We start from the raw sequence: 57671 nt of genomic DNA on the forward strand, positions 1-57671 counted from the left end.
TTTTCCTACGTCATCAAGGCTCAGTCGTTCGACCGATGAGTCGTAACCTATTCGCTTGACGAGATGAATGGTGTTCGGATTGCTGAAACCGATCACCTCCGGCGCGTGCGTCGAGATGATGTATTGATGATTTGCGTATCGCGTCTGCAAAATGCGAAGCAGTGCCTTCACCGCTGCTGGATGCAGGAAGCTATTGATCTCGTCTATTATGATCACGGCCCTGTCAATTGTCATAATTGCCGTTAGAAGCGCAATCACTTGGGATACGCCCGTCCCGCTAGAGTTTAGGGGAAAGCTAAGTTCTACCTGCTCCATCGCTTCAGTGGGCCAGACGCGCACCTCTAGATTATTGTTGTCTGGTCTGGTTCTGACGCTGAGATTGCCAACTGTTTGAAATATCTCTCGAAGGTGATTGATCAGTTGACGAAAGACGTCACCTCTCTCGCCACTCAATGTGTGTAAAACGTTTGGCAAATTGCCTGCGTTTGGTCGTAGACGCGCAGAGTGACCATAGGCGGACTCTCCGATTGTCATGCGTTCGGCGGCGAAATAAAACATTTCGCTTTGCCATGCGCTGAATAGTAACGTTGGTAAACTATCACTGGATGACGAATTAGAGCCAATATTTATCTTCAGGTCTCCATTGTCTGCCTGAAAAATACCGGAAAAACTTTGACCTTCTTTTTCACGAATAAACAGATTGTGCGAAGGATATTGCGCCCTAAACCCGGCGGAAGGCCCCCGGTTAACGGAGATCAAAATTCGGGACCTATCAAAAAAATCCTCCATTGTCGGAGATAAACGCTGATCAGGTAGCTTAGTTTGGGGAATGTAGTGCTGGCCGCCCAGTCTCAACGCCCATTCCCCGATTTCTGGGCCGCTGGCTTCGACAACAATGCTGGTCTCAGGTTCTGGCAGCCGAAATTCTTTCCACTTTTCCGGTGTACGGTGTCTGTCATTCGGAAGCTCCACAAGTAGAGCGCGCAGCAAAGCGCTTTTTCCCGCGTTATTCTGACCAATAATAATGTTCATCCCGTTGGCGAGAAATATATCACCAGAATCATCAAATGACTGAAAGCCCTTAACTCTGAATTGTACGATTTTCATATTCAGCCTGTGTGTTGCGAATATAATCTCTACCTAATTTTTTTAAGGGCGGATGAGGTGCGTCGCTGGCCTCTCTTTTTGAGAGCTTTATATTACGTCTTCGGCGCGCCGCACCGCCCCTTCAGAATGGCAATCTCCGCCTCATGATCGCCACCAGACATTGACGCCACCGGCACACCAATCAGAAACACCCCAAGCGCATCTCCCGTCGAAGCCTTGCTCTGCTGATTGGATGTGACTGCCAGGCGCTCTCTGTCGGCCTGCGTGCAGGGCCGTGAATTTGGAATTCCCGCTATCTTTTCTGGTGGCGTGGCGCATCCGGTCGGCGCAGCCAATATCGACACTGTCAAAACAGTCCGTTTCATAATCCCCCCAATGCCCAATAAAATCCCGGCGGCAACATTGCTCAGCACAAGAGGCCGCGCAAGTATTCTTCCCCTGACGGCACAGGATTATTCTTGGGGCATTTTGCGTTGACAGCGGCGCAGAGTGGACGTCCTTTCACGATCGGTCTCTCTGCTGGTAGTGTCGCAAGGATCGAGGCTCGCGCCTCTGCGAAGTCGTCCCGTAGGCGTGTCGCTCCATGGCTTAGCCAACCCAGTTCTTATCCATCGCGATCCGCAAAATTAACCATTCGTTAACCATTAGCCCCCTAGCGTTTACCTCTCAGTAAGGATTCGCCAGCCGTGACCTTTGCCGCCCCCCTGGAGACCAAATCCATTCGTTTTCGCGCCCGTTCGTTCGTGGCCTTCACGCTCACTCCGGAGGCGCCGATCGGGGCTTGGCTGGAGGGGCTGGATCATTGGATCGGCAATTCGCCGGGCTATTTTGCCGGGCGGCCGGTGGTGCTCGATCTCAATGTGCTGAAGCCCGAGGTCGCCGACATCGCGCTGCTGGTCGCTTCGCTCGGCGCGCGCGGCATCCGGGTCTATGCGATCGAGCTCGAAGGCGCTTCGCTCGGGCTTGACCTGCCGCCGCTGCTCTCCGGCGCCAAGGAGGCGACTTCGGACGGCCTGCTTTCCGGCCGCAAGGGCAAGGCGGAGACGGTGGAAGAAACCGGCAGACTGGAGACGGTGTTTTCGGACCGTGGCAAGGACGCCGGCAAGCCGGACGAGGGCAAGACCGCCGAAATCAAGGTCGAGACTGGCAAGGGCAGGGCGGCGAAGGCTGGACAGGACGCCGGCGCGACTGACGCGGTGCAGGCCGGCACGCTGATGGTCAAGTCGCCGATCCGCTCGGGGCAGTCGATCTTCCATCCGCATGGCGATGTCATCGTGCTGGGTTCGGTCGCGTCCGGCTCCGAGATCATCGCGGCGGGCTCGATCCATGTCTATGGCACGCTGCGCGGCCGCGCCATCGCCGGCTCGCAAGGCAACCGGTCGGCGCGCATCTTCTGCCGCAGGAACGAGGCGGAGCTGATTTCGGTCGATGGCTGGTACACGACGGCCGAAGAGATGGAAGGCGTCTCGCGCGGCAAGGCCGTGCAGGCCTTCCTCGAAGGCGACATGCTCGCCGTCGTGCCGCTGAACTAGGGCGGCGGGATGCTTGCGCCCGGCTTCACGGTTCCGGCCCGGACAGGCGCCGAGGCACCATCGCCGCGCGCAAGCCTCGGACCGGTTTCGGATGGCATGATGGCAGGCTCTGACAACAGCCGTGCGGCGCACGGCGCAACAAACGACAACAGGCAACGGAGGCTTTTTCCATGGGCAAGGTAGTGGTCGTCACATCGGGCAAGGGGGGCGTCGGCAAGACCACCTCGACGGCCGCGCTGGGTGCCGCGGTCGCCAAGACCGGCAAGAAGGTGGCGCTGGTCGATTTCGACGTCGGCCTGCGCAATCTCGACCTGATCATGGGCGCCGAGCGGCGCGTCGTGTTCGACCTCGTCAACGTCATCCAGGGCACGGCCAAGCTGTCGCAGGCGCTGATCCGCGACAAGCGTGTCGACACGCTGTTCCTGCTGCCGGCCTCGCAGACGCGCGACAAGGACGCGCTGACGGAAGACGGCGTCGGCGAGGTGATCGACAAGCTCCGCTCGGTCTTCGACTATGTCTTCTGCGACAGCCCGGCCGGCATCGAGCGCGGCGCGCAGCTCGCCATGCGCTTTGCCGACGAGGCGGTCATCGTCACCAATCCGGAAGTGTCGTCGGTGCGCGATTCCGATCGCATCATCGGCCTGCTCGACGCCCGCACCATGCGCGCCGAACAGGGCGAGCAGATCGCCAAGCACGTGCTGGTCACCCGCTATGACGCGGCGCGCGCCGCGCGCGGCGAAATGCTGTCGATCGACGACGTGCTGGAAATCCTCTCGGTGCCGCTGCTCGGCATCATCCCGGAAAGCCAGGACGTGCTGAGGGCTTCCAACCTCGGTTCGCCGGTGACGCTGTCGGAACCGCTCAACAACGCCGCCAAGGCCTATCTCGAAGCGGCAAGGCGGCTGGAAGGCGAAGATTTGCCGGTGGTGGTGCCCTTCGAACGCAAGGGTTTCCTCGACCGTCTGCTCGGAAGGAGGGCCGCATGAGCATCCTCGACCTCTTCAAGCGGCGCACCAGCGCCCCGGTGGCGCGCGAGCGGCTGCAGGTGCTGCTCGCCTATGAGCGCCGCAGCCGTGGCCAGCCCGATCTCGTCTCCATCCTGCGCGAGGAGATCATGGCTGTGATCGCCAGGCATGTGCAGATCGACCAGGACTACCTCCAGGTCTCGATGGACCGCGGCGAGACCATGTCGACGCTGGAAATCGACATCCAGATCCCCAACAAGAGCGCCGTGCCGCTGGCCATGGCGGGGTGAGTTAGCACGACTGGTTCCTCGCCCCCACGTGAGTGGGGAGAGGTGGCCGCGAAGCGGTCGGAGATGGGGAGCGCGGCGCTGGCGGGTTCCCTCTGATCATTTCAATGCCACTCCGTCTCGGGCTCCGCCCGAGCCGCCTTGCCGGGGCGAGCCACGGGGCTCGCCCGTCCTTCGGCCCCCTCATTTCATGGCTGCGAGGAATTCCGGTCCGGCGGCGTCGGCGCCGCTCCCACCGACCAGCCCTCCACCGAAGTGGGCAGGGTTGCTCGGCATCCAGATCGCCAATGTGCTTAGTTCACGTTCGCTAACAGGGGCTTCCCCTGCGGAACAAGCGGGAGTAAGGATATATATTAGCAATTTGTTAAATATGCGATTGAGTATGCGTAGGGGAGTTCGCCATGAACTTCAAGAACCTGATCAAGCGTGCTGAAGACGTAGATAACGCACTCCAGGAGTTGCAGGACGATCTGGCGGACGCCCTGGATGCCAGCCTCGACAGCGACTACCAGACGCCAACGGGCGATGATGTCCCCGATGCCGCGTCAGCCGCCGATGCCTCGCCACCCCAGGCCGACGCGGCGCCTGCGGATGCCGCGGACGTTCCGGATGGGACGGGCAGCGCCGACACCGCCGAAACCACGCCGCGACTGACGCCCCATGCCCAGACCCGGCTGGCGGCGTTGAATGCCTTCGAAGGGATGTTCCACGACGCCAGGGACTATCTGGATGAGATCAACGGCAAATTGTCGGAAATCTCGACCTCGCACCATCTGACGCGCGAATTCCTCAACATCCTGCACACCGACATTCTTCGTGCCAATGAGCTGGAGCTCGCGAATGCCGGCCTGATCGCGGAGCAGAGAGCGCTGTCGGAAAAGCTGCACGACACGGCGGCGAAGCTGCGCGAGCGTGACGGCGCGTGCGAATTGCTGCAGCAGCGCGAGACCAGCCTGGTCCAGGACCGGGAGACGCTTCGCGCAACGCTTGCAGCTGTAAGGCTCGAACTTGCCGAGGCGGCCAATGCCAGCGCCAAGCGCGACGCGGAATTCGGTGACATCGCCAACCGGCTGACGGCCAGGACGGTCGAGGCCAACAGGCGCTTGCGCGAGAGCAAGATGCTGCGGGAAAAACACGTCACCCTGTCGGCCGAGCTCGACAAGGTGTTGAAGCGGGAGACCCAGGCGCGTCACAGGCTGGACGAGCTTTCGACGATCCACGCCAGCGAAGCGGCGCGGCTCGCCGAACTGCTGGCCGCGCTCGCAAGGAGCGAGAAAGAGGAGATGCGGCTGCAGAAGTCGCTCGAGGCCACACAGGCGAAGCTGGCGGAAAAGACCGAATCGGCCAGCATGATGGAAGGCGACTGGGAAGCCGAACGGGCTCGCGGCCAGACGGAAATGCGCGGATTGCGTTCCGAGATACAAGACCTGGAAACGCGGCTGGAGCGGGCCTCGAACGAGAACAGCGCGGCCGCCGCCGAGATCGCCAGGCTCAAGACCGAGCTGGACGACGCAGTGGCCGAAAAGATGATCGCCGAGGAAAGATTGTCCGCGCTCGCCAATGAGAACGAAACCGACAAGCTGAACCTCTCGAAAGCCAACGCCAATCTTTCGCAGCTCGCGCTGCAACAGGCATCGGAGGACATACAACGAGACGTCCAGCGGCAGGAATGCGAGGATCTGCGGGCCGAAATCGCGTCGCTCAATGCCCGGATCAAGGAATTGCTGCCCTACGAGCGGCTCCACAAGGCCACCAACGCCCGATCGCGTGAGGGCGAGGTGGTCGAGATCGCCACCGTGGTGGCCAAGAAAGCCCGTGCCACGGGCAGGCGGCCCATCCGCAGGACTCTGCGCGCCACGTCGTAGCGCGCCTCGCAGGCGCGGCCGCGGCCCCATTGCTTGGCAGCATCCAGGCTTTGGGCCGCCTTCCACCTTGCGGCATCGCGCAATTACACCGCCGCGAACACCACCGTCTGCGCCAGCCCGCCGCCTTGGCGGTTCTCCAGCGTCACGGTGCCGCCGTAGCGCTCGATGATTTCCTTGGCGATGGCGAGGCCGAGGCCGGCGCCGGGAATGAATTGCTGGCGGCCGGGGTCGACGCGGAAGAAGGGCTCGAAGGCCTTGTTGATGAGGTCGGGCGGAATGCCCGGGCCGACATCCGATATGGAGAGCACGGCGCGCCTGTCGGCGAGGTCGAGCGCGACCGTGCAGGCCTTGCCGTGGGTGGCGGCGTTGACGATCAGGTTGCGCAGCGCGCGGCGCAGGCCGAGCGCGCCGGCGCGCACCGAAACCTTGTCGAGATGGCCGATGGAGACGGAATGGCCGAGCGTGGCCATCTCGGCCGATATGTCGCGCACCATCTTTTCCAGATCCAGCGGCTCGACGGCATCCTGGTTGACCTCTTCGCGCACCAGGCGGATGGCGCTGTCGGCGATGCGGTCGAGCTCGTCGAGGTCGTGCAGCCACTTGTCGCGCTCTTCGTCGAGGAATTCGGCGCGCAGCCGCATGCGCGTCATCGGCGTGCGCAGGTCATGGCCGGCGGCGGCCACCAGCCGCATGCGGCTTTCCATGGCGGTCTTGAGTCGCGACGAGAGCTGGTTCAGCGCGTGCGCCGTCGCCTTGACCTCGGCCGAGCCCACCTCCGGCACCGGCGCCAGCACGCCGTCGCTACCGATCTTGGAGACAGTGGCCTCCAGCATTTCGAGCGGCCGGATCAGCACGGCGGTGAAATAGACGGAGACGGCGGTAGCGCCGGCGACGATCAGCGAAATCCAGCCGGCGAGCACCAGCCATTCGCGTTTGGGCGGATCGATATGGGCAATTTCCAGGACCGCCCAACGGCTGTCTGGCAGGCGCATGGAGGCTCGCTGGCCGGGTTCATCCGGTTTGTCGCTGATGACGGCCAGGGCGTCGAAGCCGCGACGGCGCAGCAGATCATTGAGCATTGCCGTCTCCTGCCGGTCCACCTTGCCATTGGCCGGCCGGTCGCTGAATTGCACCCGCAGCACGTCGGGTATGGGTCCCGGCAGCAGCCGCACCACGAGCTCCATCTGCTGGGCAACCCAGGGCACGACGAGTTCCGGCGGCGGCCCGCCGCCGCGCACGCTGATGACGGCGGCGGTCGCCAGGCCGACGACGCCGACGATCGAGGCAACCAGCAACAGGATGAGGCGGCGGCGCAGCGAGTTCACGCCTGCGCCTCCACCGTCTCGACGCGCGCGGTGAGCTGGTAGCCGCCATTGCGCACGGTCTTGAACAGCGGGCCGTCGCCGGTGTCGGCGAACTTGCGGCGCAGCCGGCTCATCAGCACGTCGACCGAGCGTTCGAGCGGGTCGCGCTCGCGGCCTTGCGTGAGATCAAGCAGCTGGTCGCGCGACAAGAGCCGGCCAGGGCGGTCGAGGAACACCTGCAGCAGGTCGAATTCGGCGCCGGTGAGGTCGACGGCCGCACCTTGCGCATCCGTCACCTTGCGCGTGTCCGGCTCCAGCCTGTAGCTGGCGAAGCGGTAGGCGCGGGGCGGCGGCGCGGGTGCCGCTTCCTCCGGCGTCGAGCGTCTCAGCACGGCGCGGATGCGGGCGGTGAGCTCGCGCGGGTTGAACGGCTTGCCGAGATAGTCGTCGGCACCGAGCTCCAGCCCGATGATGCGGTCGACATCCTCCTTCAGCGCCGTCAGCAGGATGACGGGGATATGCGGCTTGCGGTCGCGCAAGGCGCGGCAGATGTCGAGCCCGGACCCATCCGGCAGCATGACGTCGAGCACGGTCAGGTCGAACTGGCCCGAGGCCAGCTTCTGCTCGCATTCGCGCCGGTCGGCCGCCACCGAGACGCGAAACCCCTGACCGTCGAGATAGCGCCCGAGCAGCGTGCGGATTTCGCGGTCGTCGTCGACGACGAGGATGTGGGGTTGTGACTGCATTGCCGTGCCCTTTGCTTGGCGCCGATTATAGGGAGAGCGGCGCGCAAGCGGCATGGAAAATTGCAACGCAATGTTTCTGGCCCGGGGCGGGAAACATTGGGAAACAAATTGCCCTTTTGCGGAAACCTTCGGCAACACGCCGACGCGAAGCAGACAAACACGCTTCCTATCCTCCCGGCGTCCAAAGCATGGATGAAAGGAACACCGTCATGCGAAGCAGACTTCTTGCGCTCGGCCTGTTTTCCGCCGCCGCCATCCACCCCGCGCTGGCGGCGCAGCCCGGTCCGGGCGCGGCGCCCGGCGAGCCGCCGGTCATGGCAATGCAGCATGGCCCAGATCACGCCCCGATGCGGCATCCGCCGCAAGGATGGGGCCATCAGGGTCTTGGCCCGCACAGTTTCGGCCCGGAGGGTTTTGGCCCCCGCCGCATCGGGCCGCCGCCGGAATTCATGCTGGCCGCCCGGCTGGCCGCGCTCGAAACCCGCGTCGGCATCCGCAGCGAACAGCTCGACGCTTGGCGCGACTATACCAGCGCGCTGCAGGCGTTGCTGTCGCCGCCGCGGCCCGATCGTGGTCCGGGCGGCACCGCAGGGCCAGATGGCGGGCCGCAGGCGAAAGGCCCCGATGCGGGGCCTGCCGGCAAGCCCGATCCCTTCGCCTTCCAGGAAAGGTTGGCCGACGACGTCACGGCGCGCGCGGCCTCGGCCGCGAAGCTGAAGGACGCAATTGCCGAGCTGCGCGCCAAGCTCACGCCGGAACAGCTCGAGATCCTCGCTTCGGCGGAACGCCCCCTCGGACCACCCCCCGGTCCCTGGGGCGGCCCGCCGAATGATGCAGCCAGTCCGGCAGGCCCGCCCAATGAGGGCCTGATGATGCCGCCACCCCAGCCCGGGAATGGCTGATAACCTGACCGGCTGCGCCGGCCGGCCCCGGTACCCAACCCGTTCCCGGGCCGGCCGGTTTCCTTCCCGGGCCGGCTGATCGCGCCGTCCCTGGTTCTCCCCATGAGAATGAAGGCACGACAATGTGGGACGCCCTGATGCTGCTGCGGCTGATCGCATCGGCCAGCCCGAAGTTTTCGCTCGGCCATCCCGGGCGCGCCAGCCATGCGGCGCTGCCCGGGCGCGCCGGCCATGTGGCGCTGCCCAGGCGCGCCGGCCATGCGGCGCTGCCCGGGCGCGCCGGCCATGTGGCGCTGCCCGGGCGCGCCGGCCATGTGGCGCTGCCGGCCGACACGCTGAAGGGCGCCATCCGGCTGGCCTTCGCCGCCTGGCGCCTGTCGCTGCCAGTCTCGCATCATGCCAATGGCCACGGCAATCATGACCGCAAGATCGCGTCAGACCTGGCAAGGCGCTTGGCATGTCGGCGCTGATCGGCATAATGACGCGGGGGCATCGCGGCCAGCCACTCGATCCTCGAGTGGGCGCCAGCCGCGAAGCAGGAGCGCGACATGAGCCGCTTCGAAGCACCCCTCGACGCCGCCCTTGGATGCGCGCGGCCCCTCGTTACGACATCGACCGTCCTTGCCTCCGACCGCCGGCATTCGGCCTCGCCCCCATTGGGCGATCCGATGCCCAGGCGGTAACCGCTCCTCCAGCGAAAGATCATTCAACCCATGTCTATCCAGTCCAGCCAGTCCTTTTCGCCGGTTCGCCGGTTCGCGCCCTGGACGGCGCTTGCCGCGGCCCTTCTCCTGGCGGCCTGCTCACAGGAGGGCGGCAAGGCTCCCGCGGGCATGGGCGGTGTCGGCAAGCCCGAAGTCGGCGTCGTCACGCTGCATCCGCAATCGGTGGCGATAACGGCCGAACTGCCGGGGCGCACGGCGGCGTCGCTGATCGCCGAGGTGCGACCGCAGGTCGACGGCATCATCCAGCGGCGCCTGTTCAAGGAAGGCAGCGAGGTGGCGGCTGGACAGCCGCTCTACCTCATCGACCCGGCGAGCTACAAGGCGGCCTATGACAGCGCGATCGCCGCGCAGCAGAAGGCGGCGGCGGCGGTGCCCACCGCGCAAGCCAAGTTCGACAGATATGCCGGCCTCTTGAAGCAGAACGTTGTTTCCAAACAGGATTATGACGATGCCGCCGCCACGCTTGCACAGGCGCAGGCGGATGTGGCTTCCGCCAAGGCCAGCGCGGAAACCGCGCGCATCAGCCTCGACCGCACCTCGATCACCGCGCCGATCGCCGGCCGCATCGACAAGTCGACGCTGACGCCGGGCGCGCTGGTCACCGCCAACCAGGAGACGGTGCTGACCACGATCCGTTCGCTCGACCCGATCAATGTCGACGTCACGCAGTCGAGCACCAATCTGCTCAACCTGCGCCAGGCGATCTCGGAGGGACGGCTGAAGTTCAGCGGCCCCAATGTCAGCGTCAAGCTGAAGCTCGAGAACGGCACCATCTACGCGCAGACCGGCAAGCTGGAATTCTCCGGCGCAAATGTCGACCAGACCACCGGCACATTCGCCTTGAGAGCGGAGTTTCCCAATCCCGACCGCCTGCTTCTGCCCGGCATGTATGTGCGGGCGCTGGTCGAGGAGGGGGTCGCCCAGAACAGCTTCCTGGTGCCGCAGCGCGGCGTCACCCGCAACACGAAGGGCGAGGCGACGGCCATGGTCATCAATGCGCAGGGCAAGGTCGAGACGCGCGTGCTCGCCGTGCGCAACACCGTCGGCAACAACTGGCTGGTCGATAGCGGTGTCAGCGATGGCGACCGCGTCATCGTCGAAGGACTGCAGCTCGTGCGCCCCGGCGGCGACGCGACCGGCGTCGAAGTGACGATCGACGAGGCGACCGGCGAGATCAAGGACCGTGGTCAGACATCGGCCTTGCCGGCCCCATCCAAGATGGCCAGCACCGGCCAGCAACCCGCCGCCTCGACCGGGAACTGAGACGATGTCAGCATTTTTCATCAACCGACCGATCTTCGCCTGGGTGATCGCCATCGTGATCATGCTGGGCGGCCTGCTCGCGCTCACCACGCTGCCGATCTCGCAATATCCGCAGATCGCGCCGACCACGGTCAACATCAGCGCCACCTATCCCGGCGCCGACGCGCAGACGGTCGAGAATTCGGTGACCAAGGTCATCGAGCAAGGCATGACCGGCATCGACAATCTCGACTACATGACGGCGACGTCGACCTCGACCGGTTCGGCCTCGATCACGCTGACCTTCACCAGCACGGCCGATCCCGACACCGCACAGGTGCAGACACAGAACAAGCTGCAACTGGTGCAGTCGCAACTGCCGCAGGTGGTGCAGAGCAACGGCATCACGGTTTCAAAGTCCTCGACCGGCTTCCTGATGGTCATCGGCTTCGTCTCCAGCGACGGCAAGATGAACTCCACCGATCTCGCCGACTATGTCGATGCCACCGTCAACGACACGCTGAAGCGCGTCGAGGGTGTCGGTTCGACGCAGCTCTTCGGCTCGGGCTATGCCATGCGCATCTGGCTCGACCCGGACAAGCTCGCCAAATACGCGCTGATGCCGAATGACGTGGCGAGCGCCATCGAGGCGCAGAACACGCAGGTTTCGGCCGGCCAGCTCGGCGGCCTGCCGGCGCGCAAGGGCCAGCAGCTCAACGCCACGGTGACCGCCAAGAGCCGGCTGCAGACCGCCGAACAGTTCCGCAACATCATCCTCAAGAGCCAGACCGACGGTTCGCTGGTCCGCCTCAACGACGTCGCCACCGTCGAACTCGGCGCCGAGAGCTATACGACGCAAGCCAACTACAACGGCAAGCCGGCGGCCGGCGTCGCCGTCAACCTGGCGACCGGCGCCAACGCCATCAGCACCGCCGAAGCGGTGCGCTCGACGATCAACCGGCTGAGCTCGACCTTCCCGCAAGGGGTCGAAGTCGTCTACCCCTACGACACCTCGCCCTTCGTGCGGCTGTCGATCGAGGAGGTGGTCAAGACGCTGGCCGAGGCGATCGTGCTGGTGTTCCTGGTGATGTTCATCTTCCTGCAGAATTTGCGGGCGACGATCATCCCGACCATCGCCGTGCCGGTGGTGCTGCTCGGCACGTTCGGCGTGCTGTCGCTGTTCGGCTATTCGGTCAACACGCTGACCATGTTCGCCATGGTGCTCGCCATCGGCCTGCTCGTCGACGACGCCATCGTCGTGGTCGAGAATGTCGAGCGCGTCATGGCGGAGGAGGGGCTGCCGCCGAAAGAGGCGACGCGAAAATCGATGAACGAGATCACCGGCGCGCTGATCGGTATCGCCACCGTGCTGTCGGCGGTGTTCGTGCCGATGGCCTTCTTCGGCGGCTCGACCGGCATCATCTACCGGCAGTTCTCGGTGACCATCGTCTCGGCCATGGTGCTGTCCGTGCTGGTGGCGCTGGTGCTGACGCCGGCACTGTGCGCCACCATCCTGCGGCGGCCGAAGGACCATGCCACGCAGACGGGTCCGTTCGGCTGGTTCAACCGGATGTTCGATCGCGGCACGACGGCCTATCGCGACGGCTCGCACGGCATCATCAACCGGGGAAAACGCTTCCTCGTCGTGTTCCTGGCCATTGTCGTCGCCATGGGCTGGATGTTTGCCCGGCTGCCGAGCTCGTTCCTGCCGGAAGAGGACCAGGGCATCCTGATCACCAGCGTGCAATTGCCGGTCGGTGCCACGCAGGACCGCACCGAGCGCGTGCTGAAGCAGGTCACCGACCACTATCTCAACGACGAAAAGGACGCTGTCGACGGGGTCTTCACCGCGTCGGGCTTCGGCTTCGGCGGTGCCGGGCAGAATGTCGGCATCGGCTTCGTGCGGCTGAAGGATTTCAGCCAGCGCAAGTCGCCCGCAATGGCCGCGCAGGCGATCGCCGGCCGCGCCATGGGTGCGTTCTCCAAGATCAGGGATGCGCAGGTCTTCGCGCTGGCGCCTCCCGCCATCCAGGGTTTCGGCAACACCAACGGCTTCGACTTCTACCTGCAGGACGTCAATGGCGCCGGCCATGACGCGCTGATCCAGACGCGCAACCAGCTTCTGGGTCTTGCCGGGCAAAGCAAGCTGCTCGCCAACACGCGCCCCAACGGCCAGGAGGACCAGCCGCAATTCTCGGTCGACATCGACCAGGAAAAGGCCAGCGCGCTGGGCGTCAGCCTCGCCGACATCAACAACACGCTGTCCAGCGCCTGGGGCAGCGACTACGTCAACGACTTCATCGATCGCGGACGGGTGAAGCCGGTCTACATGCAGTCGGACGCGAATTTCCGCATGCAGCCGGAGGACCTCGACAAATGGCAGGTCCGCAATGCCAGCGGCGCCATGGTGCCGTTCTCGGCCTTTGCCTCCAGCCACTGGACATTCGGTTCGCCAAGGCTCGAGCGCTACAATGGCTCGGCGGCGGTCGAAATCCAGGGCGCGGCGGCGGCCGGTGTCAGCTCGGGCGCGGCGATGGACGAAATCGACAAACTCGTCGCGCAATTGCCGGCCGGCTATTCGCATGAATGGACCGGGCTGTCGCATCAGGAGCGGCTTTCGGGCAACCAGGCGATGTCGCTCTACGCGATTTCGGCGCTGGTCGTGTTCCTGTGCCTGGCCGCGCTCTATGAAAGCTGGTCGATCCCGTTCGCGGTCATGCTGCCGGTGCCGATCGGCATCTTCGGCGCGCTGGCGGCGGCAAGCCTGTTCGGCCAGACCAACGACGTCTATTTCAAGGTCGGGCTTTTGACCACGATCGGGCTGGCCGCCAAGAACGCCATCCTGATCGTCGAGTTCGCCATCGAGCGGCAGGCGACCGGCATGGGGCTGGTGGAGGCGACGCTGGAGGCGGCGCGACAACGATTGCGGCCGATCCTGATGACGTCGCTGGCCTTCATCCTCGGCGTCACGCCGCTGGCGATCGCCAGCGGCGCCGGCTCGGGGGCGCAGAACTCCGTCGGCATCGGCGTAATGGGCGGCATGATCGCGGCGACGGTGATCGGCGTGTTCCTGGTGCCGCTGCTGTTCGTCACGGTGCGGCGCATCTTCAAGGGCAGGGTGGCTAAACCAGATCCCGGGCAGGATACGGGCGAAACGCCGGTGACGGCCAACCAGCAATAAGGGGTTCTCACATGACAGGTCTTGAACGTGGCTCGGTGGCCGCGAGGCGGCTCCTTGCGCCTATTCTCGGTGCGGCCTTGCTCGCGGGATGCGTCGTCGGTCCGGACTATCGGACGCCCATCCTGCCGATGCCGGCAAACTGGAGCGGCCAGAAGCCGACCAAGTCCGCCCAGCCGGCGCGGCTTTCACAATGGTGGCAGCGCCTGCGCGACCCGCAGCTCAACATGCTTGTCGCGGAAGCGGTCGCCGGCAATCTCGATGTCGCGACCGCGAAGGCCAAGATCCGCGAGGCGCGCGCCAGCTACCGCCAGAGCGCCGGCACATTGCTGCCGTCTGTGGATGGATCCGGCTCGATCACGCGCAACAAGTCGGCCGAGACGACATCGGGCGCCAATTCCATCTACGCGGAATACCAGGCCGGCTTCGACGCCAGCTGGGAACTCGACCTGTTCGGCGCCAACCGCAGGGGTGTCGAGGCCGCGCGCTTTGGGGTGGATGCGTCCGAGCAGGGATTGCGCTCGACCCTTCTGACCCTGGTCGGCGATGTCGCGTCCTATTACACCCAGGCGCGCGGCTACCAGGCGCGCATCGCGCTCGCCCGGCGCTCGGCCGTATCGCAGCGGCAGACGGCCGAACTCACCCGCACCATGGCGCAGGCGGGGTCGGCGACGGCGGCCGATGTCGCCAAGGCGATGGGCCAAGCGGCCAGCACCGAGGCCGCTGTGCCGACGCTGGAAGCAAGCTATGCCGAAGCGGTGCATCGCCTGTCGGTGCTGACCGGCCGGCCACCGGCGGCGCTCAACGAGCGGCTGAAGCGCGGCAAGCCGATCCCGGCGCCACGCTTGCCGATGCCGACCGGGATTCCGGCCGACATCCTGCTGTCGCGCCCGGATGTGCTGATGGCCGAGCGGCAATACGCGCAATACACCGCCAAGGTCGGCCAGGCCGAGGCGGCGCGCTATCCCTCGGTCAGCCTGACGGGAAACATCAGCACGGCCGCCCTCAATCTCGGCGACCTCGGCAAGAATTCGTCCATCGGCTGGTCCTTCGGGCCGACGCTCAGCGTGCCGCTGTTCAACGCCGGCCAGTTGCAGGCGGCCGCCGACGTCGCCCGCGCGCAGCGCGACCAGTATTTCATCGCCTACCGGTCTTCGGTGCTGACCGCGCTCGAGGATGTCGAGAACGCGCTGGTGCTGATGGCGCAGGAGCGCATCCGCATCGGCAAGCTTGCCGCGTCGGCGAAATCCTACGGCGATGCGGCGCGGCTGGAAGGCACGCTCTACAAGGCGGGCGAGACCAGCCTTCTCGACGTGCTCGACGCCCAGCGCTCGCTCTACTCGGCCGAGGATTCGCTGCTGCAAAGCCGCGTCCTTTTGGCGACCAATTACATTGCTCTCAACAAGGCGCTCGGCGGCGGCTGGGACGGCGCGGTCGATGCCGCCAAGCCCGAGATCGTCGACGTCAAGACCGGGCCGCGGCTGGCGAAGGTGGAGCCCTAAGCGGCTTCATGGAGACGGGCTGTTCCGTCCGTCCCGCAGGGTTGCCACTTTGGCGTGACATGTGATCGCCAGCCTGACGGCTATCCCTTGTTGGACTCCCGGCGCCGAGCTGGCGTTTGCCGGGCCGCAGGGCGCGCCTGGCCTCCGCCGGCATCAGGCGCCGCCAGTGCCTTCACGACCGTCGCGGCGCCGCCATTCGCCGCATGCGCGACACTCGGTCCGATCTGGCCGGCGGCGAGTTGCGAGAGCTCAGTCCGCGAGGAGACCTGCAATTTGCGGTAAATGTTGTTCATATGAATTTTCAGCGTACCTTTCGAGATGCCGACGTCGAAGGCGATCTGCCGGGTCGGCTTTTCGGCGAGAACTTGCCGCGCGATCTCGATTTCGCGGCTCGTCAGCCTCTGCGAGAGGCTCCGCCATTTCGTCCTGCGCGACGCCTCGTTCTGGACGGCCTCGCTGACAATCTCGGCGGGCAGCCACCGGCCGCCGGCGGCAACCCGGTGCAGGCATTTGAGCAGGGCGTCGACGGCGGCCTCCTTGAATACGATGCCGGCAACGCCAACCGCGACAGCGTCGTAAAGCTGGGCCTGAGAGGCGCCGACCGTCAAAAGCACACAAGACGTCGCGAGCCCTTGCCGGCCGATTTCGGCGGCGACATCGAGGCCGTTCAGTCCCGGCATGCTGATGTCGAGCACCGCGACATCAGGCACGTCGCGCTGGATGGCCGTCAGGGCGGCCGCGCCGTCCCGCGCCGAACCGACCACCGCGAAATTCGGGTCGCGGGCAATCATGTCGATCAGGCCGTGCAACAGCAGCGGGTGGTCGTCGGCGACGAAAACCGTGACCATGTTCAGTTCGCTGGCTGCCGAACTTCTCGGCCAGGGTTCCATGGCGCGGTGCGGCCATCGATGGCTTCCGGTGGCCGCCGGCGCCCGTGCTCGGTCATGGCGTCTTCTCCCCTTGCGTGTCTTTGTGACACATCAGCGACTTCATCGTGCCGGAAGCGAACATCGCGACCCGGCCCTCATCCTGCGAAGCGTGAGGCCATGCTGACAGAAGCAGCGTGGTTGCGCAAAACATTAGCAACTGCTTAGTTAATCCTCAAGCGGCGCGCCGTGCAAAATGCGTGGCGGCGGACTGAAAGCAGATGCCACGCCGATGTGCCGATGCTGGTCTTCATCTTGGATGATTCATCGGAGCCATCACGAAATTTTTGTAGATCCGACCGTGAATCTCCGGTTCGTGAAATAACTAAGCCAAAGCAACGCAATTATTCTTGTCTGCAAAAGCACTTTTTCAGAACTGAAATCGACTTTCCTGCCTATAACCGGGGTTATATAGACGGACGCATTGCAACCTGCGCAATATGGTTTGGGAATTATTAACGTCCAGGCAATCGCTAGGATTGTCGGGGTTGGGGCTTTGGGTGTGGGTATAACGGTCAGTCCGACGGCGGGCCAGCTCCGTCATACGGCAATAGCTGTGTCCGGCGAATGGGAGGCAGTCTCCCCGCCGAACCTTTCTCCTTTCAAAGTCGTCGATTTTGTCACGAACGATTGCTCGCCTGCCCGGCCGCGTCCCTCGGACGCTGCGCGCCGGCGCTGCGATCAGGCCGGAATAGATGGGGGCGGCCCGACCGCCGACCGCACAACAATGTGGAGGAAGTAGCATGGCGATCGATATTGGCAGTGGCGTCCTTCTCGAGGCAACGACGGTAGGGTCGGGCACCGGCAGTTACGATTCCTTCCTGAGGCTGCAGGCGACAGGTATCGAGGAGGGCTTCAACACCGACCAGAACGGCAACGTCGTCGACAACAAGGCGTCCTTCACCCACGACCTGCAATACGGCAACATGCAGTCGATCAATGTCGACGGCGTCGACTATATCGAATTCCGGCTCGACCTCAATGAAAGCAACAATGAGACAAACGGCAACATCACGCTGACCGGCCTTGACATCTACATTTCAAACGCCGGAGCAACGCTTGCCGACTACGATGCGGACTTTGCGGGATTCACCACCGTCTTTCATCTTGACCTGAACGACCCCCAGTATTTGATTGACTCCAATCATGGCTCGGGAACGGACGACTACCGGGTGCTCGTGCCGGTCAGCGACTTCACGGCGGCCGGTGTCTCTCCCGACTCCTATGTGACGCTGTTTTCGAGCTTCTCAGGGGCCAATGGGGGCTTCGAGGAGTGGCGCACGCTTACGACGCCCGGCACCGGCACTGATGCGCCTGGAATCGGCATCGAAAAGGTAACGGTCGACGGCTCGGCGATCGGCGACGGTCTGCAGGTGCTCTCCGGTGATACGATCACCTGGCAATACACGGTCAGCAACACCGGCAATGTCGCATTGTCGAACATCGTCGTCACCGACGACCACAATGACGTGGTCGTGACGGCGGTTCTCAGCGGCGGTTTCAACGTCGGGGACACCAACCAGGACGGCAAGCTCGACACCACCGAGCACTGGAGCTTCATCGGCACCAGCATCGACAAGGCCGTCATCGGCGACTACGCCAATATCGGGACGGTGACCGGCTCGGCCGGGGCGGTCACCGTAACAGACAGCGACGGCTCCAGCTATTTCGGCGCCGATCCCGAGATCAAGATCGACAAGGTGACGGTCGACGACGGGGTCAAGGGCGACACTCTGACGATCCTGACCAACGAGCCGATCTCGTGGGAATACACGGTGACCAATATCGGCAACGTCGCGCTGTCGGGTATCTCCGTCACCGACAGCGACGGCGGCGTGACGCCGGTCGCGGTGCTTGGCAACGGCCATGTCACCAATATCGGCGACAGCAACGACAACAACATGCTCGACGCCGGCGAGATCTGGAAGTTCTCGGCAACCGGTACCTCCGTGGCTGGCCCTTACAGCAACACCGGTACCGCCTCCGGCTCCTTCACCGACGATGCCAACCACACACGCACCGCCACGGCCACCGACGACTCCGGCTATACCGGCGCCGATCCGCACATCACGCTCGACAAGAAGACCAACGGCGTCGACCATGGCCTCAACATCTTCCAGGGCCAGCCGGTGACCTGGACCTACGATGTCAAAAACGACGGCAATGTCGCGCTCGCCCATGTGGTCGTGACCGACGACAACGGCACCGCCGGCACCGGCGATGATTTCCATCCAACCGCTATCCTCAGCGGCGGCTTCAACAGCGGCGACATCAACCAGAACGGCCTGCTCGATACAAACGAGACCTGGCACTACCAGGCGACCGGCGTCGCGCAGCTGGGTAGCTACGTCAACAACGCAACGGCCACCACCGATGCCTTCGTCGACACGGCCTTGCATTCGCGTACGCCGCTCGCCACCGACAGCAGCGACTATGAAGGCTTCTCGAACAAGGCGCTGACGCAGGGATTCTGGGGCAGCCACGCGGATGCATGGGACAATATTGCCGGCAATGAGGGCAATCCCACCAAGAGCGCCGTCGCCAGCCATGTTCTGTCCGGCCTCGACGTCAATCCGCGTACGGATGGCTATTTGCTGCTCGGCGACAGCAACGGCGACGGCATTGCCAACGATGCGCACGATCTCCTGATTTCGAACGCTCTGGCCAAGTCCATCGAATCGAGTTCGACCGGCGGTGACGCACGCGTCATCATGTTGCAACAGGCGATCGCCACCCAGCTCAACATCGACAACCATGTCGGTCAGCCCAACGACCTGATCGACGAGGCGGTGATGTGGCTGACCAAGCAAGGAGCGTGGTCAACTGTCGGCGTGAATGTCGATACCAACAATGACGGGGTCGTTGATGAGAATGGGGCTCACACGGCGCTTACGGGTGCGGCGGTGAAGACTTCGTCGGCTGCCTGGACAAGCTATGTCGACGTCACCGATCCGAGCTCCGGCATCACCGACTGGAACGGCGGCAAGGAGGCCGATGGCGAGGGCCTTAAGAACGCGCTGATGTGGTTCAACCAGGGGCAACTGGTGACGTCCGGGCCGGGCGGTCATGTCGCCTGGTTCGATGGAACCAACATCGTCGACGAGCATCCCAACACGCTCGACCAATTCTGGCTCACGCTGCATCAAGTGGGGGGCCTGACGGGCATCGCCTGAGGCTGGTTTCCGGCCGTCGGCCGGGTGCCTTGCCGCAGCGCCGCCCACATGGATTGGCATGGAAAGGGGCTCCACGATCTTCAATTCGGCGCAGGCCAGGGTCAGGTCCTTGGGTCTGGTTTTGATAGCCTGCGCCCTTTTTCCTGCACTCGGTGGCATGTTGACGACATCGCCAGGCGTCTGGCTGTTCTGCCTGGCGTTCGCGATGTTTGGCGCTCTTCTGCTGTTTCGGGGACGCAATCCTTTTCGCGCTGAAACCGCTCCTGGCGCAGCCCCCGGCGTCGCGGCGACGGCGCGAAAGGCTGCCGGGCCCGGTGCCCGGCAGCCCAATCCTCGGCGGCAGGGATCGGAACTCTCGGCGGCAATCAAATCCTGCCGCTCGGCCTTCATCGCCATCGCACTGTTCAGCGGCGTCCTCAACGTCCTGATGTTGTCCAGTTCGATCTATATGCTCGAGGTCTACGATCGCGTGCTGCCGAGCCGCAGCGTGCCGACGCTGATCGGCCTCAGCCTGCTCGTAGCCATCCTCTACGCCGGACAAGGCGTGCTCGATTTCATCCGCGGCCGCATCCTGGTGCGCATCGGGGGAGCCCTCGACGAAGCGCTCGGCGCCCGCGTCTATTCCAGCGTCCTCAAGCTGCCGCTCAAGGTCGGGCGCAATGGCGACAGCATGCAGCCGGTGCGCGATCTCGACAGCGTGCGGACCTTCCTGTCGGGCACCGGCCCGACCGCGCTGTTCGACCTGCCGTGGCTGCCGCTCTATCTAGCCATCATCTTCATGTTCCACGTGCTCCTCGGCGTAACCGCCCTGGTCGGAGCGATCGTGCTCGTCCTGTTGACCGTCTATGCCGAGCGGCTGACGCGCAAGCCGGTCACATTAGGCACCCAGACCGGCATCATCCGCAACGGCCTGACCACGACCGGCAACCGCAACGCGGAAGTCATCGCGGCTCTCGGCATGGGCGGCAGGATGGCGAAGCGATGGGAAGAGGCCAACCGCGACTATCTCGCCGAGCAGCGCAGCGTCAGCGATATCGCCGGCGGCTTCGGCGCCGTGTCCAAGGTGCTACGCATGCTCCTGCAATCGGCCATGCTCGGCATCGGCGCCTGGCTGGTCATCGAACAGCAGGCGACCGCGGGCATCATCATCACGGCATCGATCCTGAGCGGGCGGGCGCTGGCGCCCGTCGATCTGGTCATCGCCAACTGGAAAGGTTTCCTGACCGCGCGGCAGGGCTGGCAGCGGCTGACCAGGATTCTTGCCGCATTGCCCGCCGATGCCGAGCCGATGGTCATGCCCGCGCCGAGCCGCCACGTCTTCATGCAGAACGTCAGCGTCGCCGCGCCCGGCGTGCAGCGGCTGCTGGTGCAGGACGCCAGCTTCGCACTGGAAGCGGGACACGCCGTCGGAATTATCGGTCAGAGCGGTTCGGGCAAGTCGACGCTGGTCAGGGCGCTTGTCGGAGCCTGGCCGTCCGCCGCCGGCAGGATCCGGCTCGACGGCGCCGACCTCGATCAGTGGTCGCCGGAAGACCGCGGCCATTTCATCGGTTATCTGCCGCAGGACGTCGAGTTGTTCGCCGGCTCGATCGCCGAGAACATCGCGCGTTTCGAACCCGACGCCGATCCCGCATTGGTGATCGCCGCCGCCAGGGCCGCCGGCGCGCATGATCTCATCGTCGGTTTCCGCGATGGCTACGAGACGCAGATCGGCGAACTTGGCGAGGCCGTCTCGGCCGGTCAGCGCCAGCGCATCGCGCTGGCCCGCGCGCTCTATCGCGATCCGTTCCTGGTGGTGCTCGACGAACCGAATTCCAACCTCGACGCCGAAGGCGAACAGGCGCTGTTTCAGGCTATTGTGTCGGTGCGGCAACGTGGCGGCATCGTCGTGCTCGTGGCACACCGGCCAAGCGCGCTCGGCACGGTCGATTTCATCCTCGCCATGAGCCAGGGCCGCGTCCAGGCGTTCGGGCTCAAGGACGATGTCTTGGCGAAGCTGTTTCCGCGGCCGCAACCGGCGGTGAGCGCCGTGCCGCACCTCAGGCTTGCCACCGAGGAGCCGGCGCCGCGGCCGGGCGCGGCGGTGGCAGGCGAGTAAAGGGAGGGATGATGCCGAGTTCCTCCCACCAGTCCATTCAACGCTACATGCGCTGGGGCCTCGTCGCGGTCGCGGTGCTGGTCGGCGGCGTCGGCGGCTGGGCCTCGCTGACCCGCATTTCGGGAGCGGTCATCGCGTCGGGGGTCCTCGTCGTGGATTCCCACGTCAAGGACGTACAGCATTCGACCGGCGGCATCGTCGGCGAGATCGCGGCGCGTGACGGCGACCGGGTCAAGCGCGGCGCGCTGCTCGTGCGCCTCGATCCCACCGTGCCGGCGGCCAACCTCGCCGTCGTCACCAAGGCCCTCGACCAGTTGTCGGCACGCGAAGCGCGCCTCGAAGCGGAGCGCCGGGGTGCCGATGCCATCGCCTTCCCCAGGGATATTCTCGATCGTCGCGGTGATGCGGCGATCGCGGAGATCATCGCCGGCGAGGAACAGGTCTTCGAGACAAGGCGTGCGGATCGTTCCGGCCGGAAGGGCCAGTTGCAGGAGCGCATCCTGCAGCTGCAGAAAGAGATTGGCGGGGACACGGCCCAGGCGGAAGCCAAGTCGCAAGAGATCGCGCTTGTCGAGGAGGAACTGGCCAGCATACGCGCGCTGTGGAAGAAGCGGCTGATCTCGATCGACCGCCTGACCGCCATGGAGCGCGAGTCGGCGCGGCTCGATGGCGAGCGCGGCCAGTTGACGGCGGCCCTGGCGCAGGCCCAGGGCAAGATCGCCGAGATCAATTTGCAGATCCTCCAGATCGACCTCGAACTCAGCACCGACGTCAACAAGGATTTGCGCGAGATCGACGGCAAGGTCGGCGAACTGACGGAGCGCAAGATCGCCGCCGAGGACCAGCTCAGGCGCATCGACATCCGCGCGCCGCAGGACGGCATCGTGCAGCAATCCATCGCCCACACCGTCGGCGGCGTCATCACCCCTGGCCAGACGATCATGCAGATCGTGCCCGACAGCGACAGCCTGACGGTCGAGGCCAAGATCGCGCCGAGCGACATCGACCAGCTGTGGGTCGGCCAGCCGGCGGCGCTGCGCTTCTCGGCCTTCAACCAGCGCACCACGCCGCAGATCAACGGGACGGTCGAACGAACCTCGCCGGACACGACGACCGACCAGCGCACCGGCATCAGCTACTATACTGTCCGCATCGCGACGACGAACTCGGAGATCGCGCGCCTCGGCGAGGTCAAGCTGGTTCCGGGCATGCCGGTCGAATCCTTCATCAAGACCGCCGACCGAACCGTGATCTCCTACCTCGTCAAACCGCTGCAGGATCAGCTCAACCGCGCCTTCAGGGAATGAGCGGGACATCTGGGATCGTTCGATCCGGTTGACGAATTGCCTCGGATTGCCGGGTGGCCGGCACAGGACCTGGCCCATGGCTGTCCGGGTAGTTCACGACGCGATGACCAAAATGTGCAACCCGAACCATCGGCTGTCCGTTTATGGTGTCATCGAGGCTATGCGATGTCCCGCGTCTACGATCTTGCATCCAATGGGGTCCGGCGTGTCTATGAAAGGCGCATAGACGCGCCGGCTATCCTCGATGCCGCCACCGATTTTCCGAACGCGGCGAAATTCATCGCCGCCTGGCGCGGCATACGCGACGAAGCGCTCGCGGTGCGGCTGGGCGGGGCGCCGCGCTTCCACGACATCATGCCGGAGCAGGCCGAGATCTCGGCCAATGACGGCCTCGACTGGCGCATGTTCGTGCTCAAGGCCTACGACATCGGGGTTCCCGAAAACCTGGCGCGGATGCCGGTTCTGAGCCAGTTGCTCGCCGAGTGTCCCGAAGTCAAATCGGCGGCCATCTCGTTCCTGGCGCCGCGCAAGCACATTCCCAGCCATCGCGGACCGTTTCGCGGCATCATGCGCTTTCATGTCGGCCTGGTCATTCCGCGGCAGACCGATGGCCGCCCCGCGACCATCATGATGATCAATCATCAGGAGAAGCGGATCACGGATGGCGAAGGCATGCTGTGGGACGACACCTTCCCGCACGAAGTGATGAACAACGCCGACGAGGCGCGCATTGCGCTGTTGCTCGACGTCTGGCGTCCGGGAATGCCGCTGGACATGGAAATCCTGTCCCGGCTCATCGTGCGCGGCGTGCAGGCGGGGATGCGCCACAGGGGCGTGTCCTTCTCCGGCTGAACCCTGTCCCTTTGTTTTTAAGCAATTTCCAAGGGAAAGCGCTAGGTCCTCACTCTTCTGAATTGCTTGGTCACGTGGCGACGACCAGCCGACGCGGCTCGGTCATTCGCCCGGTGGTGGGCGTGTCCTTGACAGCCTTAATTAATTTATTAACATTAGAAAATAATAGGGAGGAGAAGATGGGCGTCCATCACGGAGCAATCCTGCGCATCCTGCGCGACGACGGCCCGCAGTCGCGTGCCGAACTGGCGCGGCGGACCGCGCTCTCGCCGACCGCGCTGACCCATCTGACGGCGCATCTGCTCAGGGAAGGGACGGTCGTCGAGCTCAACCAGGCCGCCGCCGGCGACGCACCCGTCGGCCGGCCGGCCATCGGCGTCGCGCTGGTGCCGGATGCCCTGTCGGTGGTTGGCGTGCACATCGGCGCGGGCACCATCCATGCCACGATCACCGACCTCAAGGCTTCCTCGAAAGCCATGGCCTCGCAGTATTTCGACACCGCCACCAGCGAACCGGCCGCGGTGATCGGCATGGTGGTGCGGACCGTCGAGCAACTGATCCGCAAGACAGGCGTCGAGCGGTCCCGGCTGATCGGCCTCGGGCTCGGCGTGCCTGGCCCGGTGGACACCAAGCGGCGGCGCAATTTGCAGTCGGTCAATTACGACTGGAAGGACGTGCCCTTCGCCGACGAACTCGAGACGGCCCTCGGCATACCCGCCGTGGTCGAGCACAATGTCAGCGCCATGGCGCTGGCGGAGTCGCGCTACGGCATCGGCCGCGACGCCACCGCGCTGCTCTACATCTACCTGCGCACCGGCCTCGGCGCCGGGCTGGTGATCAACGGCATGCCATTCCGCCCCGGCGGCTATGGGGCCGTCGAACTCGGCCATGTCCAGGTGGTAGAGAATGGCGAGCGCTGCGCCTGCGGCAACAGAGGCTGCCTGGAGACGTTCCTGTCCGAACGGGCGCTGGCCCGCGACGCGCATATCGAGGCGCCGCATCCCAAGCGGCTGCTGGCCGAGTTGGAGAAGTATCCCGAGCCCTGGAACGCGGCACTCAGGCACCTGACGACAGCGATCGCGACCGCGACCAACCTGCTCAATCCGGACCTGATCGTTTTTGGCGGCCATCTCGCCGAAGCGCCGGAAAGCTTCATCGACCATATCCGCGAGGGCGTTCCGCCCCGCGTGCTGCCGCCGATGCGCGATGTGCTGCGCATCGAGCGGTCAAGCCTCGGCCCCGGCGCTGGCGCCATCGGCGCGTCGGCCGCGGCGCTCGACCACTTCTTTTATTCGGGGGTTTCGCGATGAGCGAGACAGCCAAGACGACACGCCCAGGCGGTACGCCGCCGGAAGGGCAAGGCATCGACTATCCCGCCCTCGCGCTCAATCTCGTCGGGCTCGTCGCCGGTGTCGCCATCTGGTGGGCGCTTACGGCGGGCGGCGCGGTCGGCCTGCCGCCGCCGCCGCAGGTGGCGGCGCGGTTCGGCGATGTCATCGCCAGCGGGCAGCTTGCCACCGATATCGCCTCCAGCCTGGCGCGGGTGCTGACCGGCTTCCTGCTCGGCGTCATCCTCGCGATCCCGGTCGGCTTCGTCATGGGCTGGTACAAGGTCGCCCGTTCGCTGATCGAGCCCTATCTGCAGTTCTTCCGCATGATCCCGCCGCTCGCCATCATTCCGCTGGCGATCGTCACCATGGGCATCGACGAGACGCCAAAAATCTTCGTCATCTTCCTGGCATCGTTCCTGGCCAGCGTCGTCGCCACCTATCAGGGCGTCATCAGCGTCGACAAGACGATGATCAACGCCGCGCGGGTGCTTGGCGCGAAAGACATGACGATCTTCCTGCGCGTCATCATCCCGGCGTCGACGCCGTTCATCCTGGTCGGGGTACGCATCGGGCTTGGATCGGCCTGGGCGACGCTGGTCGCCGCCGAACTGATCGCCGCGCAGTCCGGGCTCGGCTTCCGTATGCAGCAGGCGCAGCTTTATTACGACCTGCCGACCATCTTCGTCAGCCTGATCACCATCGGCCTGCTCGGCCTTGCCATGGATCGCATCCTCCTGGTGATCGAGCGCCGGCTCACCGTCTGGCAGGAGCGCGTGTGATGGCTTCCAGGATCGTTCCAAAGATCGTGTTCGACAAGGTCACCCGCCGCTTCGATCTGAGCGACAACAGCTTCATCGCGCTCGACCGACTGTCGCTCGACATCGCCGACGGCGAGTTCGTCACCGTCGTCGGCCCCTCCGGCTGCGGCAAGTCGACGGCGCTCAACATCGCCGCCGGCCTGTTGCGGCCGAGCGAGGGCAGCGTGCTGGTCGACGGCAAGGCTGTCGAAGGGCCGGGGCCGGAGCGCGGCATGATCTTCCAGCAATACGCGCTCTTTCCCTGGCTGACCGTTCGCCAGAACGTCGAGTTCGGGCTGCGCATCAAGGGCGAGGAGGCTGCGCGCCGCAGGCAGATCGCCGAGCGTTTCATCGACCTCGTGGGGTTGCGCGATTTCGCCGACGCGCTGCCCAAGACGCTGTCGGGGGGCATGAAGCAGCGTTGCGCCATCGCGCGCGCCTATGCGGTCGACCCTTCCATCCTGTTGATGGACGAGCCGTTCGGCGCGCTCGACGCGCTGACCCGCGTGCAGTTGCAGGACCAGTTGCTCGACACCTGGAGCCGGGAGCGGCGCACGGTGATGTTCATCACCCATGATGTCGACGAGGCTGTCTACCTCGCCAACCGCGTCATCGTCATGGCGGCGCGGCCGGGCAGGCTGAAGGAGATCATCGATGTCCCGCTGCCTTATCCCAGGACCGAGGAAATCCGGCTTTCGGCCGAGTTCATGACCATCCGCAACCGCGTCTGGCAAGCGGTGTACCACCAGTAGCGGCGGAAGCCGTTTAGCCCCAGTAACAGGAGGAGAGTAGCGTGACACTGACAAGACGGAATTTCATGGCATCCTCGGCGGCGCTGGCCGCGTTCGCCGCCTCTGGCATCAAGGCCAGGGCAGCGGGGACGCCGGCGCGCATCGGCTACAATGGCGACTTCTGGGGCGCGAGCATCTCCGGCGTGGCCGCCGATCAAGGCTTCTATGCCAAGCATGGCGTCGACGCCGACATCAAGGTCTTCACCAACGGGCCGATCCAGGTGCAGGCGCTGGGCGCCAACAGCCTCGAGTTCGGCTATCTCGGGCCAGGCGCGCTGTGGCTGCCGGCGACCGGCAAGGCCAAGATCATCGCCGTCAACGATGTCGGCTTTTCCGACCGGGTGATCGCGCAAGCCGGCATCAAGTCGATCGCCGAGCTCAAGGGCAAGAAGGTGGCGATCGCGGCCGGCACGTCAGGCGACATGCTGCTGCGGCTGGCGCTGCGCAAGGCCAACATGGCGATGACCGACCTCGACATCGTGCAGATGGACCCGAGCACCATCGTGGCGGCCTTCGCCTCCAAGCAGGTCGACGCGGCCGGCATCTGGTACCCGTTCGTCGGCATCATCAAGACGCGGGTTCCCGACCTGGTGGAACTGGCCAAGAACGACGATTTCTACCCGCAGACCACGTTCCCGAGCGTCTTCATCGCCCGCAACGATCTGGTCGAGGGCAATCCCGATCTCGTCAAGAATGTGGTCCGTGCCATCAAGGACGCGCAGGATTTCCGCGCCGCCAACCAGGACAAGGCGATCGAGATCACCTCGAAACTGCTTGGCATTCCGGCCGAACAATTGAAGACCGAGGCCGGCTACGGGCGTTTCATGACCTCGGCCGAGCTCACCAAGCTCACCAAGGACGGCAGCGTGAACGGCTGGTTCGCGACGATGAATGACCTGTTCAAGACCTTCGGCAAGCTCGAGACCTCGCTCGACCCGAAGGACTACTATCTCGGCGATCAATATATTTCGGCCTGATGCCGGCTCTTGAACACCGCGAGCCCCGGTAATCAGCCGGGGCCTGCCTTTGACATCCATAGAAGCGGCGAGTCCTTCATGAACGTTCTCTATATCGACATCGACAGCCTGAGGCGCGACCATCTCGGTTGCTACGGCTATCATCGCAACACCTCTCCCGTCATCGACAGCCTCGCCCGCGACGGCATCCGCTTCGAGAACGTCTATGTCTCCGACGTGCCCTGTCATCCGTCGCGCACGGCGCTGTGGAGCGGCCGCCACGGCATGCGCACCGGCGTGGTCGGCCATGGCGGCACCGCCTGCGAGCCGTTCCGCGAGGGCGCCGGGCGGGCCTGGGCCGGCACCTTCTACGAGGAGGGCTGGATGCGGGCGCTGCGCGATCTCGGCTACCACACGACGACGATCAGCAGTTTTGGCGAGCGGCATGGCTGCTGGCACTGGTATGCCGGCTTCAACGAGATCATCAATCCGGGCAAGGCCGGCATGGAGAATGCCGACGAGGTGTCGGGCCTGGCGCTCGACTGGCTGAAGCGCAATGGCTCGGCAAAAAAATGGTTCCTGCATGTCAATGTCTGGGATCCGCACACGCCCTATCGTGCGCCGGACTCCTTCGGCGATCCGTTCGCCGACCAGCCTTTGCCGGAGTGGATGACGAAAGAGGTGTTCGAGAAGAGCCATGCCGGCTACGGTCCGCACAGCCCGCAGGAGCCCTCCGGCTTCGACGTAACACCGGGCGGATCGAAATACCCGCGCATGCCGTCGCCGATCGACGACATGGGCAAGGTCAAGGCCTGGTTCGACGGCTATGACACCGGCGTGCTCTATGCCGATCACCATGTTGGTCTCATCGTCGAGGAGCTGAAGCGGCAGAACCTGTTCGACGACACGATCATCGTCATCGGCGCCGACCATGGCGAGAATCTCGGCGAGCTCAATGTCTGGGGCGACCACCAGACGGCCGACGAGTTCACCTGCAACGTGCCTCTGGTCATCCGCTGGCCTGGCGCCAAGGACATGCGCGGCGTCAATGCCGGCCTGCACTATCATTTCGACTGGGCCGCGACGCTGATCGACCGGCTGGGCGGCAGCGTGCCGGTGCTGTGGGACGGGCAATCCTTCGCGACCGCGCTTGCCGCCGGCGAGGAGGGTGGGCGCGATTTCCTGGTGCTGAGCCAGGGCGCATGGGCCGTGCAGCGCGGCGTGCGGTTCCGGCTCGACGGCGCCGACTGGCTGATGCTGCGCACCTACCATGACGGCTACAAGGACTTTGGGCCCGTCAGCCTGTTCAACCTCAGCGAGGATCCGCACGAGCAGCATGACCTTTCCAGCAGCCGGGGCGACGTGGTCGATCACGCCAGCCGCCTGCTCGAGGACTGGCGCACCACGATGGCCAGGAGAAGCGACAGCGATGTCGATCCGCTGGTGACGGTGATCAGGGAGGGCGGGCCATTCCATTGCCTTGGCGAGTTGCCGGGCTACCTCGAAAGGCTGCGCCGGACCGGCCGTGCGGCGGCCGCGTCCGAACTCGAGCAACGACACCCGGCACCGCCGCCACGCCGCCAGTCCCTGAACTGAGGGACGAAGCCTTCCTCGCTTGGTTGTGGGCGACTTATCGGCAGCAAGGCTGCGCCGAAGCGGAAGGCCCGCAACAGGCCTTGGCTTTTCTCTCTTCCTCCAGCCAACGGTCGCGCGGCTTGCAGCTTGCCGGCCGGGGCGAAAGGTCGACATGCACCGCGCCGCCGACGAGCCGGGGAAGGGCGGCCCGATACAGGGCGATCGGGCGCACGCCGTCGCTGACCTCGAAGGTCAGCCGGGCGGAAGGGTCGAGATCGACATGCTCCGTCACCTTGCGGATGATCGCCGAGAATTTTCCGGCCGGCATATGCGTGCGGTCCTCGTCGACGTCCCAGAGCTGGACGAAGATCTCGGCCCAGGATTCGGGATTGGCGCCGCAGTCCAGCGCGGCGAATGTGCCGGCCTTTACCTCGGTGACGTGGTAGCCGGGCTTCACCGGCCGGCCATCATGGAAAAACACCAGCTGCCTGTCCTTGTGGCCGGCGAGAAACGCCAGCAGGCCAGCGATGGTGATGTCCTCGGGATCACCGGCGATGGCGGGGGTGGGTTCAAATTCCCGATTGTCAGAGGTGAGCATGTGCGGTAATCCTCGTTTCAACATTTCTAGGATTGTTGAAATATGGATGAACGTCAAGCCCTGTCCGCATTCGCAGCCCTTTCGCAAGAAACACGACTGCGCATTCTGCGGCATCTGGTGATCGCGGGTCCGGATGGTATTGCCGCAGGCGCCATCGCCGAGAAGGTCGAGGTCTCGGCCTCGAATGTGAGCTTCCACCTGAAGGAGCTCGAACGGGCAGGGCTGGTAAGCGTGCGCCGTGATTCCCGCTCCATGGTCTATAGCGCCGAGTATGAAGCGCTGAGCGGGCTGATCCGCTTCCTGATGGAGGATTGCTGCTCCGGAAGGCCGGAAATCTGCGCGCCGGCACTGGCGCCGGGCTGCTGTGCGGCCGATGCGCAAGAGGCGGTCCAATGACAGTCGAGCGCCAGTTCGACCTGCCGCGCCGTCTGGTCGCGGAAAGCCTTGGCACGGCGCTGCTGGTGGCTACGGTTGTCGGTTCAGGGATCATGGCGCGGTCGCTGACGGCCGACGGCGCACTGGCGCTTCTCTGCAACACGCTGCCAACCGGTGCGAGCCTCGTCGTGCTGATCACAATCCTCGGCCCAATATCCGGTGCCCATTTCAATCCGGCCGTGTCGCTCGCCCTGACGTTTTCGCGCCGGCTGTCGGCCGGCGACTGCGCCTGGTATATGCTGGCCCAGCTTACCGGCGGCATTGTCGGCACGGTGATCGCGCATCTGATGTTCGGCCTGGCGCCGCTGGCGCTGTCGACGCATGGCCGCACCGGGGCCGCGCAATGGCTTTCGGAGGGCGTCGCGACCTTCGGCCTGCTCGCCGTCATCCTGGCCGGCTTGCGCTTCGAACGCGCGGCCGTGCCCTGGCTGGTCGGCCTCTATATCACGGCTGCCTACTGGTTCACCGCATCGACCTCCTTCGCCAATCCCGCGGTCACGGTGGCGAGGGCGTTCACCGACACGTATTCGGGAATCAGCCCGGCAAGCCTTCCCGGCTTCATCGCCGCCGAGGTCGCCGGCGCCGGCTTCGCGCTGGCGCTGATGACGTGGCTGCTGCAGCCGCAACCCGAAATCCAATCTCTTGCCGTCGAGGCCGCGCCATGACCGTAACGATCTACCACAATCCCGACTGCAGCACCTCGCGCAACACGCTTGCCATAATCAGGGCGAGCGGCGAGGAGCCGGTGGTCATCGAATATCTGAAGCATCCGCCCAGCCGGGACCGCCTGCGCCAGCTTATCGCCGCCATGGGAATTCCTGCGCGCGCCTTGCTGCGCGAAAAGGGCACGCCCTATGCCGAGCTTGGCCTGGCTGATCCCAAATGGAGCGACGAGCAGCTGCTCGATGCCATGCTGAGGCATCCGATCCTGATCAACCGGCCGATCGTCGAGACGCCAAAGGGGACGCGTCTGTGCCGGCCGTCCGAGCTTGTGCTCGACCTGCTTGACCATCCGGTGACCCACTTCACCAAGGAAGATGGCGAGGTGGTCACCGGTGACCGTGGCATCAAGTAATCGGGGCCTTTCTGAGCTCGATGCCTCGGAACGCGCGCCGATAGCCGCGATTGCCGCCCTTGGGGTCACCCAGATCATCGGCTACGGCACGCTCTATTACAGCTTCAGCATCCTCGCCGCCGACATGGCCAGGGATTTGGGATGGCCAACCGAATGGATTTTCGGCGCGCTTTCGGCCGCCTTGCTGATCGGTGGCCTGACCGCGCCCTGGCTGGGGCGCTGGATCGACCGCTTCGGCGCCGGAAAAATCATGACCGCCGGCTCGATGCTGGCAGCGGCGGCACTCGCCGGCTGCGCCAGTGCTCCCACCGCCGTGGCCTTCGTGGCGGCGCTGATCGTCCTCGAAGTGGCATCGAACCTGGTGCAGTACGGCGCCGCCTTCGCGCTGCTGGTGCAGATCAGGCCGCATGCCGCGCAACGCAGCATTACCTACCTCACCCTCATTGCCGGCTTCGCATCGACCGTGTTCTGGCCGATCACGTCGGCCCTGCACGCGCATATGCCGTGGCAGGGCGTCTATCTTGTCTTCGCCGGCCTGAACCTGCTTGTCTGCCTGCCGCTGCACGCCTGGCTCTCGCATGGGCTTGCCAAGGGCAGGCGGTCGGCAAGCGCGCCGCCACGGCATATCAAGGGATCGCTTCCCGCCACGTCGCGGCCGCTCGGCCTTGCGCTGATGGTCATTGCCTTCTCGCTGCAGAACCTGATCGCCGCCGCCGTGCTGGTGCATATGGTGCCGCTGCTTTCCGGGCTTGGCCTCGGCGCGGCCGCCGCCATCGTGGGAACGCTGTTCGGGCCGTCACAAGTCTTGAGCCGTTTCATCAACATGGTCTTCGGCGGCAAGCTGTCGCCATTGATGCTCGCCATCATCTCGGCCAGCCTGATGACAACCGGTGTGGTCGCGCTGGATAGCACCGCGCCTTCCATCGCCGGCGCGATGGCGTTCGCCGTCATCTTCGGCATGGGCAACGGGCTTTTCAGCATCGTCACCGGCTCGCTGCCGCTCACATTGTTCGGCAGCGATGGCTACGGCCGCCTGCAGGGCCGGGTGATGTCGGCCCGGCTGATCGTCTCGGCTGTCGCGCCTTTTGCCTTGTCGGTCGCCATCGTGCATATCGGCATCGCCTGGTCGCTCGGGGCGATGGCGCTTCTGGGCGGTGCCGCGCTGCTCGTCCTGGCGGCGATCCCGAGACTGACCAAGGCGCGCGGCGACCAGGCGTGATGTCCGACGGCGTTGCCCGCTGGCTCATGCCATCTGGCCGTGCCCTCATCGAGGCATCCGCGCTGCCTCACGACAGGCGGGCCGGTTCGCTCTATCTCCCATGCGGCCGGCCTTCGCGCCTGCCGGCATGGAGGATGAACCAAAGTGACATCAATGCCGGTTGCCAGCCGCGAGGCAGCACCCTTGCCGGTCGCGGCGCTGATGGGTGCCATGGTGTCGATCCAGATCGGCGCCACCTTCGCCAAGACGCTGTTCCCGGTGATCGGCGCGCAAGGCACGACGACGCTCAGGCTCGTCATCGGCGCCCTGATGCTGATCGCGGTGCTGCGGCCCTGGCAGATGCGGCCCTCGCGCGCCACTCTGCCGTGGCTCGTCGCCTATGGCGTCACGCTCTGCGCACTCAACCTTCTGTTCTACGCAGCGCTCGCCAGGATCCCGCTCGGCGTCGCGGTGGCGCTGGAGTTTTCCGGACCGCTGCTGGTGGCGACGCTGACCTCGCGGCGTGCCAGCGACTTTGCCTGGATCGCGCTGGCGGTCGCCGGCATCGTGCTTTTGTCGCCCTTCATCCACTCGCTGCAGCCGCTTGACCCGGTGGGCGTGATGCTGGCGCTGGCCGCCGGCGGTTTCTGGGCGCTCTATATCGTGCTGGCGCAGAAGGCAGGCGCGGAGCTCGGCACCCGCACCACAGCCTATGGCATGGCCATCGCCGCCGTGCTGGTGCTGCCCTTCGGCATAGCCGAGGCGGGAAGCGGCCTGCTCGCGCCGTCGATCCTGGTCAGCGCGCTGCTCGTCGGCCTGTTCTCCAGCGCGCTGCCGTTCTTCCTCGAGATGGTGGCGCTGACCCGCATGCCGGCCCGCATCTACGGCACGCTGACCTGCCTGGAACCAGGACTCGGCGCGCTGGCCGGGTTTCTGTTCCTGCGGGAGAGCCTGACCATGCCGCAACTGGCCGGCATCGCCGCCGTGATCGTCGCCGCCGCCGGCACGGCGCTGACCTCGAAGCCGCCGGTGCCTTCACCGGAGTAAGGGGGGCCGTCTCTTCGGCCGTCGCCGATCTGCGACGTCGGCTCCTTCATGGACTTCGCAAAAATACAACCCATATTGAGTCCATGGAGCTTTGAGCGTGACCTTCGCGCGGGTGGCCCTTCTTGCCGCGGCCTTCGTCGTCGCGGCTGTTCTTTGTCCCTTCTCCTCAGCCGGGAGCGAAAGGGTGGCCCTAAGCGTCGCCATTGACGGCGCCATCGGGCCGGCAAGCAGCAGGCAGCTCAAGGAAGCGCTCGATGCCGCGGCCAGGCGGGATGCCGCAGTCCTCATCCTGCAGCTCGACACGCCGGGCGGGCTGGTCACCTCGATGCGCGAGATGATCGCCGATATCCTGGCGTCGCCGGTGCCTGTCATCGGCTATGTCGCGCCGGCCGGCGGCCATGCGGCGAGCGCCGGCACCTATATCCTCTACGCCACCCATGTCGCTGCCATGGCGCCCGGCACCAATCTGGGTGCGGCGACGCCGGTGGAGATGGGCGGGCTGCCGTCGCTTCCGGGCGGCGACAAGAGCGACCAGAAGGGCGAGGGCGACCAGAAGGACGCCAACGGCCGGCCGGCGGGCGACGCGATGATGGCCAAGGTGACCAATGACGCGGTCGCCCTGATCCGCTCGCTGGCGGAACTGCGCGGCCGCAACGGCGACTGGGGCGAGAAGGCCGTGCGCGAAGCGGCGAGCCTGTCGGCCAATGCGGCATTGCAGGAACATGTGATCGATTTCGTCGCCCGCGATACCACCGAGCTCTTGCTGCTGGCCGATGGGCGCACCGTCGATGTGGCCGGCAAGAAAGTGGTGCTGGCGACGAAGGGGCTGCCGGTCGAGACGCTGAAGCCGGGCTGGTTCATCCAGCTGCTTTCCGTCATCACCGATCCGAACACCGCCGTCATCCTGATGCTGGTCGGCGTCTACGGCATCGTCTTCGAGTTCACCAGCCCGGGGGCCGTGGCGCCCGGCGTCGTCGGCACCATCTGCCTCGTGCTCGGCCTCTATGCGCTCGATCTCCTGCCGATCAACTATACCGGCCTTGCCCTGATGCTGCTCGGCGTCGTTTTCCTCATCATCGAGGCCTTCAATCCCACCGTCGTGCTCGGGCTCGGCGGCGTGGCCGCCTTTCTGTTCGGTGCCGCCATGCTGCTGCGGGTCGAGGGGCCGGGCTTTGCCTTGTCATGGGCGATCATCGGTCCCGCCGCCGCGCTGACCCTTGGATTGGCGCTGCTGAGCGGCACCTATCTCTGGGCGGCGCGCCGAAACCCGCCGCGCGTCGGCGGCGAAGCGATGCGCGGCCAGCCGGCCGAGATCCTCGACTGGCAGGGCGGCGAGGGCCATGTGCTGGCCTTGGGCGAGCGCTGGCGGGCGAAGGCCGATGAACCCGTCGCGGCCGGCGACAGCGTCGAGGTGACCGACATCAGCGACCTCGTGCTGACCGTGCGGCGGCGCGACGCGGGAAGGAATGGAGCAAGGCAATGAACATCGGCTATGTGGCCTACCTGCTGCTTGCGGTTCTTGTGGTCATCTTCCTGTCCGCGGCGATCCGCATCCTGCGGGAATATCAGCGCGGCGTGGTCTTCACGCTCGGCCGCTTCACCGGGGTCAAGGGGCCTGGCCTCATCATCCTTGTTCCCTTCGTCCAGCAGATGGTGAAGGTCGACCTGCGCGTGGTGGTGCAGGACGTGCCGCCGCAGGACGTGATTTCGCGCGACAACGTCTCGGTGAAGGTCAACGCCGTGCTTTATTTCCGCATCGTCGACGCCGAGCGGGCGGTCATCCAGGTCGAGGACTACATGGCAGCCACCAACCAGCTGGCGCAGACCACGCTGCGATCGGTGCTTGGCAAGCACGAGCTCGACGAGATGCTGGCCGAGCGCGACAGGCTCAACAGCGACATCCAGGAGATCCTCGACCAGCGCACCGATGCGTGGGGCATCAAGGTGTCCAATGTCGAGATCAAGCATGTCGACCTCAACGAGAACATGGTCCGCGCCATCGCCAAGCAGGCCGAGGCCGAGCGGCTACGGCGCGCCAAGGTGATCAATGCCGAAGGCGAGCAGCAGGCGGCGGCGAAACTGGTCGAGGCGGGCCGCATGCTGGCGGCCGAGCCGCAGGCCATGCAGCTGCGCTATTTCGAGGCCTTGCACGATATCGCCGGCGAGCGCTCGTCCACCGTCGTGTTCCCGCTGCCGGTGGATTTGCTCAGCCAGTTCCTGAAGCAGGGGAAATAGAGGAGAGCCAGAATCGGAACTGCCAATCTCGGTCTCGTGCGGGAGATTCCCCGTCTTCGCCCTTGCTGCCGCCAAATTGTCTGACCTCCTCGTTGTCAGAACCTGACGCTGAGATCTGCCTTGGCGCCGTTGTCGGCATTGTGGCCACCGAACTGGCCGACATAGGACAGGCCGAGCGTGGCATTGGTCGACATTTGCAAGTTGAAGCCGGCCTCGATCACCGCGCTGTCGCTGGCGACAGGCACGCCGGCGATGGCAAAAGCATCGCCGCCGGCGAAGGCGAAGGTCGAGGTCGGCGTGACGTCGCCAAAGGCGTGGCGCCATCCGAGCGTGCCGCGCGCGGTCGCGCTGATGCCGCCGAGCGCGACGTCGGTCGAGGCGCGCAGCCCGAGCGTGGTGAAGGTGGCATTGGTGGTTGAGCTGGCGCTGGTCAGCGCGGCGGCGCCACCTTGCTCGGTGAAGCCGTCAGCATGCACACTGACATAAGCGAGACTGGCGAAGGGCTCGAACTTGAAGCGGCCGACACCAGCCTTGTAAGCGAGTTCGCCGAACACCTGCGCCGTGCCGGCGTCATAGTCAGCCGACAATTGGTCGGCGAAGCTGTTGAAGGCCACCGAGCGTTTTGTCGAGATGCTGTTCCAGCTGTAGGCGGCGCCGGTGCGGAAGGCTATGGCGCCCCAATTGGTGCCGCCGTAGAGTCCGAGATGATAGTTGTCGCTGGCGCCGCTGGAATGGCGGTCGTCGGCGTCGAAGGACGAATGGCTGTAGCCGCCGATGATGCCGACGCGCCAGTCGCCGATCGGGCTGTCGGCGCCGACCAGGAGGCCGCCGGTCGAGCGATCGAAGTTGGCTGCATTGCCGTCGCTGCCGGTTTGACCCCAGGAGCCGAAGGCCTGGCCCCAGACGGCGAAGCGGTCGGTGTCGGCGGCCACCATCCCGGGCCCGCCCTCGCCATAGGCCATGACCGGCAATGCGGCTGCGCCGGCATCGCCGAAGGCTGCGCTGATTCGCTTGGTGGCGGCGTCGCGGATGAAACGGCTGTCTTCCAGCAACATTCCCTTGGCCGAGGCGTGGATTTCGCCCGAGAGCTGGTCGAAGGCGTCCTGGGCGGCCGCCTCACTCGGCAAGGCAAAGATGGCATCAAAGAGCGGATTGCCGCTGCCAAGGCTTTCGGCGCCGCCGCCGGTTGCGATCTGGTTGGGCGTCAGGCCGACCGAGGCGAAGGACTTCGCCTGCACCACATCGAGATAGACATGCGTGGGGTCGTAATTGGCGATAAGGCCAATGAAGGGGCCGGCCCCGCTGAGCGTGTAGGTGCCGGTGACGCCCGCATCGGCTTGCAGCACGGTGTAATGCGTGCCCGGCACATAAGGCGCGGCGTCCGTCTTGACGACATCGAGGACCGTGCCGTCGGCGATCGTCGCCGTGCCCGTCGCCAGGATGAGGTCCGACTGGCCGGTCGAGGTGAGTTCGACCTGGTAGATCGAGCCCGCCGCCTGGTCGATGTCGCCCGCGACATTGAGCGTGCCGATCGAATTGCCCGGTGCGATGACGCCGCCTGATTGTGCGACGATGCCGCCAACCGTGCCGTTGCCACCTAGCATTCCGCCCGTGATCGTCACCAGCGAACTGGCCAGCGAACCGTTCACGGCCAGCCGTCCGCCGTTCACATTGGTTGCACCGGTGAAGCCGCTCGAATTGGCGGTCAGGTTCGTCGTGCCGGCAATCTGGTCGATCGAGCCCGCGCCGCCGATCGCCGATGCGAAGGTGTAGCTTGTGTCGGTGTGGTTGAAGTTGATCGCACCCGCGCCTTGTCCGAACTGAACGCTCGCCGCATTGAGCGCGCCGGCCGCCGCCGCTGGCGATCCGCTCGCTGCACCGATATTCAGCGTGCCGACGGAGCCCGCCAGAAGGGCGATGTTGACCACGCCGCCGGCCGACACCACGCCGCCATTCGCGATCGTCAGTGAGCCTGTGCCACTACCTCCAATGTTGAGATCACCGCCACTGGTCCACGTCGAGCCGGAGCCGCTGACGTTGGCGGTACCGATGGATCCGCCATTAAAGCCCAAATAGCCATCGGCATTGGCGACCGAGCCGCCGTTCGAGACGATCAATGAACCGGTTCCGCGCTGACCGACAATAAGGAGGCTGCTGCTCGTCCAGGTTGAGCCCGCGCCGCTGACCATTGCCGAACCCGTCGATCCGACATCAAAACCCAGATAACCAGCAGCGTCGGTGACCATGCCGCCGTTTGAAATCGCCAGCGTGCCGGCGCCGTAACCGCCGAGAACGAGGGAAGAACTGTTTGTCCAGGTCGCGCCGACGCCATCAACAAACGCCATGCCCGTCGAGCCCACCTTCGCGCCAATAATCGCAGAGCCGTTGCTGACCACGCCATGCGAGATCGCCAGCGTGCCGGTGCCATAATCGCCGACAAACAGATCCGCGCTGTTGGTCCAGGTCGAGCCGGCGTTGTCGACAATCACCGTGCCGGTCGAGCCCGCCTGCGAGCCAATGACGCCAGTACCGCTGCTGACCGTGCTGCCATGCGAGATCACCAGTGTGCCCGTGCCGGCACTTCCGACGAACAGGTCTGCGTTCGTCCAGGTCGAACCGGCACCGTCGACGAAAACCATGCCGGTCGAGCCTGGCGAGTTGCCGACATAGGCGGTGTCGTTGCTGATGGCGCCGCCATTGGTGATCGTCACGTTGCCGGCGCCGAGATTGCCGACATACAGATCCGCGCTGTTGGTCCAGGTCGAGCCGGGACCATCGACGAAGACGGTGCCTGTCGAGCCCGCGAAGTCGCCGACATAGCCCAAGGCGTTGCTGACCGCGCCGCCATTCGAGACCGTTAGCGAGCCCTGGCCTTGGAAGCCGATGAAGAGGTCGGAAGTGTTGGTCCAGGTCGAGTCAGCACCATTGACCGTCACCAGGCCCTTGGAGCCCACGTCATAGCCGGCATAACCCACCGAACTGGTGACCGCGCCGCCATTCGTGATCGTCAGCGCGCCGAAGCCCGCGTTCCCGACCGCGAGCGCTGCGTTTGCCCAGGTCGAGCCAGCACCGTCGACAGTTGCCGTGCCAATGGAGCCCGCCAAATTGCCCAGAATGCCGCTCAGATTGCTGACCTTGCCGCCTTTCGAAATGTTCAGCGCACCAGTGCCCTGATCGCCGATGAACAGGTGGGAAGAATTCGTCCATATCGAACCCGCTCCGTCGACCGTCACCGCGCCGTTGGAGCCCGCGTGCCAACCGATGGTGCCCATGGCATTGCTGACCGCTCCGCCATTGGTGATGTCCAGCGTGCCGGTGCCAAATTCGGCGATGTAGAGATCCCCACTGTTGGTCCATGTCGAGCCCGGGCCGTCCACCGTTACGGTGCCGGAGCCCAGGCCGTAGCCGACATGACCCACGGTGTCGCTCACAGCGCCGCCGCTGGAGATCTTCAAGGTGCCAGTGCTGCCGGTGCTCAAGGCAAGGAAAAGGTCGGAGCTGTTGCTCCAGACGGAGCCCGGGCCAGTGACGCTCACGGTGCCGCTCGCGTTCGAAACGTAGCCGAGATAGCCGGCAGTGTCGGAGAGGGTGCCGCCGTTCGTAATCGTCAGCGAGCCCGTGTAACTCGCAATGGTGCCCACAAACAGATAGTGGGCGGCCGCACTCGCCGCATCGACCACGGCCGGGTGCGGAAACACCGGATCGAGAATCACGTCGTCGCTCGATGTCGGGACAGCGGCGGGGTTCCAGTTTCCGGCGGCGAACCAGTTCGTGGAGGCGGCGCCGGTCCAGACCTCGGCTGCCGATGCAGGGATCGGCTGGCCAAGGCCGACCAGCGCAGTCGAGGCCAGCGCCAGGCATTTCAACGCGTTAGCCTTGCGGCCTCCAAATGCATTCCGCGGCATTTAACCCCCTGACATGACAGTCGTTTCACCCTGAAGGCTGACATGTCATTGGAGCCCGGCCTTGTCTTGGGCAGGGCGGCACTGGAATTGGACTGGAGCGAAAAGCAGCGTCTTTTGCGCGCACTGTGGCAGTTCGGCGTCATCGGTCGCGCAGGCGCTGCGGATTCGGCCTCGCACAGGCTGATATCGGACCGAAAGGTGCAAACTTATCTGGCGCTTGTCGGCGTATAGCCGAAGCGGCGACGAAAGCAGCGGTTGAAGTACGATACGTCGCTGAATCCGCTTGTCAGGGCGATGTCACTGACCCGCATGTCGCTGTGTTTGTGCGAGAGCATCCTGTGGGCGCTCTGCAAACGCGGTTCGAGAACGCGTTCGGAGAAGCTCATTCCCGTCTCCTGAAGGAGGTCGTGGACGTAGCGCACCGACAGGCCGAGTTGTTGCGCCACACTTTGGGCGGAGATGCCGGGATCGATAAAATCCTCGGCGATCCTTGCCAGGACGGCCTCCAGCCTGGCAGCGCGCAGGCCTCGAAGCCCGGCCAGTTCGGCAGCCCGACCTTTCGCGCCGGTCGCCAGGCCGATCAGATCCACGATCGTGTCCGTCGCGTGCGTGATCAGATCCGCCGAGGCAAGTGGGCTGCCGCTTTCAAGAAGCAGGCAATAGCGTTTGAGAAGATCGAGGGCTTCGCTGTCGGCGCCGATCTTCAACCCCAGCCTGTCATCGATCTGCGGGAAGGCACGCAGGAGGATCGCGCGTGGGATCACCACATTCGTCCAGGCATTGCTGTCGGCATAGGTCATTTTCAGAGCTTCCGATGCAGTGACGAGCACGGCCTCTCCCTGACCGACGGCATATTCGCGGCCGACCTGTACCCCTGACAACACGGTGTCGGCCTTGTTGATCAGCAACAGATAACCGTCATTGGCGATGTTGCTCGCTTTCCTTGTCGCCTGCTCGATGGTTCCGGACATCTGGCCGAGAACCACTGAACCGACAGCCGTGGCCTCGATGGACGCTTCGAAGGGCAGGTTTTCCGGACTGCCGTGTTCGACCGACAATATTTCCGCGACATGGATGTTTTGCCACAGGGAAAATCGTTCGCGTTCGTCAAGATGCGGTGACAACCGCGCCGATGAAAACACCGTCTTTCGAGACAATGGGGAACCTCGACAAGTATCCACGGCTTAAAAAATATCGAACGCGATGCTTTCCGTTGCGACAATAACCGGCAACAGTGGCGGCCCGGCGTTCAGGCGATCAAGTTGAACCCATAGTCGAGAGCGGCCGCGACTGGCGTCATCCAAAAGTATGACGTCACAAATTCCTCCGAGGCGAGATCGGGGCGTGCCTGGAGGTGTGGTGGAAAGGCTGAGCAGCGAAGTCCTGAGTTCGATTATCGGCGATATCTATGATTGCGTCTTGAACCCGGAAGGCTGGGCCGGAGTCATGACCCGCGTCACGAAAGCCGTCGACGCGGCCTACACCACCATCGCCCTTGCCGGCACCGCCCATAATAGCGGCCGCTTCGCGGCTCAATCGCCTTGGGATCCCGTGCAGATGCGGGTGCTAGAGGAGGACTATGACTTTGATGGAATTCCCGGACTGAAGGCAGCGGTGGTCGGCGATGTCGACCGGCCGGTTGCGACGCTGTCGCTCATGAGCGAAAGCGAACTCCAGCTGACGCCGTTTTTTCAGAACTGGGCCAAACCGCAGGGACTGCGCGAGGCTTGCATCACCAAATTCGTTCATACGCCGGACCGAATCGGGCTTCTGGGCTGCACCACGCGCGCCAGCAGGGGAGGTATTTCGATCGAAGAGCAGCATTTCCTGGCATTGCTCTCGCCGCATCTGCGCCGTGCTTCGCTGATCGGAGATCTGCTCGACCAGGGCCGCTTCACCACCCATCTTTATCGCCAGGCGCTCGATCATCTGGCTGTGCCTGTCGTGCTTACCCACGCCAACGGAGCAATCCTCCATGCGAATGCGGCCGCCGAACAGATGTTTTCGGTGCAGGGTCCCATTCTCTCCAGGAACGGCGTGCTCCAGGCACAGAATCCGGTGGTGGCCCGCGCCCTGCTGGACGCGATCGCCAGTGCGGCGAGCGCGGATGCTTCGCTTGGCGCGCGCGGCATAGGGCTGCCGGTTTCGGCCCAGGGCCAGCCGCCCGCCGTTGCCTATGTGTTGCCGCTGACTGAAGGAACGGCGCGCGCGGTTTTCCGGCCGGCATGCGCGGCAGTGTTCATATCGACGACGACATCGGCTTCTCCCCTCCCGGAGGCCGTTCTGACCACGCTGTTCGACCTCACACCCGCGGAGGCGCGGGTGCTGCTGCGGATCGGCGGCGGATTGTCAGCGTCCAAGAGCGCGTTGTCGCTCGGCATCGGTGAGAACACCTTGAAGACCCACCTCAATCGAATCTTCGCCAAAACCGGCACCAGACGCCAAGCCGACCTCGTCAAACTCGTGTCGGACATCGGCACGCCGCTGGCGGCTCACGGACCCTGAAGGCGGAGCGCGTAGTCTCTACCGCCAGCGGGTCAGAGGCTTTACCGCCGCCAGGGCGGCTCCGGCGCGAAGCGCTTGCCGATCCAGTCGGCGAAGGCGCGGGTCTTGGCGGCTTTTCCCTTGGCCGAGGGCGTGACGACATAGACCGCGCCTTCGTCCGCCAGCGTCCACTCCTCCAGCACGGATACCAGCCGGCCATCGGCGAGTTCGCGGCCGACCAGCCAGTCGGTGCTCATCATCAGGCCGATGCCTTGCACGGCGGCCTGGACCAGCACCTCGGCATCGTCGGTGACCAACGGCCCCGAAACCTCGACGCGCGCGCGCCGGCCCTCACGGTCGGTCATCTCCCAGGCCGGAAAGGTCTGGAAGCCCGAGAAGCCCAGGCAGGAATGGTCGAGCAGCGCTTGCGGCGTCTCCGGCCGGCCCCTGCGGGCGAGATAGGAGGGAGCGGCGCAGAGCAGCCGGCGCCGCGTCGCCACCTTGCGTGCCACCAGGCGTGAATCCTCCAGGCTGCCCAGCCGCACGGCGACATCGAAATTCTCGGCGACCAGATCGGTGAAGCGGTTGGAGAATTCAGCCTCGATGCGGACATCGGGAAATTCGGCAAGGAATTGAGGCAGCAGCGGCCCGATCCACATGCGCCCGAACGTGCCGGGCAGCGCCAGCCTGAGCAGGCCGCGCGGGCCGCCCCTGGCATGCGCGGACGCGACGGCCTCGGCCTCGTCGACGGATGCGAGGATGGCGCGCACACGCACCAGGAATTCGGCACCCGCTTCGGTCAGCGACACGCTGCGCGTCGTGCGCGAGAGCAGCCTCACCCCCAGCCGCGCCTCCAGCGACTGCAGGCGCCGCGACAGGATGGTCGCGTCGCGCCCGACACGGGCCGCCGCCCTGGTGAAGGAACGCGCCCCGGCGATGGCGGCGAAGGCAGCCATCTCGGCAAGGGCCGCGGGTTCGTGGGATTGCTGCATTATTCACAGTTCTCAATTGCAGAAAACAAGGATTATCCAGAGATAGCGCAGCAAATAGGTTCACTCAATCCATCAAATCGTTCCACCGGAGTGAAATCATGAAAGCCATCGAACTCAGCCAGCCCAGGTTGGACGCCTTCCGCGCCGCCACCGTTGCAACTCCCGAACCGCAGCGCGGCGAGGTGCTGATCCGCCAGCGTGCGGCGAGCCTCAATTTCGTCGATGTGGCGGTGGCGAGCGGCAACTATCCCGGGCCGAGCTTCCCGCTCATCCCCGTCGCCGACGCCGCCGGCGAGATCGTCGCGCTGGGCGAGGGCGTTACGAGGCTCGCCATCGGCGATCGCGTCGTCGCGCATGCCAAGCCGCGCTGGATCGGCGGGCCGCCGCGGCCCTACGAGATGACGCAGATGCGCGGTGTTTCGCTGCCCGGATCGCTGGCGGAATATGTCGCGCTGCCGGCAAATTCGGTGGTGCCGGTCCCGGCGCATCTGTCCTTCGAGGCGGCCTCGACGCTGCCGATCGCCGGCACCACCGCCTGGAACGCCATTCGCGCCGCCAATGTCGGTCCGGGCTCGGTCGTCGTGCTGCTTGGCACTGGCGGCGTCTCGATCTTCACTCTGCAGCTGGCGAAAGCCGCCGGCGCCACCGTCATCATCACCTCGTCGTCGGACGAAAAGCTGGAGCGGGCAAAGGCGCTCGGCGCCGATCATCTCATCAACTACCGCGCGACATCAGACTGGGACGGCAAGGTGCTGGAACTGACCGATGGCCGCGGCGCCGATCTTGTCGTCGAGACCGGCGGCACCGCCACCTTCGCCCGCGCCGTCAACGCCACCGCGCCCGGCGGCACGCTGTTCACTATCGGCTTCGTCACCGGCGCCGAAGCCACGATCAACCTGCTGCCGATCATCATCAAGGCGCTGAAGGTGACCGGCAACAACACCGGATCGGTGTCCGATCTTTTCGACGCCGCCAGGGCCATCGGCGCGGCCCGGATCGAGCCGGTGGTCGACAAGGTGTTTTCACCTGATCAAGCGACCGAAGCCTACGCCCACATGGCCGCCGGCGGCCTGCATTTCGGCAAGCTGGCGTTCGCATTGGAATGGTGAAGCTGCAGATCTCCCCCCTCGAGGGGGAGATGGCCGGCAGGCCAGAGGGGGTCGGTTCGACTGGGCGCGACTTTCTTGCGACGATCGGAGGTTAGCGCTTCACGCGAGACGACCCCCTCTGTCGCCTTCGGCGACATCTCCCCCTCGAGGGGGGAGATTACGCGCTTGGATCAGCTTCTCCAGCGTGATCGGCAGATCCCTGATCCGCTTTCCCGTCGCGTGGAACACCGCATTGGCGATGGCCGGCGCCATGCCGACGATCGCCAGTTCGCCGACGCCCTTGCCGCCGAGTACCGAGGAATGCAGGTCGGGGATGCCGACCGAGATCACCTCAATGTCGGGGATGTCGGCATTGGTGGGGACGAGATAGTCGGCGAGGTTGTTGTTGACGATGCGGCCGTGGCGGCGGTCGACGATGCCTTCTTCGAGCAGCGCCTGGCCGATGCCCATGATGATGCCGCCCTTCCATTGGCTTTCGGCCAGCTTCGGATTGTAGAGCCGGCCCGAATCCAGCGCCGAAACCACGCGCGACACGCGCACCGTGCCGAAATCCTCGTCGACGCGCACCTCGACGAAATGCGCGCACCAGGAGTGGCGGGAATAGTCGCCCTCGGTGTGCGGCAGCGCCATGGCGATGGTGGTGTAGTTCTTGTAGCGGTCTTCCGCCGTCGAATTGGCGGGCATGGTGTCGCCCGTCGCCTCGATGCGGTCGCGGCCGACGCTTTTGAGCAGGTCGGCGATCGAGACATCGGGGCCGTCGCCGCGTGGCGCGGTGATGCGGCCATTGGCGACGACCAAAGTGTTGGCCTGCAGCGCGTGGAAGGGCGAGCGCGGATCGCCGATCGCCAGACCGATCAGCTGGTCGAGCGCCGAGGACGCCGCCTTGTAGACCGCGCCGGTCATCACGCCGGCCAGCCGTGAGCCCCCGGAGACGCCGGCACGGGCAAAGCGGGAGTCCCCCAGTTTCACCACGACGTCGTCGGCGGCTACGCCAACCGTCTCGGCGGCGGTCTGCGCCAGGATGGTGTAGGTGCCCTGACCCATGTCGATCGAGGAGCTTTCGACCTCGACCGAGCCGTCGGCCAGGATGCGCACGACCGCCTCGCCATAGGCGCGCCGCACCGGATAAGTGCCTGCGGCCACACCCCAGCCGATCAGATAGTTGCCGTCGCGCATCGAGCGTGGCTCGGGCGTGCGCCTGGCCCAGCCGAAGCGTTCGGCGCCTGCCGCAAAAGCCTCGCGCAACTGCCTGGTCGACCAGGCTTTTTTGGCATGCGGATCCTGCTCGGCGTAGTTGCGCAGCCGGATTTCCAGCGGATCGATGCCGACCTCGTAGGCGAGTTCGTCGATGGCGCTTTCGATGCCGAAGGCCGACGGGTTTTCGCCCGGCGCGCGCATGGCGCCCGGCACCACCGAATTCACCCTTACGACATTCTGCCTGGAGGAGAAGTTCGGCGTCGCGTACATGATCGAGGTGACCGAGCCCAGCGGCTCGACCCACATGCCGTCGATCGACGTTTCGTTGACGCCGCGATGCACGATCGACTGGATCAGGCCGTCACGGCCGGCGCCGATCGTCACCGTCTGGCGGGTCGCGGCGCGGCCACCATAGCCGGTGAAGGTCTGTGCCCGCGTCATCACCAGCCGCACCGGCCGGCCAAGCATTTTGGCGGCACTTGCGGCAATCGCGCCATGGCTCAGCGCCAGCGCCTTGGAGCCGAAGCCGCCACCGACATAGGGCGACACCAGCCGGACATTCTCGAACGGCACGGCGAACCATTCGGCATAGGTGCGCGCCATGCCGTCCAGCCACTGGCTCGGCTCCCACACGGTGAGGTGGTCGCCTTCCCAGCGGGCGATCAGGCCATGCGGCTCCATCGGCGCCTGGTATTCGCGCGGTGTGTTGTAGGCGGCGCAGATCCGTACCGGGGCCGAGGCGAAGGCGGCCTGGGCGTCGCCCCACTCCTTGGTCATGGCATCGATCGCAATGCCGTCGCCGGCCTTGCCGTCGCTGAGGTCGACGATGGCAGGCGTCTCGTCGTAGCTGATCTTGACCATCGCCGCGGCGGTCATGGCCTGCTCGAAGGTCTCGGCGACGACGGCCGCGACATGCTGGCCCGAAAAGGTGATGTCGCGCGCCAGCGGGCAGTAGGGCCTGTCGGGCGGCGGCGTGCCGAACCAGTCCGAGGCGGTTCTCAGGCTGATGATGGTGTCCGGCGTCAGCACCTTGAGCACGCCCGGTGCCGCCTCGGCCGCCTTGCTGTCGATGGCGCGCACCTTGCCGGATGCGATCGTGCTTTCGACCAGCACGGCATAGGCGAGCCCTTCGAGCTGCTGCTCGACGGCGTATTTGGCCGCACCCGTGATCTTGGCCGGGCCATCGACACGCGACAGCCGGCCGCCGACCGCGTCCGCGCCGCCGTCGGACGCATCGCCCCGTTTCGATTCACCAACTCTGATGTCGTGAACGGTCATGCCGTTTCTCCCATCTTGAGAATAGCCCGTGCGACGACGCGCGGCGCGAGCTCGATCTTGTAGTGGTTGGCGCCATGGTCGACAGCGCCTTCGACGGCGAGCAGGCTGGCGGCGCGAACAGCTTCCGGCTCCAGCACCTTGCCTTTCAAGGCGTCTTCCACGGCGCGCGCCCGCCAGGGTTTGGTGGCGACACCACCGAGCGCGACGCGCAGGTCGCGGATGGTGCGTCCGTCAGCTTCCAGTTCGAGGCCGACGGCTGCACTGGCGGCGGCGAACTCGTAGGACTGCCGGTCGCGGACCTTCAGATAAGTCGAACGCCGGACGGCCGCGGAGGAGGGGATTTCGATGGCGGTGATCATCTCGCCCGGCTCGATCGCGTGTTCCTTGCCCGGCGTCGTGCCGGGCAGCAGGAAAAAGTCATCGACCGGCATGCGCCGATCGCCGAGATGAACTGTTGCATCGAAAGCGACAAGCGCCGTGGCGAGATCGCCGGGATACATGGCGATGCAGGCCTCGCTGGTGCCAAGCACGGCATGGCCCCTGGTGACACCGCCGATCGCCGAACAGCCGCTGCCTGGTTCGCGCTTGTTGCAGGCGGCAAAACTCGAGGGATCGCGGAAATAGGGGCAGCGCGTGCGCTGCATGAGATTGCCGCCAATGGTCGCCATGTTGCGGATCTGCGCCGAAGCAGCTTGCCACAGCGCCTCCGAGATGGCGGGGAAGCGGCCCTTGATGTCCGCGTGGTCGGCGACATGGCTCATCGTCGCGAGCGCGCCGATGATGGCGCCGCGCTCGTCGATCTCGATCCGGTCCAGCCCGTCGAGATGGGTGATGTCGACCAGCGTGTCTGGTTCGGCGACGCCGCATTTGGCGAGGTCGATCAGCGTGGTGCCGCCGGCGAGCAGCATGGCGCCGGGGAGCGCGGCCGTCTGGCGGGCGGCGTCGGCCGAGGTGGCGCGAAGGTAGGAAAAATCCCTCATGACGCGGCCTCCAACGCTGCCTGGCGCACGGCGGCGACGATGTGCGGATAAGCGCCGCAGCGGCAGAGATTGCCGGCCATGTATTCGCGGATTTCCTCATCCGATCCGGCATGGCCCTCGCGGATGCAGGCCACCGCCGACATGATCTGGCCTGACGTGCAATAGCCGCACTGGAAGGCGTCCTGTTCGAGGAAGGCAGCCTGCACGGGATGCAGTTCGCCCTCCCGTGCAAGCCCCTCTATGGTGGTGATGGTGCGGCCTTCGGCCTGGGCTGCCAGCATCAGGCAGGCCAGCACGCGCTCGCCGTCGACATGGACGGTGCAGGCACCGCACTGGCCGTGGTCGCAGCCCTTCTTGGTGCCGGTCAGGCCGAGCCTGTCACGCAAGGCATCGAGCAGCGTGACTCGCGGTTCGAGCTGCAACTCGTGATGCCGGCCGTTGATATCGAGATGGACGGGGATTTTCGTCATGGGCGTCTGGCTCCAGTTGCTTGACGCTGAGGGAATGAATTGGCGCTTTGGAAGGGAAGGGCAAGGTCAGGCGACAGCCAACCTACCGCGGGTGAGGAAGCTGACAGCTTGCGGCTTCGAAAGACGTGACATACCGGGCTCCCTGATTATATGATAAAGGTGCTCCACTAAAACGGAGGCGCCTCCGTTTATTTACGTGGGGGCTGGCCAGGCATGGTTCAAGCCCCCATATCCCTGGTGGAGAAAAAATTGGCTTTTGAGCCCGTCACAAACGTCGACCAAAAACCCGCCGCCGCCGACAAGCCGTTGCGCGCGGATGCGCAACGCAACCGCGACCGCCTGGTCGAGATGGCGGCTTCGGTCTTCGCCGAGCGCGGCATCGACGCCTCGCTGGAGGAGATCGCCCGGCGCGCCGGCGTCGGCATCGGCACGCTCTACCGCCATTTCCCTACGCGCGAGCATCTGGTCGAGGTGGTCTATCGCCGCGAGGTGGAGGGGTTGTGCGCAGCGGCTGGCGAGCTTGCGGTAAAACATCCCTCGGATGTCGCGCTGGAAGAATGGATGCGCCGCTTCGTCGATTATATCGCCACCAAGCGCGGCCTGGCGACCAGCCTGCGCATCCTTCTCACCACCAATTCGACGCTGTTTTCCGACACGTCGGGACGAGTGTCGCAGGCGCTGCGGCAACTGGTGGATGCGGCGGTCGCCGACGGCACCATCCGCGGCGACGTCGATGCCTCCGACGTGCTGCACGCGCTGGGCGGCATCTACTCGGCACCCGACACCCCTGAATGGCGCGACCGCTCGCGCCGGCTGGTCAAGCTGTTGATGGATGGCTTGCGGTTCGGGGCTGTAAAGGCGGGATGAAGAGGCGCCTGGACTGCACTAGGCGCGCAAGTCCCGACCTTCGATTCCGAACGGTGATTGGCTATGCTGCGCCGCAAAAGACCAATTATTTCGTATAATTCTCGGTCTAATTTTGCTATAAATCGCATATTGAAAATATAATTTTCGATGATTTGTAGAAAAATCTGGATGTTTTTCCCGAGATGCAACCGGTAATATGTGTGGCTTTACCCGAACAACCTCATGCACTTCGCACGATTAACGGCCTCTTTGGCGTTAGCGGCAAAATCAGGGCGGTTTTTAGTCGGTTTTTAGGCCCTCGCTTCACAAAACTATTTCAGCACGGTAAATCTTTTGTGTTGCGCCGCACCATTGCGCGGAAGCACTCATTGGCCAAATGGAAACGCGCGGCGAGGGTTCCGTCAAGTTGACCAACTTGAGCTTTCCGCTGGCAGATATGCGATATCGGACCCGTCCCGGGCGGGCTCGTGGAGCGTGGATTTTGCATTGTCGGCGCTTTGGCGAACATAAGCGCCGGCAAGGATGCGGGTCGTCCGTTGCGAACCCCTTTGACTCTCGAAGCCGGGAATTCGTGGGGATGCCCCGGCAGCCTCATCAGAGATGTTCCGCCGGAGGAAGCGGCTGATGGGAAACTCTCGCGATACCCAGCTGGACGGATTGAGGGCCATCGCCGTCACGTTGGTGCTGTATTCCCATTTCTTCGCGGCGGGAGGCTCTTCTTTCTGGGGCCACATCGGCGTGCGGCTGTTCTTCGTGCTGAGCGGCTTTCTCATCACGCGCCTTCTCCTGGAAGCGCGTTCGGCGGCTGAATTTGAGGCCGCGCCCGCGCTGAGATCCTTCTACATCAGGCGGGCACTGCGAATATTCCCGCCCTATTTTGCCGTGCTGGGCGTCGTCTGGATGGTTGACCTGGAGCATTCCAGGGGATCGCTGATCTGGCATGCGCTTTACCTGTCGAATTTCTGGTACGCGCTGCGCAATGACTGGTCGCCCTGGCTGCTCTGCCATTTCTGGAGCCTGAGCATCGAGGAGCAGTTCTATATCGCCTGGCCGCTGGTCGTCTTGCTGGCGCCACGCCGCCGCCTCGAGGCGATCTGCATCGGCGTCATCGTGCTGTCATTGTCGTATCGCTTTTACTGGCCGATCACTGGAACCCCCGCGCTGGCGCGCGATCTGCTTCCACCGGCTTCCATGGACGCGCTCGCCTCGGGTGCGTGGCTTGCCGTCTACCGAACCAGGGCCACCGTCTTGCCACAGTGGTTACGGCTTGGCTGGCCGGCGCTCGCGGTCGCGTTTTTCGCCCTGCAGTGGTTTGCTCCGGCGCCGCCGGACACTGTCCAGGAATGGGGCCGCTGGCTGCTGTCGCAAATCCTTCCGCTCGGGCCTCTCGTGATGATCGTCGCGAGTTGTTCTCGAGGCCATCGGGGGTACCGGGGCTGGCTTCTCGAACTGCCGCCGCTCACCGCCCTTGGCCGCGTCAGCTATGGCGTCTATCTGTACCACCCCATACTCCTGTCGTTGGCCGTCAAGTCCCAGCCGTGGATCCCCGTCAACGTCTCGGAGCAGGGGGCGGGTCGGTTCCTGGTTGCAGGAACGGCCACCCTTATCCTGGCGTCGTTATCGTGGCTGGTTTTCGAAAAGCCGCTCAACAGCTTCAAGCGCTACTTTCCCTATGTCGCGCCAGGAGCTGGCACGCGCATCCGGGCCCGCGCCGACACGACCGACGCCGGATGGCCCAGAGGCGCGGCAGGGGCTTATCCCGGTGGATTGCTCGATGGCCGCGAGGCGGCAGGCGATCTTCAACGAACGGATCGGAGCTGACCATGGCCGCTCCCTTGGTATCCGTTCTGCTGCCGGTCTACAACGCGGGACCCTATCTCAGCACCGCGCTCGGCAGCATCCTGCGGCAGGACCACGATCGCCTGGAGGTCATTGCGATCGACGACGGCTCGACGGACAACTCCCTGCAAATCCTGCAGCGGCACCGGCAGGCCGACAATCGGATCTCCATCATCTCCCGCGAAAACCGGGGCCTCATCGCAACCCTCAACGAGGGTTTGGCTGTCGCTCGGGGCGACCTTATCGCCAGGATGGACGCGGACGATATCGCCTATCCGTCACGCCTGTCGCGCCAGGTGGCGCTGTTCGACCGGCAGCCCGATCTCGCTCTGTGTGGCGCCGGCTTCGATACCTTGCTTCGCAACCGCGTCGCCAAGGGTACACCCGATCCGGTCTTCCGGTTCGGCCAGCTCCGTATATTGTCGATGTTCTTCACGATATTCATGCACTCCACGGTTGTATACAACCGGAAAGTCATAAAGGACGACGTTCTATTCTACGACCCGAAATACAAACATGCCGAGGATTTCGACCTCTTCAGGCGGCTCGCCGATCGTTACCCGGCGGCGATGATCCCCGAAAACCTGATCGTCTACCGTATCCATGACGGGAGCGTAACGAGCAGGCACAGGAAGGAGATGCGCCGGACACATCTGACGATCGTGGCCGAGAACCTCGAGCGGGAAGGCCTGGCACAGGATACGCGCGATCTGCGCGACATCGGCGAGGCCGTTTCGACCGACACGGTTCGCCGGGCTGCGGCGTTCATTCTTGCACTCGAGGCAAGGATCTCCGCGCTGCCGACGGAAACGCGGCCGAGTTTTGCGGCCGGCGCGTTGAACCTGTTCTATTTCCTCTACCAACTGATAGGCGACGAAATGCAACCTCCGCTGACGCACGAATTCCTGACGCGGACCGCGAAATGGAATTTCATTCGACGCCGCGAAAAGTACGCGTTGCGTCCCGCCGCCTACGCGCCATGGTTCAGTCTCGTCTCGATGTCGGCCGGCCGCCAGGCGGACGCCGTGGCGCGGTACCTGAAATCCGCGCCTGCCGCGGCGGTCCTGGCGTCCCATCAGTTGAGCTAGCGGCAGGGATGACCGTCAAAGCCCGCCCACCCACGCAGCGCGATCGCCGGACGGAGCTTGTCCCCGTCGATCCCCGGCCCGAGCGGTCGCCGCCGGCGGTCAGCTTCATCATATGCACGCGCAACCGTGTCGCCGTGCTCGAGGCTTGCATCAGGTCGGTCCAAAGCGCGTGCCGCGCCCATGCCGGCTTCGCGGCCGAACTCGTGGTCGTCGACAATGGTTCGGTCGACCGCACGGCGGAGCGCCTGGCCGGCATCGCCGAAATATCCGATATCCCGTTCACAGCCGTGCGCGAGCCGCGCCCCGGATTGGCCGCCGCCCGCAACGCCGGTGTGGCGCGCGCGCGCGGCCGCGTCCTGGTCTTCGTCGATGATGATTGCGAGATCGATGGCGATTACCTCCGCGATCTGGAACGACACTATGCTTCCGGCGAACAATGGCTCATCCGTGGCGGCTGCGTCGAACTCGGCGATCCCAGGGATTTGCCGTTCACGATCAAGCGCTCGCGGGTGCGCGAGCGGCTCACCCCCGATGTTCATCCGGGCGGCTTCGTGCTTGGCTGCAACATGGTGATGCACCGCGATGTCGCGGCCCGTATCGGTCATTTCGACGAACGGTTCGGCGCCGGCGGCCCGCTGCGGTCAGCGGAAGACACGGATTACCTTGTTCGAGCGATGCTGCTCGGCATCCCGGTCGAATATGTGCCCGATATGACAGTTTTCCATCATCATGGCCGGCGAGACCGCAAATCGATCGAAAAGCTCCACCGCGACTACAGCTTCGGCAATGGCGCCCTTTGCCTGAAACATGTCCGCCATGCGCCCTGGCTGCTTCGCCATTTCTATTGGGCCACGAGAGGGGCTTTGCGGGAGTTGGCGGGTGGTCCGCGGTTCGACCGCGAACTCCAGCTGTCGCATTGGCCGATCGTCGTCATGAATCTGACCGGCGCGGCCAGATTTGCGGTTCTTTTGCTGGCAAGATGGCCGGAAGAAGTGCAAGTGCCGCAGGATCGGCAGGCAGATGCCCAGGCGAGGTGACAGGCCATAATGCGATTTTTGCCGCCAAGCTTGCCGATGCTGGGCCGCGCGCTCGGAACGAAGCAGTTGCGACTGCTTCCGGCCGTGGTGGTTCTTGGTCTTGTCGGCGCCGCCCTCGAAGGGTTCGGCATAGGCTTGATCATCCCCTTGCTGGGCATAATCATGGGACACGCGGATGCGGCCGGAATGGCCGGCTTGTCCGCCGTCTTTCAGTATTTCGGATCGGGCCTGGACGAGCGCGACCGGCTGATCGTCATTTCGGTCGCCATCCTCGGCTCGATCATCCTGAAGAACGTGTTCGCATTCGCGAACACGCTGCTCACCACCTTCATTTACGGCAAGGCAAGCCATTCGATCCGCAGCGCGCTGTCGGAGCAGCTCCTCAGGATAGGTTACCCGTTCTTCCTGCAGCAAAGTCCCGGACGGCTGCTCAACATCATCTCGAACGAATCCTGGCGGGCATCGGATGCGATCCAGATCATGCTGTCGGCCATCGTCAGCGCATCGGCGGCCATCATCCTGCTGGCGTTCCTGCTCCTGCTGTCGTGGCAGATGACACTGTTGGTCACATTGGGCCTGGCCCTCATCCAGGTCGTCCATGCCGTTCTCTCGGCCAATCTGAAAGCGCCCAGCCGCAGCGTCGCCTCCCGCAACAGCGATCTCGCATCGCAGATGCTGCACCTTGTCCATGCCGGGCGCCTGATCCGTATCTTCGGACAGGAGAGCCGCGAGCAAGCGGTGTTCGACCAGGCATCGGACGCGGTGCGCCGGGCTGCTTTCGTCCTGCTTACCCGGCAGGGGGCGTTGCCACCGCTGACCGAGGTTCTCCATGCGATGCTGTTCCTTGCGGTGGTGATCGGCGCATGGTTCGCCAATGTGAGCTTCCCGCTGATCGTCGCATTCGTCATCCTGCTCTACCGGCTGCAGCCGCATATGCGGGCTTTGCAAATGTCGTGGAGCCAGCTGCAAGGCTTGAGCGGGTCGCTCGAAGAGGTCGATTGGATGCTGGATCCGGCGGACAAGCCCAAGCCTCCGCAAGGCGACGGGCCATTCCACGGTTTGCGGCAAGGGATCAGCTTCGACGACGTGGCATTTACCTATTCCGGCACGGACGCACGCGCGGCGGCGCTGCATTCGGCGACTTTCGATATCCGAAGCGGCCGCTCGACGGCGCTCATCGGCCGGTCGGGCGCGGGCAAGACGACGATCGTCAATCTCCTGTGCCGCTTTGTCGAGCCGAGCTCCGGGGGGATTCTTGTCGATGGATCGCCGCTCGACCGGATCGACCCCAGCCAGTGGCGAAAGCACGTCGCGCTTGCCAGCCAGGAGCTGGAACTGGTGGACGGCACCATTTCCGAGAACATAACCTACGGCCAGGATGGCGCCACGAGCAGCGATGCCGAGCGTGCCGCGAGACTGGCCGAAGCGCATGAGTTCATTGAACATCTGCCCCAGGGCTACGATACCGTCGTCGGCTACAGGGGTGTCAATCTGTCAGCGGGACAAAGGCAGCGGATCGCCTTGGCGAGGGCGCTGGTGCGCGATCCTGATCTGCTCATCCTGGACGAAGCCACGAATGCCGTGGACGGACTGTCGGAAGCGGCGATCGTCGAGACGTTGAAGTCGAGAGCCGGCCGCCGCACGACCCTCGTGATCAGCCATCACCACAGCACCATCTCGTTCTGCGATGACGTGGTGATCCTGAGCGGCGGCCGTGTGAAGAAGCAGGCCCCATTCGCGGCGCTGGCGTCGCTCAGCATGGATGAGCTTTACCAGCATGAACCGACCCTCTGACAGGTCCGAGGCCCTGTCTCTCTCCGCCCTGTGTCGGGCTACAGGGCGGCGGCCGCTACCGGGCCCGCCGGCCGGAAACCACTCGCAGCCAGGGCGTCAGATGGAAGGCGCTCATCAGGAGATACATTGCCGGCATGCCGGTAAGAGGCGAGGCGCCCATGCACAGCATTGCGGCGCCACTGCCCTGAAGAAAGGAGACCAGCGCCATCAGGGCGAAGGTCGGCGCCGCGGCGAGGCACAGCCAGTCGGCGATGCCGGGGGTGGCGGTGTTTTCGGGGGTCGCGCTTCCGGAGCCGGAATGAATGTCGCTCATGGTCTTTTCCCTTGATGGTTGGCAAGGAGTTGGGTTCCTCTCCCCCGCTCCGCGAGGGAGAGGAAACCAGGCAGGATGGGGCGTGCCACCCTTTCCCGCCAAGCGCTGCTACTCGCTCTTGTCGCGGAACGCGGCCTCGCCGGCGGCTGACACTTCGGCCCATTTCTTGTCGGCCCCAGCTTCGTAATTGTCGTGCCAGTTCCACCAGCTGTAGAGCGGGGTCTGCGGGTAGCCTTCGGGCGAGTCCTCCCAGGTCTCCTGGCGACCGAGCGGGGTGACGTCGAGATAGCTCCAGACAGTACCCAACGCCTCGTCGCCGCGGTTGTTGATGAAATAGGTGCGGAAGATGCGGTCGCCATCATGAATGAACACGTTGTGGCCGTGCCATTCGTCGACGCCGAAGTCTTTGTCGAAGCTGTCGGTGATGGTGTACCAGGGAATCTCCCAGCCCATCCGCTGCTTCAGCCGTGCAATGTCGGCCTGCGGGGCGCGCGAAGCGTAGGCGAGCGTGGTGTTGCGGGCGTTGAGATGGGCGAGGTGACCGACCTGGTCGGCGCCGAGCGAGCAGCCGCGGCAAGCGTGATCGGGCCAGCCATAGACGCCGGGCTCGAAGAAGGCGCGGTAGACGATCAACTGGCGGCGGCCTTCGAACAGGTCGAGCAGGCTGACCTTGCCGTCGGGGCCATCGAAAACATAGGCCTTGTCCACTTCCGTCCACGGCATGCGGCGGCGTTCGGCCGATAGCGCATCCCTGGCGCGCATCGTCGCCTTCTCCTTCACCAACATCGCTTTGTGAGCGGCTTCCCAGTCTTGCCGTGAAACGATCGGTGGCATCTTCATCGTCATGTTCATTGGTCTTCTCCTTTGCCAGTCGTGGCGTCGTTGCGGTGTGGTGTTGCCTGGGAATGTCGGGGCGTTGCGGGCGCGGCGAAATCCGCGAGTTCCGGCCCGGCGCAGCAGGGGTGGCGTGCGGCGTGCTTGGCCGGATCATTCGCCGTGGCGAGGTCGAGGTCGGTGGAGGCAGGCATTTTCTGGTTCTCCCTTGCGTGCCGTCATTGCCGGCACGACTTGCTGGTTGACGGTACTGACTTAAGGTAGGGCAGCGCCGCGCCGAGGTGGGAGTTACAAGTGTGACGGGATTTGAATGGACTCGCTGATCAACGCGGCGGCGCTGGCGCTGGCTTCGGGCGATGCGCTCGGCGCGCTCGACCGCGTCGCCCTGCGCGAGGATGCGCCGGCGCTGGCGCTGCGCGGCATCGCCATGGCGCAGCTCGGCGACTTCGATCGCGCTAAGCTGTTGTTGCGGCGGGCCGCGCGCGCGTTCAACCCGAAAGAGGCCGTCGCGCGCGCCCGCTGCGTCGTCGCCGAGGCCGAGATCGCGCTGGTCTCGCGTGATCTCGGCTGGCCGGCCAAGGCGCTCGACGCGGCCCGCGCGGCACTGGAAAAGCATGGCGACCGGTTGAACGCGGCGCATGCCGGCCACCTCAAGGTGCGGCGGCTGCTCTTGATCGGCCGCCTCGACGAGGCCGAGCATGTGCTGGCCGGGCTCGACCCGGCGCCGCTTCCGCCGGCGGCCAGGGCCGCGCACGAGCTTGCCGTCGCCGGCATCGCCATGCGGCGCCTGCGGACCAGGCCGGCGCGCGCGGCGCTGGAATGGGCGCGCCATGCCGCCCACATAGCCGGCATTCCCGGCCTCATCGCGGAGGTCGAGAGCGCAAGCCAGGCGCTGGAGACGCCCGCGGCGCGGCTGATCACGCAGGGCAGGGAGCTGCCGGTGCTGCTCGAGGAGGTCGAGGCGTTGCAGGGATCGCCGGCGCTGATCGTCGATGCCTTCCGCTACGCCCTGCGCGGCGGCGGGGTCACGATCTCGCTGGCGAGCCGGCCTGTGCTGTTCGCCCTGGCGCGGACGCTCGCCGAAGCCTGGCCAGGGGACGTGTCGCGGGGGGAACTCGTGGCGCGGGCCTTCGGCGGCAGGCATGCCGATGAATCGCATCGCGCGCGCCTGCGCGTCGAGATCGGGCGGCTGCGCGCCGAGCTTCGCCCACTGGCCGGCATCAGCGCCACCAAACATGGCTTCACGCTGGCGCCGCGCCAGGCGCACGCGGTGATGGTGCTGGCGCGGCCGATGGAGGAGCGGCACGCGGCCGTGCTTGCCTTGCTCGCCGACGGCGAGGCCTGGTCGAGTTCGGCCCTGGCGCTGGCGCTCGGAACCGGCCAGCGCAGCGTGCAGCGGGCGCTCGAGCCGCTTGCCGAGGCCGGCAAGGTGCAGTCCTTCGGCCATGGCCGGGCGCGCCGCTGGATGACGCCGCCGGTGGCGGGATTCACGACCACCTTGTTACTCCCCGCGCCGCTGCCAGATGGCTAAGGTGCATTGATATTCAGACTCTCGACCCACCTTGGAACATGATCCCAGACGTCAGCGGGATGTCGACCACCATCGAGGACAAAGACATGAAGCATTCGGCGGCCGAAATCCTGAGGGAATACGGACCTTTTCCCGGCGCCAAGACGGTGGCCGGGGTGAGCTTTGACGGCAAGAACGTCTGGTTCGCCTCGGGCGACAGGCTGA

Annotated in this window: 48 protein-coding genes (2 of these 48 cut by a window edge); 34 read left to right on the forward strand and 14 right to left on the reverse strand. The window is 65.0% G+C overall.

All coding sequences use genetic code 11. The features are described from left to right. Positions 1–1107, reverse strand: the 5' portion of a protein-coding gene (locus tag EN850_RS14245; RefSeq protein WP_136091571.1) for an AAA family ATPase. The gene continues 720 nt to the left of window position 1, outside the view; 1107 of the gene's 1827 nt are visible here — the first part of the coding sequence; it begins with the start codon at positions 1105–1107; its stop codon lies beyond the left edge, outside the window. Between the two features lie 92 nt (positions 1108–1199). After that, positions 1200–1520 carry a hypothetical protein gene (locus EN850_RS36835; protein ID WP_246689206.1) on the reverse strand — a complete coding sequence of 107 codons (321 nt, stop codon included), beginning with the start codon at positions 1518–1520 and terminating at the stop codon, positions 1200–1202. 273 nt (positions 1521–1793) lie between these two features. Here EN850_RS36835 and minC point away from each other — a divergent pair, with 273 nt between their 5' ends. The 4 genes from minC (at position 1794) to EN850_RS14270 (ending at position 5756) form a co-directional block, all read left to right on the forward strand. Further along, a complete protein-coding gene (gene minC / locus EN850_RS14255; protein WP_136091572.1) occupies positions 1794–2639 on the forward strand; it encodes a septum site-determining protein MinC in 846 nt (281 codons plus the stop codon). A gap of 170 nt (positions 2640–2809) precedes the next feature. Further along, on the forward strand, positions 2810–3625 hold the full coding sequence (gene minD, locus EN850_RS14260; protein WP_127870298.1) for a septum site-determining protein MinD: 816 nt from the start codon (positions 2810–2812) through the stop codon (positions 3623–3625). Next, positions 3622–3894 (forward strand): cell division topological specificity factor MinE, encoded by a 273-nt coding sequence (gene minE / locus EN850_RS14265; RefSeq protein WP_027144293.1) that lies wholly within the window; start codon positions 3622–3624, stop codon positions 3892–3894. Before minD ends, minE begins: the two co-directional genes overlap by 4 nt. 398 nt (positions 3895–4292) lie before the next feature. Further along, on the forward strand, positions 4293–5756 hold the full coding sequence (locus EN850_RS14270) for a hypothetical protein (RefSeq protein ID WP_135919423.1): 1464 nt from the start codon (positions 4293–4295) through the stop codon (positions 5754–5756). Between the two features lie 83 nt (positions 5757–5839). Here EN850_RS14270 and EN850_RS14275 read toward each other — a convergent pair whose 3' ends face one another. Continuing rightward, positions 5840–7081: an ATP-binding protein gene (locus tag EN850_RS14275; RefSeq protein ID WP_127870300.1), complete on the reverse strand. Its 1242-nt coding sequence runs from the start codon at positions 7079–7081 to the stop codon at positions 5840–5842. Further along, positions 7078–7806 carry a response regulator transcription factor gene (locus tag EN850_RS14280; protein WP_127870301.1) on the reverse strand — a complete coding sequence of 243 codons (729 nt, stop codon included), beginning with the start codon at positions 7804–7806 and terminating at the stop codon, positions 7078–7080. Before EN850_RS14280 ends, EN850_RS14275 begins: the two co-directional genes overlap by 4 nt. Before the next feature lie 209 nt (positions 7807–8015). Here EN850_RS14280 and EN850_RS14285 point away from each other — a divergent pair, with 209 nt between their 5' ends. The 5 genes from EN850_RS14285 (at position 8016) to EN850_RS14305 (ending at position 15355) form a co-directional block, all read left to right on the forward strand. Continuing rightward, positions 8016–8708, forward strand: a complete 693-nt coding sequence (locus EN850_RS14285; RefSeq protein WP_136091573.1) for a hypothetical protein — start codon at positions 8016–8018, stop codon at positions 8706–8708. Positions 8709–8830: 122 nt separating this feature from the next. Beyond that, on the forward strand, positions 8831–9178 hold the full coding sequence (locus EN850_RS14290) for a hypothetical protein (RefSeq protein WP_136091574.1): 348 nt from the start codon (positions 8831–8833) through the stop codon (positions 9176–9178). A 243-nt stretch (positions 9179–9421) separates the two neighbouring features. Continuing rightward, positions 9422–10696 (forward strand): efflux RND transporter periplasmic adaptor subunit, encoded by a 1275-nt coding sequence (locus EN850_RS14295; RefSeq protein ID WP_136091575.1) that lies wholly within the window; start codon positions 9422–9424, stop codon positions 10694–10696. Positions 10697–10700: 4 nt separating this feature from the next. Next, positions 10701–13856 (forward strand): efflux RND transporter permease subunit, encoded by a 3156-nt coding sequence (locus tag EN850_RS14300; RefSeq protein ID WP_136091576.1) that lies wholly within the window; start codon positions 10701–10703, stop codon positions 13854–13856. 11 nt (positions 13857–13867) lie between these two features. Continuing rightward, complete coding sequence (locus EN850_RS14305; protein ID WP_136091577.1) at positions 13868–15355, forward strand: efflux transporter outer membrane subunit; 1488 nt, start codon at positions 13868–13870, stop codon at positions 15353–15355. An 80-nt stretch (positions 15356–15435) separates the two neighbouring features. Here EN850_RS14305 and EN850_RS14310 read toward each other — a convergent pair whose 3' ends face one another. Then, complete coding sequence (locus EN850_RS14310) at positions 15436–16203, reverse strand: response regulator transcription factor (RefSeq protein WP_189591107.1); 768 nt, start codon at positions 16201–16203, stop codon at positions 15436–15438. Positions 16204–17024: 821 nt separating this feature from the next. On the opposite strand from EN850_RS14310, the gene EN850_RS14315 reads away from it, so the two are divergent. The 9 genes from EN850_RS14315 (at position 17025) to EN850_RS14355 (ending at position 29182) form a co-directional block, all read left to right on the forward strand. Continuing rightward, entirely contained in the window at positions 17025–19454 is a 2430-nt protein-coding gene (locus tag EN850_RS14315) for a hypothetical protein (RefSeq protein ID WP_189591109.1), read from the forward strand. 205 nt (positions 19455–19659) lie between these two features. After that, the gene (locus EN850_RS14320) at positions 19660–21552 is read left to right on the forward strand and encodes a type I secretion system permease/ATPase (protein ID WP_136091580.1); all 1893 of its coding nucleotides are present in this window, start codon (positions 19660–19662) and stop codon (positions 21550–21552) included. 11 nt (positions 21553–21563) lie between these two features. Continuing rightward, the gene (locus tag EN850_RS14325; protein WP_246689207.1) at positions 21564–22859 is read left to right on the forward strand and encodes an HlyD family type I secretion periplasmic adaptor subunit; all 1296 of its coding nucleotides are present in this window, start codon (positions 21564–21566) and stop codon (positions 22857–22859) included. Positions 22860–23024: 165 nt separating this feature from the next. Beyond that, entirely contained in the window at positions 23025–23711 is a 687-nt protein-coding gene (locus tag EN850_RS14330; protein WP_136091581.1) for an aspartyl/asparaginyl beta-hydroxylase domain-containing protein, read from the forward strand. Positions 23712–23890: 179 nt separating this feature from the next. Beyond that, positions 23891–25021, forward strand: coding sequence for an ROK family transcriptional regulator (locus tag EN850_RS14335; protein ID WP_127279632.1), 1131 nt, complete (start codon positions 23891–23893; stop codon positions 25019–25021). After that, positions 25018–25821: an ABC transporter permease gene (locus EN850_RS14340; RefSeq protein ID WP_127870312.1), complete on the forward strand. Its 804-nt coding sequence runs from the start codon at positions 25018–25020 to the stop codon at positions 25819–25821. The genes EN850_RS14335 and EN850_RS14340 overlap by 4 nt, the downstream gene beginning before the upstream one ends. An 11-nt stretch (positions 25822–25832) precedes the next feature. Continuing rightward, positions 25833–26591, forward strand: a complete 759-nt coding sequence (locus EN850_RS14345; protein WP_167531341.1) for an ABC transporter ATP-binding protein — start codon at positions 25833–25835, stop codon at positions 26589–26591. 41 nt (positions 26592–26632) lie between these two features. Then, a complete protein-coding gene (locus EN850_RS14350; protein WP_246689208.1) occupies positions 26633–27607 on the forward strand; it encodes an aliphatic sulfonate ABC transporter substrate-binding protein in 975 nt (324 codons plus the stop codon). A gap of 78 nt (positions 27608–27685) precedes the next feature. Continuing rightward, positions 27686–29182, forward strand: a complete 1497-nt coding sequence (locus tag EN850_RS14355; RefSeq protein WP_136091582.1) for a sulfatase — start codon at positions 27686–27688, stop codon at positions 29180–29182. Between the two features lie 34 nt (positions 29183–29216). Here EN850_RS14355 and EN850_RS14360 read toward each other — a convergent pair whose 3' ends face one another. Beyond that, positions 29217–29759 carry a DUF6428 family protein gene (locus EN850_RS14360; protein WP_136091583.1) on the reverse strand — a complete coding sequence of 181 codons (543 nt, stop codon included), beginning with the start codon at positions 29757–29759 and terminating at the stop codon, positions 29217–29219. 42 nt (positions 29760–29801) lie between these two features. Between EN850_RS14360 and EN850_RS14365 the strand changes: the two genes are divergently transcribed. The 7 genes from EN850_RS14365 (at position 29802) to EN850_RS14395 (ending at position 35749) form a co-directional block, all read left to right on the forward strand. Further along, entirely contained in the window at positions 29802–30155 is a 354-nt protein-coding gene (locus EN850_RS14365) for a metalloregulator ArsR/SmtB family transcription factor (protein WP_136091584.1), read from the forward strand. Continuing rightward, complete coding sequence (locus tag EN850_RS14370) at positions 30152–30859, forward strand: MIP/aquaporin family protein (protein ID WP_136091585.1); 708 nt, start codon at positions 30152–30154, stop codon at positions 30857–30859. Before EN850_RS14365 ends, EN850_RS14370 begins: the two co-directional genes overlap by 4 nt. After that, positions 30856–31269 carry an arsenate reductase (glutaredoxin) gene (arsC, locus tag EN850_RS14375; RefSeq protein ID WP_136091586.1) on the forward strand — a complete coding sequence of 138 codons (414 nt, stop codon included), beginning with the start codon at positions 30856–30858 and terminating at the stop codon, positions 31267–31269. The genes EN850_RS14370 and arsC overlap by 4 nt, the downstream gene beginning before the upstream one ends. Next, positions 31250–32488, forward strand: a complete 1239-nt coding sequence (arsK, locus tag EN850_RS14380; protein WP_246689209.1) for an arsenite efflux MFS transporter ArsK — start codon at positions 31250–31252, stop codon at positions 32486–32488. Before arsC ends, arsK begins: the two co-directional genes overlap by 20 nt. A 144-nt stretch (positions 32489–32632) precedes the next feature. Next, positions 32633–33514 (forward strand): DMT family transporter, encoded by an 882-nt coding sequence (locus tag EN850_RS14385; RefSeq protein ID WP_135916785.1) that lies wholly within the window; start codon positions 32633–32635, stop codon positions 33512–33514. A 97-nt stretch (positions 33515–33611) separates the two neighbouring features. Next, positions 33612–34997: a nodulation protein NfeD gene (locus EN850_RS14390; protein WP_136091588.1), complete on the forward strand. Its 1386-nt coding sequence runs from the start codon at positions 33612–33614 to the stop codon at positions 34995–34997. Continuing rightward, a complete protein-coding gene (locus tag EN850_RS14395; RefSeq protein WP_127278988.1) occupies positions 34994–35749 on the forward strand; it encodes a slipin family protein in 756 nt (251 codons plus the stop codon). Before EN850_RS14390 ends, EN850_RS14395 begins: the two co-directional genes overlap by 4 nt. Before the next feature lie 95 nt (positions 35750–35844). On the opposite strand, the gene EN850_RS14400 is transcribed toward EN850_RS14395, so the two are convergent. Both EN850_RS14400 and EN850_RS14405 read right to left on the reverse strand, forming a co-directional pair. Continuing rightward, entirely contained in the window at positions 35845–39654 is a 3810-nt protein-coding gene (locus tag EN850_RS14400; protein ID WP_136091589.1) for an autotransporter domain-containing protein, read from the reverse strand. 206 nt (positions 39655–39860) lie between these two features. Continuing rightward, positions 39861–40835, reverse strand: a complete 975-nt coding sequence (locus tag EN850_RS14405; RefSeq protein ID WP_246689210.1) for an AraC family transcriptional regulator — start codon at positions 40833–40835, stop codon at positions 39861–39863. A gap of 238 nt (positions 40836–41073) precedes the next feature. Here EN850_RS14405 and EN850_RS14410 point away from each other — a divergent pair, with 238 nt between their 5' ends. Next, positions 41074–42159: a helix-turn-helix transcriptional regulator gene (locus EN850_RS14410; RefSeq protein ID WP_246689211.1), complete on the forward strand. Its 1086-nt coding sequence runs from the start codon at positions 41074–41076 to the stop codon at positions 42157–42159. A gap of 41 nt (positions 42160–42200) precedes the next feature. Here the strand turns inward: EN850_RS14410 and EN850_RS14415 are convergent, their stop codons facing one another. Continuing rightward, entirely contained in the window at positions 42201–43130 is a 930-nt protein-coding gene (locus EN850_RS14415) for a LysR family transcriptional regulator (protein WP_136091592.1), read from the reverse strand. 98 nt (positions 43131–43228) lie between these two features. Between EN850_RS14415 and EN850_RS14420 the strand changes: the two genes are divergently transcribed. Then, positions 43229–44239 carry an NAD(P)-dependent alcohol dehydrogenase gene (locus EN850_RS14420; protein ID WP_135866062.1) on the forward strand — a complete coding sequence of 337 codons (1011 nt, stop codon included), beginning with the start codon at positions 43229–43231 and terminating at the stop codon, positions 44237–44239. Between the two features lie 99 nt (positions 44240–44338). Here EN850_RS14420 and EN850_RS14425 read toward each other — a convergent pair whose 3' ends face one another. Genes EN850_RS14425 through EN850_RS14435 form a run of 3 tightly spaced genes read right to left on the reverse strand, consistent with a single transcriptional unit; the run spans position 44339 to position 48164 of the window. Next, positions 44339–46714 carry a xanthine dehydrogenase family protein molybdopterin-binding subunit gene (locus tag EN850_RS14425; protein WP_246689212.1) on the reverse strand — a complete coding sequence of 792 codons (2376 nt, stop codon included), beginning with the start codon at positions 46712–46714 and terminating at the stop codon, positions 44339–44341. Beyond that, positions 46711–47694, reverse strand: coding sequence for a xanthine dehydrogenase family protein subunit M (locus EN850_RS14430; protein WP_136091593.1), 984 nt, complete (start codon positions 47692–47694; stop codon positions 46711–46713). Before EN850_RS14430 ends, EN850_RS14425 begins: the two co-directional genes overlap by 4 nt. Further along, the gene (locus EN850_RS14435) at positions 47691–48164 is read right to left on the reverse strand and encodes a (2Fe-2S)-binding protein (RefSeq protein ID WP_127280642.1); all 474 of its coding nucleotides are present in this window, start codon (positions 48162–48164) and stop codon (positions 47691–47693) included. The genes EN850_RS14430 and EN850_RS14435 overlap by 4 nt, the downstream gene beginning before the upstream one ends. 249 nt (positions 48165–48413) lie before the next feature. On the opposite strand from EN850_RS14435, the gene EN850_RS14440 reads away from it, so the two are divergent. The 5 genes from EN850_RS14440 (at position 48414) to EN850_RS14460 (ending at position 54789) form a co-directional block, all read left to right on the forward strand. Further along, positions 48414–49031, forward strand: a complete 618-nt coding sequence (locus EN850_RS14440; RefSeq protein ID WP_136091594.1) for a TetR/AcrR family transcriptional regulator — start codon at positions 48414–48416, stop codon at positions 49029–49031. A 624-nt stretch (positions 49032–49655) separates the two neighbouring features. After that, the gene (locus EN850_RS14445) at positions 49656–50852 is read left to right on the forward strand and encodes an acyltransferase (protein ID WP_136091710.1); all 1197 of its coding nucleotides are present in this window, start codon (positions 49656–49658) and stop codon (positions 50850–50852) included. 2 nt (positions 50853–50854) lie between these two features. Then, on the forward strand, positions 50855–51958 hold the full coding sequence (locus tag EN850_RS14450) for a glycosyltransferase family 2 protein (protein WP_127870329.1): 1104 nt from the start codon (positions 50855–50857) through the stop codon (positions 51956–51958). Between the two features lie 8 nt (positions 51959–51966). Continuing rightward, positions 51967–52995, forward strand: coding sequence for a glycosyltransferase (locus EN850_RS14455; RefSeq protein WP_136091595.1), 1029 nt, complete (start codon positions 51967–51969; stop codon positions 52993–52995). Positions 52996–53001: 6 nt separating this feature from the next. After that, positions 53002–54789 (forward strand): ABC transporter ATP-binding protein, encoded by a 1788-nt coding sequence (locus EN850_RS14460; RefSeq protein ID WP_189521969.1) that lies wholly within the window; start codon positions 53002–53004, stop codon positions 54787–54789. Between the two features lie 55 nt (positions 54790–54844). Here the strand turns inward: EN850_RS14460 and EN850_RS14465 are convergent, their stop codons facing one another. Both EN850_RS14465 and EN850_RS14470 read right to left on the reverse strand, forming a co-directional pair. Beyond that, positions 54845–55102 carry a hypothetical protein gene (locus EN850_RS14465; RefSeq protein ID WP_136091596.1) on the reverse strand — a complete coding sequence of 86 codons (258 nt, stop codon included), beginning with the start codon at positions 55100–55102 and terminating at the stop codon, positions 54845–54847. Between the two features lie 108 nt (positions 55103–55210). Then, positions 55211–55954, reverse strand: coding sequence for a thioredoxin family protein (locus tag EN850_RS14470; RefSeq protein ID WP_127280553.1), 744 nt, complete (start codon positions 55952–55954; stop codon positions 55211–55213). A 292-nt stretch (positions 55955–56246) separates the two neighbouring features. Between EN850_RS14470 and EN850_RS14475 the strand changes: the two genes are divergently transcribed. Next, entirely contained in the window at positions 56247–57467 is a 1221-nt protein-coding gene (locus tag EN850_RS14475) for a helix-turn-helix domain-containing protein (RefSeq protein WP_136091597.1), read from the forward strand. 86 nt (positions 57468–57553) lie between these two features. After that, positions 57554–57671, forward strand: partial view of a PQQ-binding-like beta-propeller repeat protein gene (locus EN850_RS14480; RefSeq protein WP_127279056.1) — the start only. Its footprint extends 515 nt past the window's final position; 118 of the gene's 633 nt are visible here — the first part of the coding sequence; it begins with the start codon at positions 57554–57556; the stop codon falls past the right edge of the window.

It is taken from the genome of Mesorhizobium sp. M8A.F.Ca.ET.207.01.1.1 (assembly GCF_004794715.1).
Classification (GTDB): Bacteria; Pseudomonadota; Alphaproteobacteria; order Rhizobiales; family Rhizobiaceae; genus Mesorhizobium.

What these genes read in the sequence shown, in the direction of transcription:
- EN850_RS14475 (WP_136091597.1), top strand. Translation starts at nt 56,247, where the DNA reads ATGGACTCGCTGATCAACGCGGCGGCGCTGGCGCTGGCTTCGGGCGAT.
- minD (WP_127870298.1), top strand. Translation starts at nt 2,810, where the DNA reads ATGGGCAAGGTAGTGGTCGTCACATCGGGCAAGGGGGGCGTCGGCAAG.
- EN850_RS14290 (WP_136091574.1), top strand. Translation starts at nt 8,831, where the DNA reads ATGTGGGACGCCCTGATGCTGCTGCGGCTGATCGCATCGGCCAGCCCG.
- EN850_RS14325 (WP_246689207.1), top strand. Translation starts at nt 21,564, where the DNA reads ATGCCGAGTTCCTCCCACCAGTCCATTCAACGCTACATGCGCTGGGGC.
- EN850_RS14425 (WP_246689212.1), bottom strand. Translation starts at nt 46,714, where the DNA reads ATGACCGTTCACGACATCAGAGTTGGTGAATCGAAACGGGGCGATGCG.
- EN850_RS14435 (WP_127280642.1), bottom strand. Translation starts at nt 48,164, where the DNA reads ATGACGAAAATCCCCGTCCATCTCGATATCAACGGCCGGCATCACGAG.
- EN850_RS14335 (WP_127279632.1), top strand. Translation starts at nt 23,891, where the DNA reads ATGGGCGTCCATCACGGAGCAATCCTGCGCATCCTGCGCGACGACGGC.
- EN850_RS14300 (WP_136091576.1), top strand. Translation starts at nt 10,701, where the DNA reads ATGTCAGCATTTTTCATCAACCGACCGATCTTCGCCTGGGTGATCGCC.
- minE (WP_027144293.1), top strand. Translation starts at nt 3,622, where the DNA reads ATGAGCATCCTCGACCTCTTCAAGCGGCGCACCAGCGCCCCGGTGGCG.
- EN850_RS14415 (WP_136091592.1), bottom strand. Translation starts at nt 43,130, where the DNA reads ATGCAGCAATCCCACGAACCCGCGGCCCTTGCCGAGATGGCTGCCTTC.
- EN850_RS14340 (WP_127870312.1), top strand. Translation starts at nt 25,018, where the DNA reads ATGAGCGAGACAGCCAAGACGACACGCCCAGGCGGTACGCCGCCGGAA.
- EN850_RS14285 (WP_136091573.1), top strand. Translation starts at nt 8,016, where the DNA reads ATGCGAAGCAGACTTCTTGCGCTCGGCCTGTTTTCCGCCGCCGCCATC.
- EN850_RS14355 (WP_136091582.1), top strand. Translation starts at nt 27,686, where the DNA reads ATGAACGTTCTCTATATCGACATCGACAGCCTGAGGCGCGACCATCTC.
- EN850_RS14420 (WP_135866062.1), top strand. Translation starts at nt 43,229, where the DNA reads ATGAAAGCCATCGAACTCAGCCAGCCCAGGTTGGACGCCTTCCGCGCC.
- EN850_RS14395 (WP_127278988.1), top strand. Translation starts at nt 34,994, where the DNA reads ATGAACATCGGCTATGTGGCCTACCTGCTGCTTGCGGTTCTTGTGGTC.
- EN850_RS14455 (WP_136091595.1), top strand. Translation starts at nt 51,967, where the DNA reads ATGACCGTCAAAGCCCGCCCACCCACGCAGCGCGATCGCCGGACGGAG.
- EN850_RS14270 (WP_135919423.1), top strand. Translation starts at nt 4,293, where the DNA reads ATGAACTTCAAGAACCTGATCAAGCGTGCTGAAGACGTAGATAACGCA.
- EN850_RS14330 (WP_136091581.1), top strand. Translation starts at nt 23,025, where the DNA reads ATGTCCCGCGTCTACGATCTTGCATCCAATGGGGTCCGGCGTGTCTAT.
- EN850_RS14360 (WP_136091583.1), bottom strand. Translation starts at nt 29,759, where the DNA reads ATGCTCACCTCTGACAATCGGGAATTTGAACCCACCCCCGCCATCGCC.
- EN850_RS14370 (WP_136091585.1), top strand. Translation starts at nt 30,152, where the DNA reads ATGACAGTCGAGCGCCAGTTCGACCTGCCGCGCCGTCTGGTCGCGGAA.
- EN850_RS14295 (WP_136091575.1), top strand. Translation starts at nt 9,422, where the DNA reads ATGTCTATCCAGTCCAGCCAGTCCTTTTCGCCGGTTCGCCGGTTCGCG.
- EN850_RS14450 (WP_127870329.1), top strand. Translation starts at nt 50,855, where the DNA reads ATGGCCGCTCCCTTGGTATCCGTTCTGCTGCCGGTCTACAACGCGGGA.
- EN850_RS14310 (WP_189591107.1), bottom strand. Translation starts at nt 16,203, where the DNA reads ATGGTCACGGTTTTCGTCGCCGACGACCACCCGCTGCTGTTGCACGGC.
- EN850_RS14280 (WP_127870301.1), bottom strand. Translation starts at nt 7,806, where the DNA reads ATGCAGTCACAACCCCACATCCTCGTCGTCGACGACGACCGCGAAATC.
- EN850_RS14305 (WP_136091577.1), top strand. Translation starts at nt 13,868, where the DNA reads ATGACAGGTCTTGAACGTGGCTCGGTGGCCGCGAGGCGGCTCCTTGCG.
- EN850_RS14320 (WP_136091580.1), top strand. Translation starts at nt 19,660, where the DNA reads ATGTTTGGCGCTCTTCTGCTGTTTCGGGGACGCAATCCTTTTCGCGCT.
- EN850_RS14365 (WP_136091584.1), top strand. Translation starts at nt 29,802, where the DNA reads ATGGATGAACGTCAAGCCCTGTCCGCATTCGCAGCCCTTTCGCAAGAA.
- EN850_RS14400 (WP_136091589.1), bottom strand. Translation starts at nt 39,654, where the DNA reads ATGCCGCGGAATGCATTTGGAGGCCGCAAGGCTAACGCGTTGAAATGC.
- EN850_RS14470 (WP_127280553.1), bottom strand. Translation starts at nt 55,954, where the DNA reads ATGAACATGACGATGAAGATGCCACCGATCGTTTCACGGCAAGACTGG.
- EN850_RS14430 (WP_136091593.1), bottom strand. Translation starts at nt 47,694, where the DNA reads ATGAGGGATTTTTCCTACCTTCGCGCCACCTCGGCCGACGCCGCCCGC.
- EN850_RS14315 (WP_189591109.1), top strand. Translation starts at nt 17,025, where the DNA reads ATGGCGATCGATATTGGCAGTGGCGTCCTTCTCGAGGCAACGACGGTA.
- EN850_RS14465 (WP_136091596.1), bottom strand. Translation starts at nt 55,102, where the DNA reads ATGAGCGACATTCATTCCGGCTCCGGAAGCGCGACCCCCGAAAACACC.
- arsC (WP_136091586.1), top strand. Translation starts at nt 30,856, where the DNA reads ATGACCGTAACGATCTACCACAATCCCGACTGCAGCACCTCGCGCAAC.
- EN850_RS14445 (WP_136091710.1), top strand. Translation starts at nt 49,656, where the DNA reads ATGGGAAACTCTCGCGATACCCAGCTGGACGGATTGAGGGCCATCGCC.